Origin of the sequence: Halolactibacillus miurensis (genome assembly GCF_900116255.1) — a bacterium.
Taxonomy (GTDB): Bacteria; Bacillota; Bacilli; order Bacillales; family Amphibacillaceae; genus Halolactibacillus; species Halolactibacillus miurensis.
The window spans coordinates 1-57671 of record NZ_FPAI01000014.1 but is presented as its reverse complement, the minus strand read 5'-3'; the positions used below and the strand labels follow the sequence as shown (position 1 = coordinate 57671).

The 57671-nt window shown below is 39.8% G+C and carries 49 protein-coding genes and 1 pseudogene (1 of these 50 running past the window's edge); 8 read left to right on the top strand and 42 right to left on the bottom strand.

What is annotated here, in order from left to right; all coding sequences use genetic code 11:
• The 10 genes from BM390_RS09665 to BM390_RS09620 form a co-directional block, all read right to left on the bottom strand.
• Nucleotides 1-220, bottom strand: partial view of an ROK family protein gene (locus BM390_RS09665; protein WP_062320786.1) — the 5' portion only. 662 nt of this gene lie to the left of the window's left edge; the window shows 220 of its 882 coding nt (coding positions 1-220); the start codon lies at nt 218-220; the stop codon falls past the left edge of the window.
• A 126-nt stretch (nt 221-346) separates the two neighbouring features.
• Complete coding sequence (locus BM390_RS09660; protein WP_089854551.1) at nt 347-1954, bottom strand: ABC transporter permease; 1608 nt, start codon at nt 1952-1954, stop codon at nt 347-349.
• A 2-nt stretch (nt 1955-1956) separates the two neighbouring features.
• A complete protein-coding gene (locus tag BM390_RS09655; RefSeq protein WP_089854548.1) occupies nt 1957-2853 on the bottom strand; it encodes an ABC transporter ATP-binding protein in 897 nt (298 codons plus the stop codon).
• A gap of 12 nt (nt 2854-2865) precedes the next feature.
• Complete coding sequence (locus tag BM390_RS09650; protein ID WP_062320781.1) at nt 2866-3498, bottom strand: TetR/AcrR family transcriptional regulator; 633 nt, start codon at nt 3496-3498, stop codon at nt 2866-2868.
• 234 nt (nt 3499-3732) lie between these two features.
• The gene (locus tag BM390_RS09645; RefSeq protein ID WP_089854545.1) at nt 3733-4797 is read right to left on the bottom strand and encodes an ABC transporter permease; all 1065 of its coding nucleotides are present in this window, start codon (nt 4795-4797) and stop codon (nt 3733-3735) included.
• Complete coding sequence (locus BM390_RS09640) at nt 4797-6041, bottom strand: ABC transporter permease (protein WP_062320775.1); 1245 nt, start codon at nt 6039-6041, stop codon at nt 4797-4799. The genes BM390_RS09645 and BM390_RS09640 overlap by 1 nt, the downstream gene beginning before the upstream one ends.
• A gap of 10 nt (nt 6042-6051) precedes the next feature.
• The gene (locus tag BM390_RS09635) at nt 6052-6984 is read right to left on the bottom strand and encodes an ABC transporter ATP-binding protein (RefSeq protein ID WP_062320773.1); all 933 of its coding nucleotides are present in this window, start codon (nt 6982-6984) and stop codon (nt 6052-6054) included.
• 191 nt (nt 6985-7175) lie between these two features.
• Nucleotides 7176-7607, bottom strand: a complete 432-nt coding sequence (locus BM390_RS09630; RefSeq protein WP_089854542.1) for a hypothetical protein — start codon at nt 7605-7607, stop codon at nt 7176-7178.
• Nucleotides 7608-7618: 11 nt separating this feature from the next.
• Nucleotides 7619-8185: a LytTR family DNA-binding domain-containing protein gene (locus BM390_RS09625; RefSeq protein ID WP_062320769.1), complete on the bottom strand. Its 567-nt coding sequence runs from the start codon at nt 8183-8185 to the stop codon at nt 7619-7621.
• Between the two features lie 310 nt (nt 8186-8495).
• A complete protein-coding gene (locus BM390_RS09620) occupies nt 8496-9482 on the bottom strand; it encodes a ring-cleaving dioxygenase (RefSeq protein WP_062320767.1) in 987 nt (328 codons plus the stop codon).
• A gap of 234 nt (nt 9483-9716) precedes the next feature.
• On the opposite strand from BM390_RS09620, the gene BM390_RS09615 reads away from it, so the two are divergent.
• From BM390_RS09615 to BM390_RS09605, 3 genes are all read left to right on the top strand, one after another.
• Complete coding sequence (locus tag BM390_RS09615; RefSeq protein WP_089854539.1) at nt 9717-11075, top strand: aldehyde dehydrogenase; 1359 nt, start codon at nt 9717-9719, stop codon at nt 11073-11075.
• Between the two features lie 39 nt (nt 11076-11114).
• Complete coding sequence (locus BM390_RS09610) at nt 11115-11522, top strand: ion channel (protein ID WP_062320765.1); 408 nt, start codon at nt 11115-11117, stop codon at nt 11520-11522.
• Nucleotides 11523-11885: 363 nt separating this feature from the next.
• Nucleotides 11886-13061: an MFS transporter gene (locus BM390_RS09605; RefSeq protein WP_089854536.1), complete on the top strand. Its 1176-nt coding sequence runs from the start codon at nt 11886-11888 to the stop codon at nt 13059-13061.
• A 74-nt stretch (nt 13062-13135) separates the two neighbouring features.
• Here BM390_RS09605 and BM390_RS09600 read toward each other — a convergent pair whose 3' ends face one another.
• The 17 genes from BM390_RS09600 to BM390_RS09525 all read right to left on the bottom strand — a co-directional run bounded on the left by BM390_RS09600 (nt 13136) and on the right by BM390_RS09525 (nt 32795).
• A complete protein-coding gene (locus BM390_RS09600; protein WP_089854534.1) occupies nt 13136-17533 on the bottom strand; it encodes a coiled-coil domain-containing protein in 4398 nt (1465 codons plus the stop codon).
• Nucleotides 17511-18260 carry a DUF6063 family protein gene (locus BM390_RS09595; RefSeq protein ID WP_062320753.1) on the bottom strand — a complete coding sequence of 250 codons (750 nt, stop codon included), beginning with the start codon at nt 18258-18260 and terminating at the stop codon, nt 17511-17513. The genes BM390_RS09600 and BM390_RS09595 overlap by 23 nt, the downstream gene beginning before the upstream one ends.
• Nucleotides 18250-19755 carry a hypothetical protein gene (locus BM390_RS09590; RefSeq protein ID WP_062320751.1) on the bottom strand — a complete coding sequence of 502 codons (1506 nt, stop codon included), beginning with the start codon at nt 19753-19755 and terminating at the stop codon, nt 18250-18252. Before BM390_RS09590 ends, BM390_RS09595 begins: the two co-directional genes overlap by 11 nt.
• Complete coding sequence (locus BM390_RS09585; RefSeq protein WP_062320750.1) at nt 19737-20759, bottom strand: Wadjet anti-phage system protein JetD domain-containing protein; 1023 nt, start codon at nt 20757-20759, stop codon at nt 19737-19739. The genes BM390_RS09590 and BM390_RS09585 overlap by 19 nt, the downstream gene beginning before the upstream one ends.
• A gap of 257 nt (nt 20760-21016) precedes the next feature.
• Nucleotides 21017-21382, bottom strand: coding sequence for a hypothetical protein (locus BM390_RS09580; RefSeq protein WP_146949228.1), 366 nt, complete (start codon nt 21380-21382; stop codon nt 21017-21019).
• A 48-nt stretch (nt 21383-21430) separates the two neighbouring features.
• Nucleotides 21431-22510, bottom strand: a complete 1080-nt coding sequence (locus tag BM390_RS09575; RefSeq protein WP_062320746.1) for a phosphomevalonate kinase — start codon at nt 22508-22510, stop codon at nt 21431-21433.
• Between the two features lie 16 nt (nt 22511-22526).
• A complete protein-coding gene (mvaD, locus tag BM390_RS09570; protein ID WP_062320744.1) occupies nt 22527-23504 on the bottom strand; it encodes a diphosphomevalonate decarboxylase in 978 nt (325 codons plus the stop codon).
• Nucleotides 23461-24459 (bottom strand): mevalonate kinase, encoded by a 999-nt coding sequence (mvk, locus tag BM390_RS09565; protein ID WP_062320742.1) that lies wholly within the window; start codon nt 24457-24459, stop codon nt 23461-23463. Before mvk ends, mvaD begins: the two co-directional genes overlap by 44 nt.
• Before the next feature lie 30 nt (nt 24460-24489).
• Nucleotides 24490-25836, bottom strand: a complete 1347-nt coding sequence (locus BM390_RS09560; RefSeq protein WP_089854531.1) for a tripartite tricarboxylate transporter permease — start codon at nt 25834-25836, stop codon at nt 24490-24492.
• Nucleotides 25837-26112: a hypothetical protein gene (locus BM390_RS09555; protein WP_062320740.1), complete on the bottom strand. Its 276-nt coding sequence runs from the start codon at nt 26110-26112 to the stop codon at nt 25837-25839.
• A 340-nt stretch (nt 26113-26452) separates the two neighbouring features.
• A complete protein-coding gene (locus BM390_RS09550) occupies nt 26453-28045 on the bottom strand; it encodes a putative ABC exporter domain-containing protein (RefSeq protein WP_062320738.1) in 1593 nt (530 codons plus the stop codon).
• Nucleotides 28038-28736: an ABC transporter ATP-binding protein gene (locus BM390_RS09545; protein ID WP_089854528.1), complete on the bottom strand. Its 699-nt coding sequence runs from the start codon at nt 28734-28736 to the stop codon at nt 28038-28040. The genes BM390_RS09550 and BM390_RS09545 overlap by 8 nt, the downstream gene beginning before the upstream one ends.
• A 544-nt stretch (nt 28737-29280) precedes the next feature.
• Complete coding sequence (locus BM390_RS09540) at nt 29281-29964, bottom strand: GGDEF domain-containing protein (RefSeq protein ID WP_089854526.1); 684 nt, start codon at nt 29962-29964, stop codon at nt 29281-29283.
• Between the two features lie 12 nt (nt 29965-29976).
• Nucleotides 29977-31023, bottom strand: a complete 1047-nt coding sequence (locus BM390_RS09535; RefSeq protein WP_089854523.1) for an EAL domain-containing protein — start codon at nt 31021-31023, stop codon at nt 29977-29979.
• Between the two features lie 113 nt (nt 31024-31136).
• Complete coding sequence (locus BM390_RS09530) at nt 31137-31637, bottom strand: VanZ family protein (protein ID WP_231631421.1); 501 nt, start codon at nt 31635-31637, stop codon at nt 31137-31139.
• A gap of 363 nt (nt 31638-32000) precedes the next feature.
• Nucleotides 32001-32165, bottom strand: coding sequence for a hypothetical protein (locus BM390_RS15500; protein ID WP_156321345.1), 165 nt, complete (start codon nt 32163-32165; stop codon nt 32001-32003).
• 234 nt (nt 32166-32399) lie between these two features.
• On the bottom strand, nt 32400-32795 hold the full coding sequence (locus tag BM390_RS09525) for a hypothetical protein (RefSeq protein ID WP_062320725.1): 396 nt from the start codon (nt 32793-32795) through the stop codon (nt 32400-32402).
• Between the two features lie 471 nt (nt 32796-33266).
• Here BM390_RS09525 and BM390_RS09520 point away from each other — a divergent pair, with 471 nt between their 5' ends.
• From BM390_RS09520 to BM390_RS09510, 3 genes are all read left to right on the top strand, one after another.
• Entirely contained in the window at nt 33267-34541 is a 1275-nt protein-coding gene (locus BM390_RS09520) for a helix-turn-helix domain-containing protein (RefSeq protein ID WP_062320722.1), read from the top strand.
• Between the two features lie 822 nt (nt 34542-35363).
• Nucleotides 35364-36158, top strand: a complete 795-nt coding sequence (gene thiD / locus BM390_RS09515) for a bifunctional hydroxymethylpyrimidine kinase/phosphomethylpyrimidine kinase (RefSeq protein ID WP_062320720.1) — start codon at nt 35364-35366, stop codon at nt 36156-36158.
• A gap of 202 nt (nt 36159-36360) precedes the next feature.
• Nucleotides 36361-36813 (top strand): DUF2188 domain-containing protein, encoded by a 453-nt coding sequence (locus tag BM390_RS09510; protein WP_062320718.1) that lies wholly within the window; start codon nt 36361-36363, stop codon nt 36811-36813.
• Between the two features lie 97 nt (nt 36814-36910).
• On the opposite strand, the gene BM390_RS09505 is transcribed toward BM390_RS09510, so the two are convergent.
• The 13 genes from BM390_RS09505 to BM390_RS09445 all read right to left on the bottom strand — a co-directional run bounded on the left by BM390_RS09505 (nt 36911) and on the right by BM390_RS09445 (nt 52537).
• Nucleotides 36911-37891, bottom strand: a complete 981-nt coding sequence (locus BM390_RS09505) for an endo-1,4-beta-xylanase (protein ID WP_062320717.1) — start codon at nt 37889-37891, stop codon at nt 36911-36913.
• A gap of 16 nt (nt 37892-37907) precedes the next feature.
• On the bottom strand, nt 37908-39401 hold the full coding sequence (gene xylB / locus BM390_RS09500; RefSeq protein WP_089854520.1) for a xylulokinase: 1494 nt from the start codon (nt 39399-39401) through the stop codon (nt 37908-37910).
• A gap of 119 nt (nt 39402-39520) precedes the next feature.
• Entirely contained in the window at nt 39521-40834 is a 1314-nt protein-coding gene (xylA, locus tag BM390_RS09495) for a xylose isomerase (protein WP_062320715.1), read from the bottom strand.
• Nucleotides 40835-40991: 157 nt separating this feature from the next.
• Nucleotides 40992-41837 carry an SDR family oxidoreductase gene (locus BM390_RS09490; RefSeq protein WP_062320713.1) on the bottom strand — a complete coding sequence of 282 codons (846 nt, stop codon included), beginning with the start codon at nt 41835-41837 and terminating at the stop codon, nt 40992-40994.
• Complete coding sequence (gene uxuA / locus BM390_RS09485; RefSeq protein WP_089854516.1) at nt 41831-42904, bottom strand: mannonate dehydratase; 1074 nt, start codon at nt 42902-42904, stop codon at nt 41831-41833. The genes BM390_RS09490 and uxuA overlap by 7 nt, the downstream gene beginning before the upstream one ends.
• 12 nt (nt 42905-42916) lie before the next feature.
• A complete protein-coding gene (locus tag BM390_RS09480) occupies nt 42917-44962 on the bottom strand; it encodes an alpha-glucuronidase family glycosyl hydrolase (protein WP_177220699.1) in 2046 nt (681 codons plus the stop codon).
• 68 nt (nt 44963-45030) lie between these two features.
• Complete coding sequence (locus BM390_RS09475; RefSeq protein ID WP_089854514.1) at nt 45031-45960, bottom strand: carbohydrate ABC transporter permease; 930 nt, start codon at nt 45958-45960, stop codon at nt 45031-45033.
• A gap of 12 nt (nt 45961-45972) precedes the next feature.
• Entirely contained in the window at nt 45973-46956 is a 984-nt protein-coding gene (locus tag BM390_RS09470; protein WP_371859887.1) for an ABC transporter permease, read from the bottom strand.
• A gap of 218 nt (nt 46957-47174) precedes the next feature.
• Nucleotides 47175-48875: an extracellular solute-binding protein gene (locus tag BM390_RS09465; RefSeq protein ID WP_089854507.1), complete on the bottom strand. Its 1701-nt coding sequence runs from the start codon at nt 48873-48875 to the stop codon at nt 47175-47177.
• 302 nt (nt 48876-49177) lie between these two features.
• A complete protein-coding gene (locus BM390_RS09460) occupies nt 49178-50938 on the bottom strand; it encodes a sensor histidine kinase (RefSeq protein ID WP_089854504.1) in 1761 nt (586 codons plus the stop codon).
• 21 nt (nt 50939-50959) lie between these two features.
• Nucleotides 50960-51667, bottom strand: coding sequence for a YesL family protein (locus BM390_RS09455; RefSeq protein WP_062320707.1), 708 nt, complete (start codon nt 51665-51667; stop codon nt 50960-50962).
• Between the two features lie 42 nt (nt 51668-51709).
• Complete coding sequence (locus BM390_RS09450; protein WP_177220698.1) at nt 51710-52207, bottom strand: hypothetical protein; 498 nt, start codon at nt 52205-52207, stop codon at nt 51710-51712.
• 69 nt (nt 52208-52276) lie between these two features.
• Nucleotides 52277-52537: a hypothetical protein gene (locus tag BM390_RS09445; protein WP_062320703.1), complete on the bottom strand. Its 261-nt coding sequence runs from the start codon at nt 52535-52537 to the stop codon at nt 52277-52279.
• Nucleotides 52538-52760: 223 nt separating this feature from the next.
• Here BM390_RS09445 and BM390_RS09440 point away from each other — a divergent pair, with 223 nt between their 5' ends.
• Nucleotides 52761-53894: a family 8 glycosyl hydrolase gene (locus BM390_RS09440; protein WP_089854501.1), complete on the top strand. Its 1134-nt coding sequence runs from the start codon at nt 52761-52763 to the stop codon at nt 53892-53894.
• A gap of 19 nt (nt 53895-53913) precedes the next feature.
• Nucleotides 53914-55512 carry a glycoside hydrolase family 43 protein gene (locus BM390_RS09435; RefSeq protein ID WP_062320701.1) on the top strand — a complete coding sequence of 533 codons (1599 nt, stop codon included), beginning with the start codon at nt 53914-53916 and terminating at the stop codon, nt 55510-55512.
• Nucleotides 55513-55667: 155 nt separating this feature from the next.
• Here BM390_RS09435 and BM390_RS09430 read toward each other — a convergent pair whose 3' ends face one another.
• Both BM390_RS09430 and BM390_RS15495 read right to left on the bottom strand, forming a co-directional pair.
• Nucleotides 55668-57194, bottom strand: coding sequence for a DUF1593 domain-containing protein (locus BM390_RS09430; RefSeq protein ID WP_089854498.1), 1527 nt, complete (start codon nt 57192-57194; stop codon nt 55668-55670).
• A 105-nt stretch (nt 57195-57299) separates the two neighbouring features.
• Nucleotides 57300-57671, bottom strand: a pseudogene (locus BM390_RS15495) (hypothetical protein); the annotation flags it as partial.

Sequence of the window (57671 nt, the reverse complement as noted above, 5' to 3'; positions counted from 1 at the left end):
CGTGATAAATAATCCCTGAATCAACATCGATTGTACCTGGACAACTAATCGCCACGCCTTTTAGATCACTAAAATCTTTCGCTACGGTCACCATCTTATCAATCAATGTCAAAGCATCGACGTAAGGTGTTTCAAATTTACCTGATGTTTTAACATCACCCGTCTGACTAACAAATGCATACTTGACAAAAGTTCCTCCAATATCATAGACCATATACATCTTTCTTCACTCCAATCCGAGTTAACGTTAACTTCATATAATTGCACATATAGCTTAATATATCCATTAACCTAAGTATAACGTTAACGAGCGAAAAAACAACCAACAAACCACATCTAAAATCACTTAATTTTGACGAATATCTCGTCTCATAAAACCGATTCCACCTATCACTAACAAACCTAAACCAATACCCGTTAAACTCATCAACGGCCACACAGTAAAGTTGTCCATTGGCAATTCTGGAATCCAGTAGAAAGGTGAAACACGCATGAGCCAATCTGGAAATTCTAATAAATCCCCTAAATAAATCAACACAAAACAAAACAGCAAATAAAGCCACGTAAGACCGTCAAACTTACCTAGAAGGCCATAAATCGCCCCCATCACACCTAAGACAACCCAGATCGCTGGTAAGTAGACGATATTCGCCTCAACAATGGTCATAAAATCAACACCCGTATCAAGGACATATACGCCAGCACCAGCTAAACTTACCACAGCGATGGTCAGTAAAACGATACTTGTTAGAACACTGATCACGCTATACCACGTATAAATTCTTAGACGCGATAGCGGCCGAGCAAAGAGATGGTCTAGTCTTCCTTTAACCTCTTCTGACTTTAACTTGTGAAACACCATTAAGGTCGGGATGGTTGAAATAATCGCCATGACCTTTAAAATGATCGCAATAAATTGTTCAGTAAGTGAATAGTCTTCTGTTGAACCAATAATTTGCTGGATGACCTCATTTTCAGATAAGAAAGCATCTAAATCACCGAGAACCGAACCATAACTAAGGCCGATCAACAGCATCGCCACAAACCATGAAATGAGCGGGACTTTTTGTAAGGTTAATATAAAACCTGGTGTTGTTTTTAAGAAAGAGGAAGCCGATTTTTTCCCGCGTTTATCAGGCAGTAAACCACTTCCTAAATCACGTTTTTCTCGTAGTCGCATACTGAGTCCAATAATAAAGAAACTGATGACCACAATTACTATTTGCGGCCAGAAGTAGTTAGCTACATACGCTTGAGTTTCTTGCAGGAGTCCGAGCGGTGACAAGTATGATAACCATAAGTCACCAGCATCCCCAACCGCACGCACCATATAGCTCACACCAAGCACAAGGTAACTGAGCATCATTGACCCACGTTGATTGTTACTAAGTTGTGCGGTTAAAAGCGTGATCGCCCCGAAGAAGATCCCACTTGCAAAAAGTGCGGAACTATAGCTTAAGCTTCCGATAAAATCGATACTATCAATACCTAAAATCGTTAAGCCAATCGTTGTCACTAAGGCTAATAGACCGTTAGCTAAAAATAGCACAACGATGGCACTAAAACTTGGCGCTAAACGACCGAGTGGTAAAGCAAGAAGTAACTCTAGTTGTTGATTCTCCTCATCTTGCCGGGTCAGACGGTTCACTAACAGAATTGACATAATCGCGACAACAATCATGGTCATCACGAGCATCTCATGACTCAGCATGGCGCCATTCGTATAGTTATCTAAACCAAACCCACGGCCAATAAGTGCTTTCATCGCCGGATTTTCCATTGTTTCTGCCATGAGTTGACGTTCTGTGTCTGATTGATAGAGCCCACTAAAGGCAAGTGCGACAGCAACAGTTGTTGCGACAAGACTAACGATCCAGATCGAGAGTTTGATGTATTCGCGTTTAAGGTAAAACAAAAGGAGTTTCGTCGCTTGATAAAACGGTTGTCGACTCATCCTTATGCACCTCCTTTGTCATCACTCTCATAATGACGCATAAACAAATCTTCCAAGGTTGGTTCTTTCGTTTCTAATTTCGCGATGGGGAATTGACCTAAGAAGCTAAGTACCGACGAAATCTGTTCATGATCCACTTGGAAATGCCACTTCTCTTCATTTTTTGTCACATCATACACACCAGGCAAATTTTTAAATCCTGGCATATCTGTCTCTGTTTCAACGATAAACTGGGTACGCGTTAAGTGACGTAAATCTTTCAGTGAGCCGGATTCAATGATCTCACCTTGACGAATAATCACAACGTCATCACATAATTGTTCCACTTCTGATAAGATATGGCTTGATAACAGCACACTTTTACCTTTTGTTTGTTGTTCTTTGACAAGTGCTTGGAACTCACGTTCCATTAATGGATCAAGCCCTGAGGTTGGTTCATCTAAAATGTACAAGTCACTTTCGACACTAAAAGCAGCAATAAGCGCAACCTTTTGACGATTCCCTTTTGAATAGGTCCGGCATTTTTTCGTTGGATCAAAATCAAACCGCTTCATTAACTCTTCCTTACGTGAAGACGCGACTTTTTTTCCTTGCATATCAATAAAGAGATCAATCACCTCTCCGCCCGTAAGGTTTGGCCACAAGTTAACGTCACCAGGTACATAACTGATCCGTTTATGAATTTCAACTGCATCGCGGTAACAATCTAATCCGAAAATTTCTGCTTTTCCTGCATCTTTTCTCAACAGCCCTAACAAAATCCGAATCGTCGTTGATTTCCCTGCCCCGTTCGGACCAATAAACCCAACGATGCGTCCTTTCTCCACCGTTACATGCACATCTTTTAAAGCCTCTACTTTACCAAAATTCTTTTTTAACCCACTCACATCAATCATCATCTTTAACACCACCTATTCTTTATAATAAGCCTGTTTCAGTACAGCTAAATAACCATAAAAATCATCCCAGTACTGATCGATTAACTCATCCGTTAAGACCTGTTGTTTTAATTGTTCCGTTAACGTTTGTTGATATCCACTAATGGACCACTCAATTAACCGCATCGCCTTTTCTGCATCCATCTGCTCTTTAAAATAGGAGACATCAATGTTTTGATACATCTTTTGCATGCCTTCTTTCACTAACGTGTCATATCGCTTAACGAGCTCTGTTGGTAATGGTTTATCTTCATGCCGATACAATAATACCGTTTGAAGGAATGTCATCAAGTAAGGATGACGCTTAAACACGTACATCTTTTGTTTAGCGATTTTGTACATGCGTTCGATAAAGTCTCCTTCACTTAAATCCACTTGATGAAAAAACTCTTGTTCCATCACATCCAAACCGTACTGCACGAGATAAATATATAAGTCATACTTCGTCTTAAAGTAATAAAACAACATCCCTTTACCAATACCCGCTTCTTTCACCATCTTATTCGTTGAGGCGTCTTTATAGCCGTCTTCTGCAAAATGTTTCATCGCCACTTGAATAATCCGTTGTTGTTTACTTCGTTCAACATTATGAAAGGTTTTCGTCATACGCTCCCTCCTCTCCTTAAAGCTTGAAATGACTTATACCGTTTAACGTCTAGTAACACCCTAGCAAAACATAAATTAGACCATCCTGGTCGACTTCATTATAACGCAGTCGACCAGGGTGGTCAATTATTATTTTACCCGTTGTTTTTTACTAACCTATCCCCATTATCTCGTCTTATATCGGGGCGTTTCATTACGATTTCTTATCATATTTTCGTCTAATATTTTTACCTTTTAATTATGTTTTCGTTCAAGGAAAAAGAGACCGATAGCACCAAATAATACCGTTAAGGCGATTAAAAAACCATACGACAACACAAGCTCACTCATTGACGCACCACGGACAATCACATCGGATAGTGTCTCAATGCCGTAGCGAATAGGAATAACACGACTAAAAATGAGTAACACCGGCTGCGTGACAAATTCCAATGGCCAAAACGCACCACCAAGCATCGCTGAAGCTGTCGCCACAATTGGAATGACGGCTTGAAGTTGTTGCGGTGTTTTCACTAAGCTGACAAGCATTAAACCTAAGGCAACAATACTAATGAGAAAGAGACTAATGGATAGAAGAAGTAACCCGTATTGATCACCAAATGAAAAACCAATCCATTGAGTAAAGATTAGAAAACTGAGTCCGACTTGAATTAAACCAATCAGGAAGTAATAGAGAAACAAGCCACTAAAAATCTTCATCTTCGACACGGGGGACAACATCATCCGGTCCCACGTCCCGTCTGTTTTTTGTTCAGCGATACTCATCATTTGAAACAGGACGGTATACATCACAAAATACAGCGTCATACCAACCACAACTTGGGTTTGATATTGTATCGAGTCTCCCGCTGTATCTACCGACGTCGTCTCAAGTGGGATATAGTCGTTTAGGTCACTTGCTGTTAAATCATTCGCTTCTAACCAGCGCTTTTCTTGATACACTTCCGTTAAGTATTCCCTAACGAGCGGTTGTGAAAAAGATGCTTGCCCGACTAAAAAACTAAAAGACGCATCATTTAGCTCGACCGCAAAACTGAGTCGATTATTTTTAATTCGGTCTTCAACAGTGGTTCGATCACTTTGTCTAAAATCAAATTGATCACTGTCATTCAGCTCATCAATGAGTGCTGTATAAGCTTGATCAGATAAGTCGTTTGTATACGTTTGGACACCGACTTTCCCGGTCGTCTGACTTTGACCTAAGAAGGTGACAAATAAGAGCGTAAGCCCAAAGAATGTTAACACAACAAACGGTTGTTTCAACAGGCGCTTCCACTGCATCATAAAGATTGTCCACATTAGCTAAACCTCCTTTTCGGGAATAAACCCCAGGCAACGATAAAAAGAATCGCACTTAGCAACAGGATCCGCATTAATAGCGGCATACTATCAGTCATGCTGTAGCCTTGAATTTGTTGTAAGTACACGGTCATCATTGCCCCATTCGGGGTCCAGTTACCGAGTGTACGAATAAACGGTGAGATTTGTTCGACCGGTGTAAAGCTACCACCTAAGAAGGCAAAGACGGTCACAACCAGCCCGCTAAAGATCCCTGAGACAGAATCGGTTGGCATCATTAAGGTCAATGACGTTAACAGCGCCGTTAGTGCGCCTATCACCGTCGCATAAACAAAAGTTACCGCTATAATCGTGAGCCAAAACTCACTCGAACGGTCACTAAATGTATCGAATAATAGTTGTGATAACCCAAATAATATCCCGAGTTGCATGACCGCTAGTACATAGCCACTCACCACTTTACTGAGTAAATAACGGACCGGTTTTTCACCCGCTAACATCATTCTTAAAAGGACGTCTTGTTTCTTCTCTATAAACGCATTCGAACTAATTGATGAGGCGACATAGAGACTAAACATCATCGCCATTCCAATCGTAAAATATTGAAAAGCAGATACTTCTGTCGTTGTTTCAATTGTTTTTGTCTCACCTAATGGCAAGTCTCCTGGTACAACGAGTGTATCGCCTTTAATTGTTTGAATACTCATCATTAAATTATATTCCGAGGTGAACCGGCGAAAGATCTGACGCAAGACTTGCGACTGAATCGTCGTCTCATCAATCACTTCTAACATAAGTGATTCTGTTGCCTCACCACCGTTCATCACCGTAAGGACTTGCGTTGTTAACGCATCCGGTATCGTTAGCACCCCTTCAACATCTGCATGATTTAATGCTTCGTTTGCGGCTTCTGTTGTCATCTTTTCGGCCACCAATAACTGTTCTTTCTCAAGTGTGTCTATAACCGTCATAATTTGACGATTGACTTTTAGATTTTCTATGATGGCTGTGGCTTGTTCATCTGGTAAACCTTGGTCAGTCAGTATCGTCATACCACCGTCACGTTCTGTTGTGTTATCAACGATGGCTAAATGAATCGGTTCAATCTCCGCACTTCCGGTCATTAAGCCACCTAAACTCAGGCCCAAAATCGCAATTAAGACAAACGGCATGACGAGTAAAATCAATACTTCTGAACGGGCTTTAGAGATGGTTAAAATATCTTTTTTTAATAAGTTCAACATACTCTCACCTCTAATCTCTGAGCTTTCTACCAGTTAAGTGAAGAAAAACATCTTCTAAAGTCGGTGTTTGAATCGCTAACGCGGTTGGTTTCATCTGATGTGCTTTGGCATAGTCAAATAAGTCACCAAGCAAGTCTTCTCGTTTTTCAGCAATCACTTTATATCCTTGGTCTGACTCAATGACTTGAGTAATCGTTTGATCATCCTCAAGGGCGTGTTTAAACGCCTCATTTTTCTCTAACGTTTCAATCCAAACGGTTTCCTCTTCTTGCATCAAGTTCTGTAAGTCTTGTTTTGTTCCGCTCGCAATCACCTCACCGTGGTCCATAATATAGATGCGGTCACAGAGCTTTTCAACTTCTTCCATATAATGCGACGTGTACAGAACTGTCATATGATTCTCCTTGTTGAGTTGTTTAATTAAATCAAGAATATAACTTCTTGATTGCGGATCAATCCCGACGGTCGGTTCATCCATAATTAATACTTTTGGGTTATGGAGTAAACTAGCCGCAATATTAATTCGGCGCTTCATCCCACCTGAATAGTTCTTCACCCGATCTTTCTTACGGTCACTTAAACCGACAAGTACTAATACCTCATCGATTTTTGTTTTTAACGCTTTTCCTTTCAGTCCATATAACCGACCAAAAAACAGTAAATTCTCATATGCAGATAATTCTTCGTATAAGGCAATGTCTTGTGGCACAACCCCTAAGTCACGTCTCAGTTGTTTTGGGTTCTTCAGCGCATCTTCATTGTTGTAAATGACTTCACCTGAGGATGGTATTAAGCCTGTCGACATCATCTGAATCGTCGTCGACTTACCAGCACCGTTCGGTCCAAGTAACCCTACTGATTCACCTTCTTTTAATTCAAGACTCACTTCTTTCACTGCTTTCAAATCTTTAAATGACTTTGATAATCCTTTTACTTCTAACATCTCTTCACCTCATCAATCTTTGTCTTTTTTATATTTATGTTCAATGAATCACATACACAGTACACTCAGTATATTAAAAAATATCTGCTTTAAAAAGGACGATTCTCTACTTTATACCCTGACAAGAGAAAATCATGTCGCCATCACGCAACAATGATACTTTTTTTAAAAAATCAACTGAAAGAGAAGACCTATTCATGCTGACGTCCACTTAATGCGTCCTTCTTTTTGTTTAATTGTCGATTAATGTTGTTGTAATAACGGTTTTCAAAGTAAGCGACCAGAAATCCTGATACTTGGGTAATAAAAAGAATCCAGCCAACGGCACCCCAGCCATACGCTACTTGCGTTTTTAAGATAATGACTAAGAGTATAAACACGGAGATACCATTACCAAGCATCGAGGCTAGGTAGGCAATAACAGTGGGATAACCTTTATACTTCGCCCAGCTATAACAATAACTAGAAATCGTCGCAATCACGGCACTAAAGACAAAGTAAATCGCGCTTGAACGTAGTAAATCTTTCGTAGGATCTAAGAAGAAAAATTCGAATAAAGCTACGATAAAGCCAATCAGTCCTACCGAAACAGCGTTAATCAACCACCCTTTTAATTTATCCATTTTAACCCTCCTCACAGACCTAAATAAGTTTTAAAATCGTTGGCGTAGCTTCTTGAGACTTCCACTTCTTCTTTGTTCGTTAACTTCAACAACAACCTGCCGTTAAACCAGGGGATAATCTCATGAATATGTAACATATTTACAATAGTTGACTTGTTGATACGTATAAAGCCTTCCGACTGTAAGGACTTTTCTAGATCGTACAATTTTTCTTTTAAGCGATAGTCTTTACTTTTGTGCGTTCTCAAATAGACATCCCCCATATCTGTCGTTAAGAAAATAATGTCTTGGTAACCAATGAGTTCATAGCGATCATTCTTTTGCCCTAACAAGTGACCTGTCAGCGCCTCTTTTGGCTTCTTTTTTTCAGTGTATTCTAAAGAAATGTTGTCTAGTAACGTCAGCAACTGACTCATGTCCTTCTGGTTAAAGACAATACTGACCCCGTGTTCTGGTATAGGGTGTGAGTGTTCTACGAGAAATAATGTCGCCGCGCGAGACAGCGTAAACCCTCTTGTCTCTAATATATCTTCTAACAGCGGGCGATAGTGATCCGCACAAATTAAACAAATCTTCACCGCTTCATCCCTCCTAGCGTTCTATTTGTTCGAATGTCCTAACCTGTCACAACTTCTACACTGTCTACCTTATCAGTTCGAGCTAAAATAACAATAGACTTTTGATAAGACGTCGAAATTTAATGATAAGTGGTCAATTCAAGGCCGTCACATATAGGCAGTCTTATAATTCTCAACCTTCATTAGCGATAAAGACACAAAAAGACCGCGAAACAAAGCATCATTCTGCTTTATCTCGCGGTAAGTGAACGCGGTCGCTAACAAGTTATTTGTATCCTTACTATCTATTCTTGACCTGTTTTTTTGTTAATTAGAAATATTCCTTTTCAATCGTTTTATCACTTCTCGTTGTGTCAATCGGACGTACGATTTGTTCAATCTCCTCACGTTTTGGCTCTAAGAATGGCGGTAAGGATAATTTCTCACCTAATGTTTCATACGGTTCATCGCCTAAGAATCCAGGGCCATCTGTCGCCCATTCAAACAGAATTTGCGGCGCGACTCTCGCATAGAGTGATTCAAAGAAGAACCGGTCGACATAACCTGAGGTTCTAAAGCCGAATTGTGGTAAGTAATCAATCCAACCATCTAGTGCTTTTCTGTCTTCGACTCTAAAGGCCACGTGGTGAACTGTTCCGTATCCTTGGCGTCCGTCTGGTTTATTCGTTACGTGTCGGACGAGGACTTGCGCGCCGTTACCACCTTCACCTACTTCAAATAAATACTTTTCATCTGCTTGGTCGATTAAGGTAAACCCAAGCACTTCTGTCAGTACTTTTTTAAAGAAATCAAATTTTTCAATCGTAATATGAATCGGTCCGAGACCAATAATTTGATACTCATCCGGTACCGGGCTATTCTTCCACGGTTCTCCGCCTTTCACCCCACTGTTTTGTTCATCTGAGATCAACTGATAGTATTGATCATCAAAATCAACGAAATTAATGACCTTTTTCCCGAATTGCTCGGTAATACCACCATGTTTAATGTCATAGTGATCAAAGCGTTTTTCCCAGTACTCGAGTGCCTCGTCTGATGGTACTCTAAATCCGGTACGTTCAATTTCATTCGTCCCGTGACGACCTTTTGGTATGCCTTGAAAATCAAAGAAGGTCATGTCTGTCCCCGGACTGCCTTTATCGTCAGTAAAGAATAAGTGATACGTATTAATATCATCTTGATTGACCGTTTTTTTCACTAATCGCATGCCTAATACATAGGTAAAGAAACGATAATTTTCTTCCGCACTACTCGTAATTGCTGTTACATGGTGAATCCCTTTTAATGGTTGAACCATTTTCTCACGTCCTTTTCTTCATTTAATTAAAAAACTGGCATCCATGCTTGATTTTTATCTATTTCACAAATTATCTTTAATTCGAGATAAATATAACACGAGTACCTCTCACACGTCAAAGACAATGCTTATTCGTTTAATTCCCGTCATTTTCGGGTATAAACATAAATTAGAACATAAGCTAAAACAGCGAGAGTTAAATTAACAAAACTACGACGAAAGTTGGCGAAACACATGCATATCTATAATCAACAAAAAAGCTATTATAAAAGTGGTCAAACACGACCGTTACAACACCGCTTAGCGGCGTTAAACTATTTGAAAGACTCGATCAAACGGCATGAGCCTGAGGTTATTATGGCGTTACACCAAGACTTAAATAAATCAGAGTTTGAGTCTTATATGACTGAGATTGGTATTCTTTACAGCGAAATTGATTATACAATCAAACATTTAAAGAAATGGATGATACCTAAAAAAGTGAAAACAGCGCTCACCCACGTCGGTACTAAGGGGAAGATTTATCCTGACCCCTACGGGGTCACATTGATTATCGCTCCGTGGAATTATCCATTCCAACTCGCGATGGCGCCACTCATTGGGGCGATTGCTGGGGGGAATACAGCAATTGTTAAACCGTCTGAGTTAACCCCACATACAGCGGAAGTGATTGAAAAAATCATTACCGACGCGTTCATTCCTGAATTTATTGCGGTAAAACAAGGCGGGGTTGACGTGTCCCAACAGCTTCTGGATACACCATTTGACTATATTTTCTTTACCGGTAGTGTCAATGTAGGAAAAATTGTGATGGAGAAAGCCAGCAAACATTTAACACCGCACACACTTGAACTTGGTGGTAAAAGCCCGGGGATTGTCCATGAGGATGCGTCATTAAAATTAGCGGCTAAACGGATTGCCTGGGGTAAATTTATTAATGCGGGACAAACCTGTGTCGCACCTGATTACGTTTATGTCCATCAAGATGTGAAAGACGACTTTTTAACGTACTTAACAGACGCGATCGAAGAACTCTATTCACATCAACCACTTGAAAACCCTGACTATACACACATTGTCAGTGACAAGCACTTTGACCGCCTGACGCACTTTTTAGATGATGGCACGCTTTTTTATGGTGGTGACACCAATAAAGAGACGCGCACCATCGCCCCAACAGTTTTAACTGATATCACTTGGGATATGCCGGTGATGGCTGAAGAAATCTTTGGACCGATTCTACCGGTACTCACATATGAAAGTCTAGATTTTATTATTGATGACATTACGAAACAACCGAAACCATTAGCCCTCTATCTCTTTACTGAAACAGCTTACACAAGAGAAAAGGTCATTGCTGAAATTCCGTTTGGTGGTGGATGTATTAATGATACGATTTATCACCTAGCTACCCCGCACTTACCCTTTGGTGGTGTCGGTCAAAGCGGGACCGGGAATTATCACGGCAAGTTCTCATTCGATACGTTCACCCATCACAAAAGCATCTTAAAACAGACGACGATGTTCGATGTCCCGTTACGCTACCCCAATCAAAAAGCGGGATTAAAATGGGTGAAAATATTAATGAAGTAAGACGGTTTTATTTCTTACATTTAAGAAAGGAGGGTTTGTGTGGCTAGCTTACTCATTGGCGCCGTTATCGTTTTGTTTGTCGTTAAATTCTATTGGTTTATTAAACATAAACGCTATACGTTAACCGAGTTCAGTCAAGCGATGTTTTTGCGCCTCTTTTTCACGTTATTTATCATCTTCATTGGGTTTAGTCTGATCTATTATGGCCTTTTCTTAAACGGTCATGTCGTCGTTTACGACACTGTCAATAATCACACGATTAGTCACTTCAGTGATTACGTATATTTTAGTGGTGTGACGTTACTATCTGTCGGTTACGGTGATTTAGTCCCTGTCGGTGTGGCCAGAATTTTCAGCTTACTTGAGGCAAGTCTTGGTTTACTCATACCTTCTGCATTTTTCTTAACGGCCTGGAATAATTCGAACCAATCGGATAGCGATTCATGAATAGTTTAAAGGAAACGACTAACATACGAGATGAATATGTCCAAATAACCCTTGTTTATTATCATACGTTAAGATATGATAACAGTAATTAAGAAGAAGGTAGGTGAGGAAATATGGTTTTCACGCATCGTGTTGATCAACATAAACGCTTTATCGCTTTTATGATGACTATTTTTGGTATTTTTCATGTGAACGGGACCCGTCTGCCCTTTTTTAATCACTACCAAAAAATATACACGTTGTCGTAAACCATTTACCTTACAAACACTAGGCATCACTTCTCGCGAGCGTTGTTTAGATTTCCACCGGTAATGTTTACCGGTGGTTTTTTGGTTTCTCCAGACAACAATAAGGAGAAAAAACATGAAAAAACCATTGTATCATCAGAATATACCATCGATGTATCGCTATATTTTTTTAGCCCAACTTTTCTTTGACCGGTCATTATGGGTGATATTTTTAACGCAAAAACAGTTTTCCATGACAGACATCGGGATTGTGGAGGCATTATTACATCTTAGTATTGTTATCTTTGAAATCCCTACCGGGATATTATGTGATCGCTTCGGTAGAAAGCGGAGTTTATTAATCGGAAACAGTTTAAGCATCGTATACGCCATACTTATGTTGGCAACCAATCAGATATTTTTCATTAGTTTAGCACTAATGTCACTCGGATTAGGTATTACCTTTCAATCCGGAGCTGAGGAAGCGCTCCTATATGATTCCTTAAAAGAAACGGGCAAAGAAAGTCACTACACGAAAGTGTTTGGCATGTTTTCAATGCTCGGTCTCATCTCGCTTAGCGCCGCTCAACTTATCGGTGGTTTTTTGGCTGAGTTTAGCTTCACTTATGTCTATATCGGCATCATGATCGCTCATTTACTCGCCTTTTTACCGCTCCTCGCGATCGAAGAGCCAAAAAAAATAATTCAAACAACAGAAAAAAGAGAGGCTTGGCACTATCAGCTGACAGAAAGTTTGAAAATCTGGCGTCGTTATCACACGATGCATGTGCCAGTGATTGTTTACATGCTGCTGTCAACAGCGACGGTGATCATTATTTTTTATGCGCAAAGTTATTTTAAAGCACTTGGCTATTCAACACCTATGATTGGCTTTATTTTTGCGGTTGAAGGCTTGCTTGGGGCCTTTGTCGTTAAGTATGTCTATTTGATAGAGGCAAAATATTCGTTCATTAAGATAAACCGACTGATCTACTTCATTTATTTAGTCTTATTTATTGTGTTTATTTACTCAACGCATGGGCTTTTGATCATCAGTTTTCTCTTATTATCCCAAGCTTTCACCGTGCTTCAACCGATGTTTTCAAACTTTATTCAACATAAGCTTAAATCAAGTTTCAGAGCGACCTTCTTTTCAATGGTTGGCGCTGTTGAAAGTCTTATGATTATGATTGCTTTTCCACTATTCGGATGGTTCATTGACCGCTTAGGCTTTCAAATTAGTTTCCTTGGACTATTCATCATCTTAACTGGAACGTTTATTCCGTTACTTTTAGTGAAACAACAGAAATAAGCTCTTTTTTATGCACATCCGTTTATTTTCATACCTATATAGAAAGAGCCCCATCACGATTGATGGGGCTCTTGTCATTCATCAAATAAATCCAATTGTTTCATTTCAAGGACCCGATCCATTGTATCTGGTTCATGGTCTTTAAAGTAAGCAGGATGGAGCCATTTTTCTTTTTGAACCATCTGTTTACCCGGGTGATTGGTCGCGCGGAGTCGACAACTATAAATGATGGGGAAGTAGTCTTCTAAGAACTTTCCTTCCGCATGCGCGGTTAAGGCAATGAGTTGGAAACCAAGTTGTTCAGCGATGAAAAAGACCGGACTTAAAACGTGGTCACTCGATGCTTTACCAAACGGATTGTCTAGAATAACCGAACGGTGCCGTTTGGCGCTTGGTTCAATATGCTTTTTCTTCTCAGCGACGTAATTCAACAGCCCTAAAAAGAGCGTCATGTTTTTACTCCACTTTTCTCCGCCAGACCACACATTCGATTCTTCCCACGTATATGTCCGCGTTGTGACCCGGTTATCGTTGGTCACTTTGGCTAAGCGGACTTTCATCGTTTGATCACCAAACACAACCCGCAACAGTTGTTTTGTCTCCAGCCAATGACGGATTTTTTTCTTTAACTCACTTGAAGCTTCACCTGCTTCATCTGTCATCGTCGCCGCCACTTTATCTAGAATCCACTCAATATGTTCACGCAGATGTGCTTTACCTCTTTGTTCATCCCACTCCGGTAATTTGAACGTAAAGATTTGTTTCCAATGATCATCTACTTTCATTCGTGTCTTTTTCGGAATCTGACTTAATTCTTCCACGACCGTGATAATATGGGTCGCCATCTGGTTAATGAACATTTTTAAGTCTTCATCATATTGGCGCATATGTTCATGTGCATACTTTGAGACGAGTTGGATCTTCGTCAACATATTTTGTTTAAACGTCATCACATCATCATACGTCACTTTCGTATCAATACCGTTGATCGCCATATGTTGAAGTTGCACATTCGATACATGTTTTAAACAAAACGAACGGAACGTATTCTTTTCTTGTGCTTGCACATCACGCGTTTGTTCAAGTCGCTCGCGTTTTTTATTTAGTTCATCTGTCAGGCGCTTCGCCCACTCTACCGGCTGATAACCAAAGTCTGTTTGTTCTTTTGGCGTAAGCTTATATTCCTCAATATCAGGACCATTAAAGTGATGAGCTTCAATAAACCGCTCGAGTAAACTGATCGCCTCATCAAGGACCGCTTTTTCTTTGTCAAGACGCTGACGCGTTTCTATCAGATACGTCTCTCGTTTTAATAAGGCGTGTTTCTCTTCTTCAAGGATCGCTTCATTTAGCTCTTCATCCGATAGATTAAGCGGTGGTTGTTGATACAATTGCTTAAATGCGTCGATGTCACTTTCAAGGTGACCCATCGCTTTATTTAAGGCCGCTTCTTGTTGTTTTAACTTTTTACCAACATCGACAAGTGCGTCATTGATTGTGTTTATCTCTTCTTTCAGTTGTTGTAAATACCGTTCCCCGTCAACTGGGAATGTGACCGTTTCATCAAGCGCGTCATAGTCTTTTTTCATGTTCTCTATCGCATGTTCATAGCTTGTGCGTTTTTCTTTCGCATGCTTGGCCTTTAGTTCCCACTCATTTCGCGTTGAGTTAAACTGATTGAGCTGCAGTTCAAGATCATAAATGGCGCGTTTAATCACCGCTTCTGAGTCATCGGTATAAATGGCCTCTTCATTTTTTACATTGATAAAGTCCGCACTATTTTCGACCATTTGTTTTGTCGTTTTTAATGCTAATATCCGGTCCCCGAGCTGACGCTTGTCCTCGTCTAATCGCGCGTGACTGTCTGTTAGCCTCTGGAGACGTTTGTCTACCTCGTTTAACTCCTGAACGTACGTCTTTAACTCGGCCTTTTTTTCTTTAATAACCTCTTCATAACTTAACCCTTGGCGGCCTTTAATTAACTTCTGATGGATAAAATCTAATTTTTTCTCCGCTTGATACACATCAGCTTCTCGTTGCGTTACTTTTCTCAACAATTGGTCACGCTTTGCTTCAATTGTTTTGAGTTGCTGTTTCTGTTGGGTCACTTGTTTCGTTGCTTCCTGTAACTGCTCAGTTACGTCTTTAAAAGCGTCAAACGGATAATCTTCAATAAATTGTGTGAACTGACGATAAACGGCCTCGGTACGCTCAATGTCACGTTCCTTTTCTTTTCTTCGTTCCGTGAACGTTTTCGCATGACTGATAAGTTCTGTCTTCCAATCCGTAAAATGCGCCTCATCTAAGTTCTCTTCCCAGTGTGCTGGTTGAATGGCTTCTACTTGTTGATTTTGTTGTAACGCTTCTTCGGTTGAAAGTACCGTGACCGGGAAAATTAAACGGTCCTTCATTTCTACAATTTTGCGCTTCACTTGTTCTTTAAGTGATTGCTGGGTCACAATCACTTCTGGCCAAAGATAGTGAGAAGTGACAGACGCTCTTTCGGCATCTTCTAACCTTGAGATAAATTCTACCCCCGTCTCAATATAGCTGAAACTCACTTTCCATTTCTCCACCGCATCATGTAAGACGGGATCGGCAAAGAAGCGGGTTTGGTGTTGATAAAAGTCAACGTACCGGTAACTGAGTCGTTCTTTTTCAATTAAGCGTTCTTTCTCTTCTCTTTGTTGATAAAGGAGATGCGTAAACGTATCATAAATAGACGCTTCTTTTTCATATAGACTACTCAGCCTTTTCCATTCATGACGCATCGCAGCTAATTGATCGATCACCACCTGCTCTTTTGTTTCAATCGTCTCTTTTTTCTCCTGCCAGATCGTTGCTTGTTTAAGTGCCTCTGCGAGTGTGTCTCTTGTTAGTTTTTCTTCTTCTTTTAAGGCTAAGTCGTCTTTCTTTAATTGACTGAGCGCTGTTTTATTGTCAACGATTGACTCATCAAGCACGACTTCTTCTTGTTGCCAGTTGGCGACTTCTTCTTTTAAGACCGCATCATTGGGCTGACTTAAGATGTCTTGTTTAATATGGTCAAGGTCTTCTTCGCGCTGACGAATCAGGGTCTCGGCTTCTGTTATTTGTTGGTTGAGTGTCTTCTCGTCATCAACCGCACGTAATTGTTTTTGTTTGAGGCGTTCAAGTTCACGTTCAAGCGGTTGTTGTTCGTGAGTTAATCCGGTTAACTCCTTCTCATAGTCCTCGAGTAACGTCAGATAATACCCTCTTAGGGCACCCTTTCGTTCCGTTAGCTTCTCTTCTAAATCGACTTGTTCATCCGACCGGTCTTGCTGACGGAGTTGGTCATCAATATACGCGAGCTCTTCATCGATTGTCTTCTTTAACTGTTTTGTTTTCGCATAGTCAAGATTGACAGACGTCTTCTTTGTCTCTATACGTTTTGTTTCAAGCGAGGCTTGTTGTTCAAGCAAGGTATCCACCGCTTCTTTTAGTTGTTTCTGGTCATATTCTTTACGCTGAATCTCCAGACTCTTTTCTTTCATACTAAGGGTCCGCTGGTCTTGTTTTAAGGCATCCATGTGCTGATCATTGTCACTTAAAGCGTTCTCTAACTCTGTGGCATTACTTTTAGCATGTAAGTAGACGCCTTTTGTTTGTTGTTTGGATTCAGTATAGGCTGTTTCTGATTGATGGAGTTGTTCATACACTTTTGTATACACAGTGAGTGCTTGTTCAATATCTTTTGTTTCTTCGATTGTTTCTTTTAACCGTTTATATTCTTTTAAACCGTCTTGTTGTTTAAAGAACAGATCACTAAACGCTGCTTTATTGTGCCCTTCAATCGCATCTTCGACGGTTGGAATCAGTAACCGGTCGAACAGTTGATTGGTCGTTTTACACTCATCAAAAAATGCCTCAACCCCACCTTCGGTACTATTAATCTTGACAATACTTTCCCATTCACTTTGAATGATGTGGTACTGATCTTCAATGTATTCCCGGAAAGCTTTGATCGTTTGAAACGTTTTTGCGGTCAGTGATTTTTCTTTCATTTGACTATAATAATCGACGATTTCCCCGCGTTCGGTCACACGTGTGCCGTCTTTTGTTTCTTTTGTAAAAGGGATGTCTTCTATCCGGTTCGGATCATGTTCATCATACTCATACACGTAGCGTACCGACTCCAGTCCGTGCTTGGTCATAAATAACGTCACGGCGGTCACGACGTAGCGTCTCGGTTGGTCATGATCAATCCACTCAATCGCAATATGTGCAGGGGCTTGGTCTAAAACAAGCGTTTGTTTAATTTTACGATCAGCTAAATCGACGTGCGGGAAAATTGCTTGTAGAGCGGTATGAATAAGCACCGTTTTCCCACCACCATTTTCGAGCACAATCGCCCCGTTATGTCCATCAAACATAAACGTTTCATCATGATAACGCTTGTTTCCTTCTTCGTAGACAACGTTCGTTAATCTAATCTTCGAGATCGCTGGCATCGTGATCCTCCTCACTAAATTGATACAGGAAGGCAAAAATCCCTTTGTTGTATTCCACTTCCATAAAGTAACTTTCTACAATTGTTTTGGTTTTCTCGGTAATAGTAAACTCATCTGGACCAACTTCTTTTAATAGACCTTGATCGATTAAGAAACGGGTCGTTGTATCGATAAAACTTAACCGACTAATCGTATTGCCGGTTTGTTTTTTCGCACTTTCTTTAATGTCGTCCATGTCTTGCCACTTTTCAATAATTAAGCGCCAATTATAAGAAAACTCTTTTTCTAATTCAATCAAACGTTCCTCACTATGGCTCGTCAAAAGGTCGATTCGTTCTTGAATCAGTTTAATCCACTCATCTGACGGCAAGAAATCACGGGTGACGGTCGTTGATTGATAACTGTCATAAAAAGCACCCATAAAGATCAGTGAGGCGAAGTAAAGTAAATAAAGGTCAGCATTCGTTGCATTCGTTTTTAAATAATTGCGCTTTAACCAGTCATTACTCACATGAAACGGTGAGAGCCTGGATTCTGGTATGAGATAAAGCGCATCCCCTGCCGTTATAATGACACAATCAACTTCACGACTATAAAGATCTAATAAGGACCGAATCGTCTCATCGGCCCGGTAAACTTTCGTTGCCTCATCATAGACGACACCGTCTCGTTGCAAGGTCATATACATATGAAAAGCCTGGATCACTTGTTGTTCACTATAATGCATCAGTTGTTCCCTCCGTTAACTTAAACGTAAAATCTTGAATCGAATAGCGTGTCGTTTTTCTAATAATCGCTGGTCGCTCTATCAATGATAACGTCTGATGCCCAAGCAGATGCAAGGCATCCGTGAGCACCGTTTGCCTTTCATCTTCTAGGTCACTATTAGAAACAGGTGAGCGCTGGTGTAAGATTAAAAAGAAATGATAAAACGCTTTTGATTGATACAGATTAACATTGCGGGTATTTTGATCATCAATATAATCTGACAACGTCGTCACCTGCCGGGTCGTCATTGCTTCAAGTAAATCTTGCATGAGCGCTTCATAGTAAGCAGTTGTTTTTTGTAAGTAAGGATCATCCTTAAAGTCGACTATTTTATACGTGTCACTATCTGACGGTGTGTCTTTTTGTTCAATGATCGCTTGTTCAGCCATAAAGGTTAGCGGTGAAAAGCGCGGATTCGTTTCGACCTGTAAAAACGGTGCCAATACCCCGGTCATCGCTTCAAGTGGTAACGGTTCTGAGAAGATTTTAGCGTTAATATCGGTATCGAAGTTAAAGACATCGACTCCGGTATAATAAATCGATTCTTGCGCCTTCACTAACGTTGTGTTTTTAAGTTCCCACGTTTGATTTAACAGACCTGTATGCGTGTAGTGCACCGATTCTAGTTCACTCGCAATCTTAATAATCAACCCGTAAGACTCGCGTTCTTTAATATGTAAATCTTTTGCGTAGAGGCGGTCTTTTGTTTCTAGGACAAATTGGCGTAACGTTTGAAACTCCTCTTCTTCGCGCTCAAGCCGAAGATAAATATCATCCAGCAGTTGTTTATAACGTTCAAACGTTTCTTCTGAAATAATGCTTCGACTAATTTCATGTTTTAATTGATCGAGCCGGGTATCAAGTGACTCGACATCAATCCGCATTTCATTGATTTGTCGAAGCGCACCTTTATATTCGCCTTTTTCAAGTTGTTTTCTTAACATCAACTGATTAATCGATAATTGAAATTCACTATAAAACTCTTTTGTCGCAAAGATCAGTTCTAGACCATCTTCATCTAATGTGTAATATTGGCGTTGTTGTTCCCGGTCAAAATGATCACTCTTTAAAATCGAATAAGTGAGTGCCGTATCGGTCTTTGTCTCCCAGTCAAAGGCAGTATATTGACGTTTCACCCCGGTTTGAGGCCGGAAGGTCTCAATGATGACTTGAACAAGGCGACTAAGTTGACGGTCATCGATGCGGTACGTTGTGTTTGTCATCTCTTTTAAGAAGTCAGCGACATCTTCACGTGACGTTTTATAATGGCGTAGTAATTTTTGTTCAAAGAAAAACAGTAACGTCAATAACCCGAGTCCCTTCATATCAATCGGCTGATTATCTTGATCGCGTTCGCGTTTACGGTCTAAGTCATATAACGGATCAAATAACGCTAACCGGCGCAGGCGTTCTTTGTATCCGGATGTGACATCGGTTAAGTTAACGAATCCCATCGTGATTCCCTCCAAATCGTTTGTAGTTCCTCTGTCGTTAAAATCTCTTGCGGGTAGTAGTACCTGCTGTTTAGGGCAGCGGCAATCTGGTGCTGACTTGTTTCATCAAAGACTTGTAGAAAGTCAGTCAGTGCTTGTTCACGCACTTGGTGATGTGTTTTTCCTTTGGCTTGTGCTTTTTCTAAGCACGCCTGATAGAAAGGCACGGCAAGTGTCATGTCTCTTTTTTGATTCAGTAAGTGCCAAATGTAAATACCTTCTCGGTCAATATCACCAAAGTAATAAAACTGATGCTTACCACTGACAGGAAACTGATCATCAAAGAGGCTAACGCTTGATAGAATCGCTTTTCCTTGGCCATAGATAAGTGTTGAAAAGTTTGTCTCGACTAAGGCCGGTAGTAAGCTATGAAACGTCGCTTTATTTTCAACGATTAAATGTCGGTGAACAGACGTAGTTAATTGATGCGGATTGATGGCCATACTAAGCGGATCCGCCACTGAACGAATATTAAACTGATCATATAACCGAACCCTTTTTAGTAATTCTCGTCCACCTTGTTCATCGAGCCACTTTTCATCACGCATGAGTAAAAAGCTCACTTCAGGAGACGATTGGTCACTATCAGGGAAACCATGTGTTTGAAGATACTGATCAATTTTTATTAACGCTTCTAAATCCTGTTCAAATACCTGTTTTGATTTAGTGTAGTAATCATCTAAGTTGATTGCTGGATGAAACATGCGGCGATAGTGCTGCAATGTATCAATCACCGTGTCATTCAACCGTTGTCGGTTAAGGCGGTAACCGAGGGCGAGTGATAATTGCCGGCTCGTACGTCCTTTTGATTTAATCGGAAGCAGTACTTCACGTGACTCTAATTCAAGGACCATTTTACTGAACGATTCATAAGAATCGACAAAAGGTGTCAGCAACGTTTCTAATGTCCCTAACGACAGTGTCTGTTTTTTATATGATTTGAGCACGTCATAAACTTGTTTCATTTTGTTCACCTATCTTTGTCTTGTTTCTTCTATTGTACAAGATATATTTAAAGAGAACATCATTTACTGCGTCATTCATTCACATTTTAACAAAAAGTTACTTCTATCCTTCACGCTTAGTTAGTTTTAAGTTTAAAACAAAAAAACAAACATTCAGGGCAGAATTAACATCTACTTGAATGTTTGTTTAAGATATAATATGAACATGTTTGTAAGAAAACGTGCCTATAACACCCTCATAAAACCGTGATTACCCGTTACTCTTCTTCCAAGATGCGCTCAAATTCATTTGCGTCAACACTTTTTATATCTTGAATATATAGTTGATTATTGATCAAACCAGGATTCGTTTGAATAAGCAAAAAGTTATCTTCATACTCAAGCAGCGTATATTGACTGATTTTAAGCGGACCTCCCCCTGAAAAATAGTTTTGAAAAGACTCAAAGTCACTTTCTGATATAGAAGCATTTGGAGCGATTAAGCCAGATAAGTCTTGACTAATCAACATCTGTTCCGTTAGATCTACACTTGTTTTCGGCTTGTTGTCAACATACAAAAACCAGCCCCACGAACCTAGTAATAACAAAGTATAGATCATCGTCATAGTCGTTATCTTTTTCATAAACATCTCCCTTCCTCTAGAAAGGATAGTCATATACTCCAGTTATAATTAATTGACAGTAACTCCAAACGGGGACACATTAAGGTCCAGATACTCAATCCCATGCTCTAGCCAGGCTGCTTTTATTTGTTTAACGGTCGCTTTATCACTGACAAAACCGATGCCACAATCGCCACCACCAGCACCAGATGTTTTAAAGGCACCTGTTTTTGCGCTATCGATTAATGTTGTAAGTGTCTCTGTTTCAATCGGCACATCGGTTTTTTCTTGGAGCGCTCTAAGCAGTTGACGATTGGCGCGAATGCCTTCTAGTACGCCTGTTTGATTGTTGTCCTTAAAGCTTTCGCGTAAAGCTTCCACAATCGTGTCCGTCTCGGCTAAAAAGGCTTGATAAAACGTGAGATTTGTTTCTTTTAATTGTTGGAAGCGTTCGATGAACGGTTTCGTTTGTGCTTCTTCCTTTGTCCAACCGACCATAAAATAAAGACTCGTTGGGACCGTCAGTCGCTCAATTTGAAGGTGTGGCCAGTCCATTTGGACAAGTTCTTTTACCGGAACGTTGTTTGATAAGGCATCTGATAAAAAGTCAAAATCAAAACTGCGGTAATAGACGAGACCACCATAGACACTTGCCGCAATATCGGCACATGAACCATTGCCTTGCGCTTTAAAGTGAGCAATACTTGCGAGCTTAAAAATCGTTAACTTATCGACGGCTTGTTTATCGCCGCACTGGAGTAGTGCTTCTGTTAGTGCGACCACAAAAGCGGCACTTGAGCCGAGTCCATATTTCTTGCCATCGTCATGGTCAAGATCACTTGTCACAAAAATATGGGCCGGCGTATCTGCCCCCTTATATTGATAGATTGTTTTCATCACCGATGCAAAAAAATGCAGACGGTCATCATGGACCGATAACTTAAACTTATCATCATCAAATCGCCAATGAATATCGGTGAGTCCAAGTTGCGGTAAATCAATCCGCTTTAAATGACTCGACTGAATATCAACTGATAAATAGCGGTCAATCGCGGCCACAATACTCGGTTGATTTGGTGCGGTAATCGCATATTCACCTGCGATAAACAATTTCCCTGGTGCTTGAATAGTATAACGATGTGCGTTCATAAACGCTGCCCCCTTATTAATCGATATAACGGATACCTGGTCCAACACGACATGGATAAATCTCTTTCACCACATCGAGTGATTTGAGTTGTTTCTCTATCTCTTTTTCTTTTTTAGGTGTGGTGATGACTTTAACATTTGGTCCAGCGTCAATCGTGAAGTAACACTCAAGACCTGATTCACGCATCGCTTGGACTTCTTCCATCACTTTTAACGTGGCACTTTGCCAGTAAAGAAACGGTGGGTTGGCCCCGAGTGTTGTCGCATGCATTTTGAGTGCATTGTATTCTAAAATCTCCCCCATGCGGGTAAAGTCTTGATTGATAATGGCATCTTTTATATTGGCAAGATCTTCCCCAACGGTATCAAGCCAGCCCTGGTAAAATGGTGAGGTTTCAACGGTGCGCTTCATGCCTTCACGACTAAGGATTTTCTTTTGTTCGGTCGAGACTTCCACTGATAAGACCGAGACGTCAAACGTGCCTTCTGGTAAGATTTGTTTGGCATAAGAATCAAGTCCATCCTCTCGCTCACCCATCTGCCACTCAACAAAACCGCCGTAAACGGACCGACTAGCGGAACCTGACCCTTGTCGGGCAAGAATCGATAACTCTTCTAATGTTGCCTCAGTTCCGGCCGCTTTTACGGCCGCTGCCGCTAGTGCGCTAAACCCACTCGCTGATGAGGCAAAGCCGGCGGCTGTTGGAACATGATTGATCGACTCTACCCGGCAAAACCGCTTTTCACCCGTAAAGGTTCTGACTTTATCTAAAAATTTACTAATCTTGATGCGTTCTGTTTCACTGACTGGTTGATCGTTCAAGGTAAACGTATCTTGGTCTAACACTTCATCAAATTCTACTGACGTATCAGTATAGAACTGATCAAGGGTGATTGATAGACTGCTATTCGTTGGTAAAAACAGTGTCTCATCACGCTTTCCCCAATATTTAATAAGAGCGATATTCGTGTGTGCACGTGCTGTTTTTTTCATCTGTTTTCACCCCGTTCGTTAGTTGAATATACCATGTTTCTTTTGCGCCTGCCTCTAGTAAAGCTTGTTCCACAGCTAAGGCTTGTTCTGTGGATGCGGTTAAAGCAAACATGCACCCTCCCCGGCCACCACCGGTTAATTTCGCACCTACAGCCCCGTTACTGAGACTAATATCAACGTAACGGTCTAATCCTTCATCACTCACCCCGAGTGCTTTTAGCTTGTCATGCGAGGCAGTAAGGACGTGACCGAGAGCTTTTAAGTCCCCCGTTTTAAGCATTGTGCGGGCATCTTCTGTTAGTTTTTCGAGGTCTTCTAACAGTTGATTCGTTGTGTCCGGTTCACTTTGCCTGCGCGCGTTAACGGCGCTCACTGCCGCATGAGTATCCCCGATCCTTCCGGTATCGGCGACGATGATATTTAAAGGTTCTTTTACCTCAATCGGCTCAACCGCCTGATCTTTAATAAACCAAATCGGCTCATCACTGATAACCGCTTCCCGGTCAATCCCACTTGGCGTACCGTGCGCATACGTTTCTGATAAATCGACAAGTTCACGGAGAACTGGTAATGAAAGATCCGCTTTAAAATAATCGAAAATCCCGCGGGCTAAACTTGCCGCAATTGACGCGCTAGACCCGAGACCACGGCCAATTGGAATCGTTGACGTTAACGTCAATGTAAAATCTTTCACTGGTTGGTTATTGATCTGACACGCTCTCTCAATCACGTGTCTCAGTCCTTGTAATTTATCGGGTAACTGTGCTAATTTCCCGTTATAAAAATGGCTTGCTAACGTTACGGCGCCAGTTGATGGTGCCACCTTGACCTCACTAAAGACCGCTTCAAACGGTAGCGCAATCGCGGGCTTCTGGTAGACGACGCTATGTTCACCGATAAGAATCAATTTACTATGTGCTAAGCCTACACCGAGGCGTTGTTTGTTTGTGACCATATTTGTCTCCTTTTTTCTTTGATGTCTCTATTAAAATAAACTAATCAGCCATGGGGCCGCATACAGTACCATAAATTGGACGCCGTAATTCATACCAAGTCGATGAAAATACCCCGCCACAATGGCGACAAGACCGACACCAAAGACATTGAGTAAGCCACCATCCATAAAGCTAAGTAAGACGACGAGTCCGATAAAAAGTGCAAGTAGGGCTTCATGTGGGACATATTTAAACACGACATAACAAATCGCTTCAGCATATTTGACGATAATAAAGTAGGTAATGACAATCGCCACCGTTGCCCCAATGAGCGTGGCGATAATAAACTCAGGCATCGACAGGGCATGGTGCATATTATACGCTTCGTTAAAGACAGGTGGGGCATTAAATAGGGCTCCACCTGGTCCAATCGCTACCGGTGAGAGCGGGACGCCTAAGGCAATCAAGGGAATTAAGGTCCCGGCGATATAGGCGGCATTTGTTAGAGCGTCCATACTACTGATCGCAAGGCTCGCTTTTCTGACCGGGTCTTTCACCCGACTCGAAATAACTTCACCTAAGAGAATTGTAATCCCGACTGGACTTAATATAAATAATAATGAACCAAACACACTAGATAACGTACTCCATGTTAATTCTTCTTTCGACAGAATTTTAAATGGGTCGAGTGTTTCTACATGTTGTTGGTAACGTAGTTTCACTTCTTTTGTTTGGTGTTTTTTTATGGTTGTGCGTTTATCTGTATTAAACAATTCAAATAAGGTCAGTAAGACTGGCCCAATCGTAATCCCTAAGAAAAACGACGTAAAAACCGTTTGGCCTTCTGGTACAACCCCTGTTGCCCAGTACAGTTCCCTTAATCCTTGGATGAGGAGGGCAAACGGTAAAATCGCCAGTAAGCTGACGAACCGTTCTTTTGACATGAGTGCTAAAAAAATCGCGCCAAAGAAAAAAAGTGGGTTCGCATATGTCTTGACGATATCGGCAAATGGCAACAGTTGTTGCGCTAACAATAGACTCAGCGGCACACTAATGAGCGTCCCGATAACTGAGCCTGAGGCCATTTTGCGAATCGCCAAATCGGCGCGGTTATGTTTTTTTAACACGAGCGCGTGTTCGACCATCGGCGCCGCCATAACACCACCCGGAATGCCGGCGACCGCGACCGGTATTGAGTCGGTAAGTTTTTTAGCGACAATCGCGCTAATAAAAAATGTTAAAATAATGATCGGTGATAAGCCGGTTAAGACTAAAACAAGTGTTACCGGCGCCAGTACCGCTGTTTCATCAGTCCCAGGGGCAATACCAATCACTGTATAGATCAGTGTCCCAGCAACGGCCGCAATAAGTAGTTGCATAATCAGTAACGGGTCCATTTACTTTTCCCCCTTACTTTTGATTAGCATGACGGTTCGTTTTGGTTTGATTAAAAAGATACTTAAACTAAAACCTAACAGTGCACCAACTAAGCCGAAGATCAGCGGAAAAGGTGCTTGGTTAGGCGCTAAAACACATAAAGTCATGGTGAGGGTGACAGTTATGATGATGGCTAACACTAAATCGTGAACATCAATCACATCTTCCCACACTTCAATGAGCTCTTTTGATGATTCCGTTAATAGTGATGGATCATTCTGTTTATTTGTGGTCATATTAAATTCCTTCCTAAAAAAGACTCACACTGTTGTAAATTATAAGTGAATGTGACAACCGATTCAATATATCCTGCGATATTTCCTTTATTTAATACTCTCATCATACGTAATTTATCATTAAAATGATAGACTTTTGTTTCCATTTACTATCAACATCACCTGAATTCACACGACAAAAAAGAAGCATCAACTGTTTTACCTCAAAGAGGTAGAAACTGGTGACACTTCTTGATTATTTAACTCCACAATTCAAGGAACAGTCTATAATAGTAATCCTGTTATTTTCATTAAGACATATAGCGGAAAGCTTGAGTAAGCGTCTGTTTTTATAAAAATGCTACTCCTCTAAACTTTCAATATTCGTTAAATTAATGGCGGCTAAAGCTAAAAACAAAATAATCACACCGATTGTATACAAAACGATTATGCTAAAACTGATAAACAACATACCGTTCATTATAATAAGTATAGCAACGATAGGGATAATCACTAACACTATTGAAACAATAAAATTAATGAATGACGCAATAACCTTGCCAATCTTAGCACCAATAATCTCCTCAATATAAATACTTACATACGTCATCATTACTTTTATTAACGTTTGAGCGATAATCGCACCTACAATTTGCCAAAGAGGCGCGCGCATAAGTATTCCCGCTGGTACTGCTAATAAAATAGCACGAATAAAGGATAAGATATTTTCTAGTAGAGTCGCACGAAATAACTTATTAATAGAGGAATCAGGCATAATAAATATATAGTAATTTTCAAATTCATTTTTCCAACTTGATCTCGTTTTAATAAAGACCGTTAAATACATACCAATAGCCACAATAATTTCAAAGAAATATTCAGACGTGATAAAATCATTAAAAAAGACCGAAGCTACTCCCAATCCGATTCCAACAACAAGGTATACAAAATCCTTAAGAGATAAGATAATCTTTTTGGATCTTCTAAGCTCAGTCATTTGTTTATGAAAGATAACCTTTGCGTATAACCCTTCCAACCTTCCTTTGTAGTCATATCTCTTTTTCTTTCTTCCGAATATTTCTGATATTGTAATATTACCCTTTTTACTTGCGATGTGACTAACATGTTTAGAAAAAGATAACGCATCTTCATAATACTCTCCTTTACATACCATTTTATAAGCAACGTACGCGAGATAAATGGACGAGATAAAGTAAAGCCCTGTTGATATTAACGTATAAGTTGTTGGTCCTAATATCATTAAATTAATCCACCCTAATTGCCATCCGAAAACCGGAAACATTAAAACAACTGGTGAAGTGATGACTGAAGTAAGATAAGAAAAATCAAATCCAGCTTTTATCGTTTGACTGATGACAATCGTAAGTAAAAAAACAGTAAACAGAGCTAAGAGCGAATAGACGATCTTTTTAATCAGTTGTTTTTGTTTGATTGTTATGTCCTCACTCGCGTACATGATCATTGCTAAACTGTTTCTTAGCAAATTTGAAAACACCATATTGACAGCTATTAAAACAACCGTCGTTAGTAAAGAGATGTTAAACACGAAAAAGGCAGCAATAAAAATCATAATTTGCATGACCATATTAATAAATATTTCTTTAGATAAACCATAGATAATTGCTTGTTTCGGTGAAGTTGGACTGGCTAAGATGAAGTTAATATCTTGGTTCTTAAAGTTGATTCCTTTTCTTTTAAAATAAGATAAGGTCATTGGTAAAACAATGTATAACGTTCCGATACTCGCAATTAAGACAAAGCCTTCCTTATTTTTTAAACCGATATCCGTCATCAATTGCTCCACTATGAAAGGTATCATAAGATAGTAAATAACGAGAAGTAAAATGCCAAAAGCTTTTAATGGTCTTTTAAGTGTTTTTTTAAAACTATTTATAACCGACCTTTTCATCAAATACCGTAAAGACTCATTCATCGGTATCACCTGTTATTTCAAAGAAAAACTCTTCTAAAGCGCGATGATTTGTTTCTAATCGCGTAACATTATCAATAACTTTCCCCTCTTTCATAATAATCACCCTATCCCAAAGATCTTCAATCATTTCAATCATGTGCGTGCTTAATAATACAACTTTATTGGCTTCTTTTAATTCAATGATTAATTTTTTTATCTCTTTAATCGCTTTTGGATCAAGGCCCATCATTGGTTCATCAAACACAATCACTTCCGGGTTGACAATAACTGCCGAACAGATACTGACCTTCTGCATCATACCTTTAGAAAGTTCATCTCCTAATTTATCTTGTTTATCAACTAGATCAAATCTTTTTAATAACGTTTCAATTTTTTCTTTATTAACGCTTTTACCATATGCTAAAGACATATATTCAACATGCTCACGTACAGTAAGTAGCGGAAATAATGCTGGAATCTCTGGTACGTAAGATAAAAGCTTCTTGGCTTCTATACTTTTATTATCATACGAACCAATCGTTACTTCCCCATTAAACCTCAGCAGACCGACAATACTTTTAATTGTTGTGGACTTACCTGCACCATTTGGTCCGACCAAAACAGCAATTTCTCCTTTGGAAACGTCAAAATTCACGTCATCCACTGCTGTTGTTCTTTTGTATACTTTGCTTAGACTAGACACTTTTAACATTAAAAAATCTCCTTTTTTACGAAAAGAATGAACTTTCTTACGTTTTAAATAATAGCGTAAATTTCCAAAAGATACAAATAGCTTCCTAATACGTATTCTTCCTAAAAACAACTTTTTCAATCAGTCATAGATCAGCAAGTTAATTAATTTTACACAACCTGTTTAAATTGTTGTTGCACAAACACAGACCCGATTATCCTAATGAAATATTTTGTCATTTATTCACATTAACTTTTTGTAGTATGTCTTTACGCGACACTCTAACTATATAATGACTTCCTTTCGTCGCTACAAAAAAATTACCCTCTTAATATTGAGATGGTGACATCACGCCATCAAAAACTATATTGATTGACTTTAAGAAGATTCTACTCCACATACTAATCAATTTATTCTAGTAAGGTCTGTCACTGTAAAAAACACTTGAATGATGACTATCTTTTAATGTCATCACTGTTATCAGACAACGTTGATAACAGAAAAACAAAAAAAAGCGGCAAACTAATCCCTTTTAAAAAGGTATAAATAGCTTGGCGCTTCTTAACTATGTCACCGATCTAAACTTCTCTGTTTTCGCTTGATGTTTTAACTCAGCGAGATATTCGGTCAAATCATAGATGTTAGTGAAAGTGTGATTACGATTATTCACAACGACACAGGTGATTGTCATTAGCGGGAATGTTTGTCTGTCTCCGCATCGGTCCTGACCAATGAGACAACCATTTGCTTGATCTACGTCAGAATAAAACAACGCGGCGTGGTCTTTAAACTGTTGCGTGAGTGTGTGAAAATATGATTCTGTCACCGCTTCGTCTAGGGCAACGACAAAATCGTCCCCACCTACACGACCAATAAATTGATGTGGAAAAGTCGTTTTAAGTAGGGTTGCTAGAAACCGAATAACCCGGTCACCGTTTTCAAAACCGTAGCAATCATTAAAGGCCTTAAAGTGATCAATATCGATATAAGCCACACTTGCCGGTTGAGGGTTTAATATAAACTGTTCTAACTGTTGTTCCACAATTAAATTCCCTGGTAGCCCAGAGAGCGGGTTTTGGTGTTTAGCTGAGGTGATTTCAATTTCCATCGACTTTTGTAGTAAGTCTTTAATTGTGACTGTACCGATAAAGTCATCAGCTTTTGTGACGACGATACAATCATACAGCTGATGATTCGGTCTTGCCATCGCGACCGCTGACACTTCGCTGATGGATAAGTTACTATCCACTCTAAGAAAACTTCAGTCCATGACCTCACTGATTGGCTTGTTTTGGTAGAGCGTATAGCCATACATACTGCTTAATTTCACCCCAAGCTTCTCAGGTGTCACAATCCCGACAGGTACATTCCCTTCAATGACAGATAACCCAACATGATTAGGATGCGCCGCAAAGAACGCTTGAATCACGGCTACTTTTTCATATGGAGAGACAGTATCTGTCAGTGAAGAGATATGTTCAATCTGCATGTGCGGAAGGGCTGATGGGTTAAGGACATGTTTTTTCTGATTCAATGTGATAATTCTATTAATCAATGTATCTGCGACATCAAGAATCGCTTCGGCTGGCCTTTGAATAAGATAACCTTGCCCGTAATGGACACCTAAATCGATTAAAGCTTCTAGTTCAACATTTGTTTCAATGCCTTCAGCGATTAAGGCGATATTCGTGATCTTTGTGACTTCAACCATGCCTTTCACGATGGCATACTTAATATTGTCTTGATCAATCCCTCTGATGAGTTGTTTATCTAACTTAATATAATGGGGATTAATTTCACTGATTAGATTTAGACCCGAATAACCCGCCCCGGCATCATCAATCGCTATTTTAAAGTTTTGGTTTTTGTAGTGGGTCATCGTTGACTGAAAGCTATCAAAATCCGTAATCATATCGCGTTCGGTAATTTCAAAGATGACATTGTTTGACGTTAAGTTAAATTGTTTCAAGAAGCTTTTCGTAAACCCTTTACTAAAAGCATCGTCATGCATAATGTTTGGGTTCACGTTTAAAAACAGCTTTTTACTATACGGCGGAATCATAAAGCGATAAGCCGCATCGAAAGCCGTTTTCCGGCACAACATTTCAACTTCCCATAATCGATTGTAGTGAGTAGCGACCTCAAACAACAGACTGGGGTTATCAATCTCACCTTCACACGTGATCCGACTAAGGGCTTCATGACCTAATACACGTCCATCTCTTAACGATATAATCGGTTGAAACACTGTTTTTACTTGTTCATTATCAATGATGTTAGTTAAATTATCGATTATTTTCTGTGACATAATTTTAATAATTCCCTTTAGTTTTTATACCATCATAACAAGTCTTTGTATCAATCCTATTGGTTTTGTGTTAAAGGTCTGTAAAGTTTCACTATGCCATATAAAATCTACTATTACCTCTGCTTTATAAAGTGAAAAAAGCTACTTTTCGTCCACTCTTTTTCAATAGAAAAGTTGTTAAGCAAAGACACGATTCCTTTGAATATTGAAAAACCAAAAATAACCCCGATAAAATTAAAAATGACATCATTAATATCAATAATTCTTTCTGTGTATCCTGTAAGCATGCCAATCGTCAATTGTAATCCTTCTAATAATAATGGTAAAACTATCGCCCAGATCACAATAGTCTTTTTACTATTGATTCTTTTAACGAAAGGAAGTAAGAAACCAAAAGGCATGGTCATTACCACATTTAAAAAGGCATTCATTGGTGCGTGCGTCATTTTATTAAATGGAATGAAGTTAATTCGAGAAATGACTGAATGACTTTCTACAAATTCAGGTATGTATACAATCGGAAATTGCGTATATTTTATCAATAGGCATATATAGATATAAAACAATGCGAAAAAAACAGTAAAGTAACTATTCGTTTTTAATTTGTATATCATGAACACTAGCGTCAAAATTAGAATAACACCTGCCAATATAATGTATGGACCATCAAAATATATCCTCATAACCCTTCCACCTTCTTTAGAAATTCTGCCTGTAACCAATATTAACAATAGCTAAACATTAACGGTAATATATACCCTTCGTCAGTTAGGTACCAAGCCTATGTATCAATCCCACTGCCTTTGTGTTAAAGGTACGTAAAGTTTCGCTCGGTGTTTGTCTTTAATATTAAACCTTAGTCATAATCAATTCCGTGTGACTCCTAAGTTTTATTTTTCCGGTAAATCCAGTGAGTCGTGCTACAAATAGATGACTTAAATCGCTATTGAATCCTTGGTAAATTCTATTTCAATAGCTTAATTTGGATAACGCCCATCATTGTATTGTGGTTCGACAAGGTCTTCACTAAAACCCTCAATGTTTTGTTTTTCAGGTTGAGTCTCTACTTGTGCATGAACATTTAAAATTAACAATGAAAAACTAACGGTTACCAAAAAAGTTCTTATTTTTCTCATTGCCATCCAACTCCCTTTTTAAATAGTTTACCTTTATAACTTTGTCGGTTTGCTTGGCGTTTGTATGTCCGACCATAGGATACTAACCTCTAAGTAGTTAGTAACCTAACCGAAGGTTACAACATAGTTGCTCTGGAATAACTATTGCGAGGATACATGAATTTTTAGCCATATACAAAATGACATTTCTTAATCTAATTCTAATAGTTTTCGTTGTATTCTCGTAATAACATCTTTGTTTCATTCGATAAGCTTTAATTCATATTCCTCTACATTCTCATAATTATATTCCGTTGAAAAAGTTAATACCTCTATTAATATATTTTCATCGGTAAAGCTACCCATATATATTTCAGGTAAATAATTTTCTTGATTTTCTGAATCGATGAATGTCTCACTAAATGTATCGATTCTATTTACAGACAAAAATTCTTTTTTGTTTAATTGATTACTATAAGTGAGTGAAACTTTTGTCACAGCAGAGAGTTCATGCGTAAGTATATATAAGTCAACTTTTTTGGGTGAGTCAACATTGTCTCCGATAGCATCCGTATTATCGGAGATCCATTCGTCTCTAGACGGATAGGCTGTTATAACCGGTTCACCAAGGTTCACATCATTATAGGTGTCACTCAAATGATTATATAGCCTTCGATGTCACATTAAATTGTTTATAAGTGGTATTATTTAAAATAGCTTGATCGCTCTCATTATAAGAGCATCCGATAATTGGTATAATCAATAACAGCCATATGAAATATAAATATTTTCGCATTTACTTCAACGCCCCGTTTATCATTAATATATTTTTTCCTCGCCTAAGGTCAATTACAGATTAACATTAAGGGAAACAAATGTGTATTGGGAAATAACCGTGTTTAAAAGTTTGAAAATGTAAGATTTTCTTAACATTGTTTCCTGTTGTAACTGTTAAATTTATCTCAATCATGTTCATGTATGGTGACGTATCTATTTAAGATAATGTTTCACATTATCAAGCACCGAACATTTTCTTCCTTTATACTATGACTCGTTCTTTGTTAAAATAGTCATACAGGCACAAATCAATTCATCATTAAAATATCTTAACCCAAGGAGGTGCTTCTATTGTCCAGTGGTCGTCAAATTAAATTCCATCGCCAAGCTAAACATATGACCCAACAACAGTTAGCTACCGGCATCTGTTCCATTCCGTATTTGAGTAAAATTGAGAATGATATTGTCACACCAAGTAAAGAAATCTACCGATTACTGGCTGAACGTCTAGACATTCAGTCATCATCACTTAGCGATCACGCCCATAAGGATCGTTACCGGTTGTTAAACAAGATGAACCAATGGCACGCCAGCATGGTTATGCAACACGTTGAAAAATCAAAAGAACTTTATCAAGAAATCTCAACCGACGTGGCGGCTGTTACAGACCATGATCTATTAATCCCTTATAAGATTTTTTCACTTCGCTATTATTTGTTGATTAGGCAATTAGATGAAGCGGACTTGTTGCTTGTCGATTTAAACAAACATCAAGTGTTCTTTACTGAGGTACAAAACCTGCATTATTATAAATTCTTAGGTATTTACTATAATAGTAAGGGCCAATTAACCGATGCCCTGAATTCCTTAAGGCATGCTGAGGATATTAACAGTCAGTTACATATCGCGGACCCAGAACTCGAGTTTTACTTAGCCATGGTGTATAGCCGAGTAGATAAAATACCTGATTCTATTACGCATGCGCATAACGCCCTTGACTTATTCCAGAAGCATTTTAATTACACGCGCGCATCTGACTGCTGCCTCATATTAGGTATTAGTTTTAACTTGGTCGGTAGTTACGATAAAGCTGAGTATTATATTAAAAAAGTCCTGTCCTTTAATGAATCAACCGATCATCAACAATGGGCTTATATTTATCATAATTTAGCTTTTATTCACTACAACACAGCTGACTACCAAAAAGCACTAAAAGAAATTGATCAAGCGATTGCTTATGAAAATAACGATAAGGAAAACATCCCTGCCTTTCATTTGAAGGCGATGATTCTTATTGAAAAAGGAGATCTTCAAGCGGCTGATATGCTTGTAGAAAAAGGGCTAGCGCTTGCTGCACGGTATAATAATCAAAAATTCGAATACAAGTTCTTTATGTTGATGTTGCGACTACATCCTAACCGAGACGAAAAAATCACCCTCGCAAAAGTCGAACACGACATTATTCCTTACTTTAAAGAGCACGGTGATTTTCATGAGTACCGAAAAGCACTGAACTTAGTCGGTGATTACTATTATAAATATCGGGCTTATAAATCCGCCGCTGAATTCTACAAAGAAGCGTCACTCACACTGATCAATAATCATAATATGTTTAAAGAAGTCTAGACCATGCCATTGGTTTAGACTTTTGTTGTTTTAAGTAGCTAATCATCAAAACCTTTTTCAACCATGCTTATATCAAACATAAGTGATTTCAACAAGCCTTTTTAACGGATAAGTTAATTAGGCAAGTTGTTAAACTATTTTCACACTCAACGCGAGAAAATCATCGTAAGTTTCCCAATACCATGAATGTAACGGTCGTGCTATCCTTAAATCAATAGCGCTAAAGCTGTATTCGCCAGATAGTTACGGTGCAAAAAAGACAGAAAAGGTGAGAGAAACATGTCCGTTATGAAGACTTATCAATCAAACACGCCTATACCTATGATTCATATAAACGTTCGTTCATGTAGATCAAAATCTCTTATCTCTAAAGTTAAAGTTGTTGATTATTATGAATAAAGAGCCACTGGTAAAAAACAGGTCAATGATTGTTATGACTGCCATTTTAATTATTTACGCTTGTTCATTTATCGTTATTTTCATTAAGGCCTTTATCACCGGCCACTTTCTTATGATCGTACCCATTCTGTTGTTAAGTGTTGCGGTTTGTGCCACACGGTTAACAATAAAGACGTCTAGACATCTTTCTACAAAACGCCATATATCTTACGGATATACATTACGTAAGCGTCGACATAAATGGCATCAGTCATTAGATTCATGACCGGCGTTATTTAAGGCTTGTTTAAATAGGACTTATCATGTGAAAGCATCTTTTTAATTTTTCAAAAAAACATGTTATGATAGGAAGGCAGGTATATGTATACCTAGCGATACACTCCGTGTATTAATACGAGGTATCATCCTAAGGAGGAAGCTCACATGAAAAAAACTTTAACACTTGCAGGATCAGATTCTAGCGGTGGCGCTGGCATCCAAGCGGACTTAAAAACGTTTCAAGAACATAATGTTTATGGTATGACTGCCATTACGTCTATTGTGGCAATGAAGCCCGGGACTTGGGCGCATGACGTTACCGCCATTGATGTCAATATCGTTGAAAAACAATTAGATACAATTTTATCTGTCGGCATTGATGCGATGAAGACAGGGATGTTAGGTTCTGTTGATATAATTGAACTTGGGGCGAAAAAAATCAAGGAACACGGTATTGATCGTGTCGTTATTGACCCGGTAATGGTATGTAAGGGTGAAAATGAAGTATTACAGCCTGAAAACACTGACGCGATGCGCGAGTTATTATTACCTCTTGCAACAGTGACAACACCAAACTTATTTGAAGCAAGCCAACTGGCACAAATGGATTCCATCCAAACATTAGATGAGATGAAAGAAGCCGCACAAAAAATTGTCGACCTAGGGGCGAAAAGTGTCGTTATTAAAGGTGGAAAAGCCTTTATGAATAAAGAAGCGATTGACCTATTCTATGATGGTCAAGAATTTGTTGTATTAGAAAAAGAAAAACTCCAAACAAGCTATAACCACGGGGCAGGTTGTACGTTTGCGGCAGCCATCACCTCAAACTTAGCCAATGGTGACTCAGTAAAAGAAGCCGTCACAAAAGCAAAAGATTTCGTTCATGCGGCGATCAAGCATGGTTTTAAATTAAATGACTTTGTCGGTCCTGTCATGCACGGGGCTTACAACCAAAAATAAGCACAAATCAAATTGATTTAGCTAAAAGTCACTGCCTGGCAGTGGCTTTTTTTCTTGTCTCACCTGATAAATGCTTGTATATACTATATTAAAGTCCCGTCTTGGTAAGTGACATATCTGTGTTTCATTCACGCATCAAGGGGTATGAGTATAAGAAAGACAAAGGTTTTTCATCATAAACACAAAGAAAGGAATGGTTTGATTGCCTTATACAAAAAATGATTATCCCTCTGCTTTTAAGAACTTTGACGAACCAAAAAAGCTAAAAGCCATCGAGATCACGAACCAATTACTTGCGGACGGTTATGACAAAGACGAAGCGATACCGATTGCCATCAGTCAAGCAAAAGATTGGGCCAATCAGGCATCAGCTGAAGAAAAGAAAGACATGACAGATGTCAGTAAAAAAGCACTCAACAAATCGCCATCAAGTAATTCACGTCCTGAACTAACAGATCATGCCGTTGATATTCTACCAGACGGCAATCAGTGGCAAGTGAAAACACGTGGTGCGAAACAAGCAAGTGATGTGTTTGATCTAAAAAAAGACGCCATTGCTCGTGGAAAAACCATCGCAAAAAACAAACAGACAAAGCTCATCATCCACCGGAACGATGGTACGATTGAAAAGACTTACGCTTATAAGGAAGCTTAACCCTAACCCATTTAACATAATAAAATACCCTACAGAAAAAAACCAAGTCACATTCGACTTGGTTTTTCATCTATCATGACAGAGATACTCAGTATCCTTATTTCAATAAATCTTTCACAAATGCTTTTGGCTGGTTGTTCTCATCAAAGAGAAATGGCCAGTTTTTTCGCCCTCTGACAGGGAAATCATTTAACCACGTATAACGGTCAGATACACCCCAAAACGTCACCGCATGAATGACAGAGGCATGTTTTTTAAAAAGCTCAAAGAAGGCCTGGTAGCGTTTACCTTGTTTTTCTAACATCGCTTCTGTTGGTGCCGTTAAATCCGTGCGCTTGTCATCAAACTTAAACATGGATACATCCATTTCAGTGACATGAATTAAGACATCACATTCGCTGTAACGAAGGATCGCTTGTTCAATATCATCTAGATTAGGATCATAGAGATTCCAGTGAGCCTGCATGCCCATGCCGTGGATCGGTACCCCGCGCGCTTTCATGCCTGAAATAAGCGCATAAATTTTCTCGCGTTTTTCTGGGTTTGATTCATTGTAGTCATTGTAAAATAGTAACGCATCAGGGTCTGCCGCATGAGCATATTGAAACGCATAATCAATAAAATCTTCTCCAATGATTGATAACCATTTAGACGGTCTTAAGAAGACACCCGCTTCATCAGAAATTGCTTCATTAACAACATCCCAAGCATAAATCTCTCCCTTATATCTACCGACAACGGTATCAATATGGTCTTTCATGCGCTCAAGTAACACCTCACGTGTCACATCGTTCCCTTCATCATCTTGAAAGAACCAATCTGGTGTTTGATTATGCCAAACTAACGTATGTCCTCTTAAACCCATATCATGCGCTTTCGCAAAGCTTAAAAAGGCATCACTCACATCAAAGTTATACTGACCAGGTTCTGGGTGAATTTCTTCAAACTTCATTTCATTTTCAGCCGTAATCGAATTGAATTCCTGTTTTAATAAAGCTTGATCAGCTTTAATTGTCTCTTCGTTAATCGCCGCACCAATCAAAAAGTCCGAGCGAAAATAATCTTTTAATGTCGTCATCTCTATCGCTCCTTTATTAGCGGAAAGCCGCTAAATCATGACTGATTGATTTTGTTTGATTATAGATGTGTTGATACAAGCTAAACAATTGTTGATACGCTTGTTTATTCGCCTCAATCGGTTGATAGCTCTTACCGTACTGAACAAAGGCTTTTGCACAACTCTTAAGGTCCGTAAACCAACCTGTACCAACAGCCGCTAGAATGGCTGCGCCCATACCAGGTCCTTGTTCGTTTTGAAGTGTTACGACTTCTGCATCAAAGACATCGGCTTGGATCTGAAGCCATAAGTCACTCTTAGCTCCGCCACCACTGGCGACCACTTTATTAATTGTTTTACCTTTCGCACGGAAAATATGCACCGACTCATTTAAACTAAAGGTAATCCCTTCAATCACCGCCCGGGCAAAGTCACCGCGTGTATGACTGGCATGCGCTCCTATAAAGCTTGCGCGAATTTGACTATCTGGATAAGGCGTTCTTTCCCCGACAATGTACGGTGTATACAGTAAGCCTTTCGCGCCAACTGTTGAGGCATTTGCCTCTGCGACAAGTTCTTCAAAGCTAATCTCTTTGGCGAACGTGTCTTTAAACCAGCTTAAGCTATAGCCAGCCGCCAGGGTGACACCCATCGTGTAATAAGCTTCTGGGTCCCCGTGGTTGAAGTAGTGGACTTGACCAGCAAAGTCTTTATCACCTGTTTCTTCATAAGATAAGACAACACCAGACGTTCCGGTACTGGCAAGCGTTAGACCATCTTGCAGAATCCCTGCGCCAATCGCACCACACGCATTATCAGCACCACCGGCAAAAACTTGGCAATCGGTTGATAAGCCTGTTTCTGACGCTATCGCTTCTAGTACCGTACCGGTTAAATCATGCGAGCCAACAAGTGCCGGGCAAAGGCTAATATCGACGCCTGTTTTTTCACACATGACTGTACTCCACACTTTTTTCTCAACATTTAACAGTAACGTGCCTGCTGCATCTGAATAATCCATTGATACGTCACCACTGATGCGGTAACGGACATAGTCTTTTGGTAATAAGAAAACATCGGCTTGAGCAAAAGTGTCTGGTTCATGTTTTTTCACCCATAAAATCTTCGGTAACGTGAACCCTTCAAGGGCAGGGTTTTTTGTTTCACTATGAAGGGTATCAATCCCGGCCATCGTTTCAATCTCACGACACTCTTCGGTTGTTCTTGTATCATTCCATAAAATCGCGCGTCTCAGTGGCTTTCGGTCTTTATCTAATAAGACAAGCCCATGCATTTGACCAGAAAAACTCATCCCTTTAATCGCTGATTTATCATCTAACTTATCCGTAAGGGTTTTAATTGCTTCTTTTGTTGCCTTGACCCAATCTTCTGGGTCTTGTTCACTGTAGCCGGGTTGGTCATGATACAGTGGATAACTCTTTGATGCTTCGTCCACCACGTCACCGGTTTTTGACACTAACAACACTTTAACGGCACTTGTGCCTAAGTCAACACCTAATACATATTCCATTGTTTTTCGCCTCCATATAAATCATGCGAATGGCGCAGGGGGATGCACGATTCGCATGATTGGTTTGTGTTCACTATTCAACTATTTAGAGTAGGGTGTTAAAAAATAATTATCAACGATTAGATATTTAATAGATATTGGTTCATTTTCGCTTTGATCTTTTCAACTTGACCAGACTTAAGGTCAATATCTTTAATATCTAACGCATGTGCTTCTAAAGCAGCTAAGCTTGTTTTACCATCAACGATGTCTTTACCAATACCTGTTTCAAATGTTTGGTAACGATCTTTTACGATATTTTCAAAGAAGTTATCGTCAATCATTTTCTGTGCCACACGTAAGCCGACCGCAAAAGCATCCATACCCGCAATATGTGCGTGGAAGAGGTCTTCTGTATCAAATGAACCACGACGTACTTTCGCATCAAAGTTCAAGCCACCGCGACCAAGGCCACCGTTTTTAAGGATTTCATACATCGCAAGCGTAGTCGCATAAAGATCTGTTGGGAATTCATCTGTATCCCAGCCAAGTAATAAATCACCTTGGTTCGCATCGACAGATCCTAACATACCCGCTTCACGCGCCACGCGTAATTCATGTTCAAATGTATGACCAGCGAGTGTCGCGTGGTTGGCTTCAATATTGAACTTAAAGTGATCTTGTAAATCGTACTCGCGTAAGAACGCCATCGCTGTTGCCACGTCAAAGTCATATTGGTGTGTCGTTGGTTCTTTTGGTTTTGGTTCAATTAAGAATTGTGCATCAAAACCAATCTCATTCGCATAGTCTTTCGCCATATGGTAAAGGTTGGCTAAGTTTTGTTGTTCCAGCTTCATGTTTGTATTCAGTAATGATTCGTAACCTTCACGACCACCCCAGAAGACGTAGTTTTCAGAGCCGAGTTCTTTACCAACTTCTAAGCCTTTTTTAATTTTACCCGCGGCATACGCATACACATCAGCATTTGTTGCTGTACCAGCACCGTGCGTCCAGCGTGGGTTGGTAAAGTTGTTGGCTGTATTCCATAACAATTTTGTCTTGCTGTCTTTCATGTAGTCTTTTACCATCGCAACAATGTTATCTAAGTTTTTATTTGTTTCACGTAATGTGTCACCTTCTGGTGAAATATCAACATCGTGGAAACAGAAGAATGGGACATCCATTTTTTCGAAGAATTCAAATGCTGCTTCCACTCGTGCTTTCGCTAAATCCATCCCTTTTAAATGATCCCAAGGGCGTTTCGCTGTACCAGCACCGAATGGATCCCCACCGTCACCTGTGAATGTGTGCCAGTAAGCGACACCATAACGTAAGGTTTCTTCCATCGTCTTGCCACCGATTTTTTCTTCAGGGTTGTAGAATTTAAATGCATACGGATTGTCTGATTGACGTCCTTCATACTTTACTTTACTAATTTGATCAAAATAAGCCATGTGTAATAGCCTCCTTGTGTTTTTCGTTTTCGATACTTGTATTCTATCACGTTTAACTTAGTTAGTCTATCGAATATACAAAGTTTTTTTAAACTTTTTTTAGCGCTTACATTTCAGCAGTATCAACTATCGTGATTTACCACTCTAAAAAGTGTTGTCACACACCAGCATACGCCATAAAGCCACCATCAACAGGTACACTAATGCCCGTCACAAAACCGCTATAGTTTTTATCAATCAACCAAAGTAATGTCCCGAGTAAATCATCCGCCTCACCGAGTCGCTTCATCGGTGTTTGTGAGAGTATCTTTTCGGTTCTTTCTGTATAAGAGCCGTCTTCATTTGTTAACAGCGACCGGTTTTGTTCGGTTAAGAAAAAGCCTGGGGCAATGGCGTTGACGCGAATACCGGTCTCACCAAAGTGAACCGCCATCCACTGGGTAAAGTTATCAATGCCTGCTTTTGCGGCTGAATAGGCAGGTACTTTTGTCATCGGTGACGGGGCACTCATCGATGACATATTAATAATTGACCCTGCTGTTTTAATCAATTCATCGGTAAAGACCTGTGACGGAATCAAGGTGCCCATTAAATTTAACCGAAAGACAAAATCAAACCCTTCCGTCGTTAAGTCAAAGAAACTTCTAATTGCCTCATCAGTCACATCTTCCTTATGATAGGTTTCATTTGTCGTTGAACCTTCTGGATGATTACCACCGGCACCATTAATTAATAAATCGACTTGTCCAAATGCTTCCAACACTTCTTTTTTCGCCGCTTCAACAACCTCGCGGTTGGTCACATCACAAAAAACAGAAATGGCCTCACCACCGGCATCGTTAATCTCACTCGCGACGATATCACCCGGTTCTTTCGGATAATTTAGTACCGCGATCTTCATTCCTTGACGTCCCAGCGCGCGCGCCATATTTCCACATAGCACCCCGCCACCGCCTGTCACAACCGCGACTTTTCCTTTTAATGCGTGATGTTTTTCTAACATGTTGTTCCCTCCTCTAAACTGTCCCAAATCCCGGTCATATACATTGCCCCAAGTGCCCGGTCATACAACCCGTAACCCGGTCGTGCTTCTTCGCCCCAAATCATCCGGCCGTGATCAGGTCGTACGTAACCATCATATTGATACTTGTGCAGTAACTTGATTAACCCCACCACGTCTACTGACCCGGACTTATCATAATGACTCACTTCATGGAAGTCACCCTCCCCTGTATGCGTAATATTACGAATATGCACAAACGGTATCCGGTCTTGTTTTAGACAATACTCCGCTATGTCTAATAAATCTTTATCTCGCCTCGCGCCAAGTGAACCGGTACAAAATGTCACACCATTTTCCTTTTCTGGTAGCGCTTCAAGTAAACGATTGATGTCTTGTTTGTTTTTTAAAATCCGCGGTAACCCGAACACCGGCCAAGGCGGATCATCCGGATGAATCGCCATTTTTATCCCGGTCTCTTTTAACGTTGGCATGATCGCTTCTAAAAAGTAAACTAAGTGATGAAATAAATCTGTTTCAGTGACTGTCTTATATGCTTTAAATAACTGTTCAATATCAGCTAAGCGCTCCGCTTCCCAGCCCGGCATCTGATAGCTACCTGAAGCGTCTTTCATCCTCTTGATCATGTCATCTGGTGTGACCCCATCAATGACGGTACGTTCATAGCTTAAGACCGTTGAACCATCTTCAAGTGGATATGCGAGTGACGAGCGTGTCCAATCAAAAATCGGCATAAAGTTGTAACAAATCACTTTTACGCCGAAATCGGCCAAATTTTTAATTGTTTGTTTGTAGTTGTCAATGTACCCATCACGCGTCGGTAAGCCGAGCTTAATATCTTCGTGAATATTAACACTTTCAATCACTTCAATTGGTAAGCCGGCACGTTTCGCTTTCTCCATCATCGGTTCAATCTTTTCTTTTTCCCATACGTCACCGACAGGGACGTCATATAACGCACCGACAACACCCGAAATGCCTGGGACTTGTTTCATATACTCAAGCGGAATCGTATCGGCGGTATAAAACCACCGTAACGTCATTTTCATTTAAGTCACCTCTTATGCATAAATTTTTCTTCCGTGTGCATCATCAATCCCTGATTTACGGTAAAAGTACGTATTGACAATGTCCCGCCATTCTTTCGCCATATACAGTTGATGATCGAGGCGTTCCATGACTGAGTCAAAGCGTGCCTCATCTATCGCACCATGAAGCGAGGTAAAATGCTCAATCATCTGTTCCACTTCTTCTACCCCTTTAAAGTGGGTATCGTAAATGTGTTGAATCACCGTTTTTCCACTATGAAGTTGATGCGTATATGGGACGTGGTGGAAGAATAGTAACAATTCATCGGGACACGTGGTGACATCGTTATACTTTTCAAAGTTTTTCTTGTGATACTGCGTGCTATAGCCGCTACCGGTTTCTTTTGTGCGGTCGACACCAACACCGTCCCGGTCTGCGAAGTGATACGTTCCCCACTTATCGTACTCATAGCCATCAATATTCGGTCCGTAGTGGTGTGAGATATTCACCATCCAACCAATCCCAAGTGGAGAGGTATAATTTTCATACGTCTCCCATGATGGCATGACAATGTTCAGTAATGTTTGAACCAATGCTTCATCATGACCGAAGGTTTGTTTGATCCACTCTAAGGCAATCACTTCAGACGAAAGGTCAGGATTCCAAATCATGCGGCCATAACCGTAAAGATTCAGCTGAGCCATTAAATGCCCCGTCCAGTTAACATCAATCCCCACATTTGATACAGCGACAATCCCACTATGTTTTTGGTTTAGTACGTTACCAGAAACAAGGTCCTTCACCCGTGTGTCTTCACCTTTTTGATACGTGTCAAAGTCAAGCACTTCCTTCCACTGCGGCACAAGATAAACGAGATGTTTTTGTTGGCCAAGGTATTCCTGGGCAATCTGAAACTCGAGTAAATAGTTGGTTTTTTCTAAACCACCAATCAGTGGTGAGATCGGTTCGCGGACTTGAAAGTCCATCGGACCGTTTTTAATTTGTAAAATAACATTATCTAAAAACTCGCCATCAAGCGGTAAGAAGTGATCATACGCGGCCCGAGCTCGGTCTGTTTGACGATCACGCCAGTCTTGTTTACAGTTATAGACAAAACAACGCCAAATGACTTTTCCACCATACGGTGCGAGGGCTTCAGCCAACATATTCGCACCCTCAGCGTGATTCCTTCCATACGTAAATGGCCCCGGACGGTTTTCTGAATCGGCTTTCACTAAAAAACCACCAAAGTGTGGAATGTTATCATAAATGACTTTAGCGCGGTCTTTCCAAAACGCTTTCACACCATCATCAAGCGGATCTGCCGTTGATAAACCTTTTTCCATTGGTGCTGCATAGTTAATGCTTAAATATAAATCAATCCCATACATACTAAATATATCAGCCGTTTGTTTGACATCAGCTAAATAACGGTCAAAAATTAAGTCAGTCTCATTCTCGTGCACATTCACATTGTTGATACTGATCGCATTAATGCCGGTAGAACTGAGTAGTCTCGCATAATCTTTTACACGTGTACGGTCTTTAATAAATTGATACTGATCATAAAAGAACGACTTCCCCGCATACCCACGTTCAACTTCACCGTTCATGTCATCCCATTGATTGATCATTCTGATTGGGTTTTTAGGCGCTTCTTTCACCCCAAACTGCTCAAGTGGTGTTTTAAGTTGGATCTGCCTTAATAGATGGTACACTCCGTAGAGCACACCTCGGTCATCTCCCGCTGATAAATAGAGTTGTGACTGATCATATGTAATATGAAACGTCTCTTTTCCTTGAGTATCCTCTATCGTAATATGTAAACCATTTTGGTTCGATTGTGTTGTAATTGCTGGTTGAAAGGCACACATTTCTTTTAAACCTAACGATAATTCTGATAGTGCGGCATCTATGATGATCGATGTTTCTTTCACTGTCACAACTGACAGCACAGCTTCTATTTGTTGCTTGTATTCCTCATCTTTCACCGGATTATATTGTAACCAGGCCCGGTAACTTAAGACGTCAGCTTCTGTTAATTGATCAATTAATCTTTCGTTATTCCTTAACAACATTTCTGTCATCCTTTCTATAAAAGAAGCGTACCAACTATTCATCGGTACGCTTTTCGTTTTTTTATAAATTAACCTTTCACGCCACCTATCGTTAACCCTTTAACAAAGTATTTCTGTAAGAATGGGTAGACCATAATAATCGGAACGGATACAACGACCGTCATCGCTGCCCGAACAGATTGTGGTGTGACGACATCGACAGTTCCTCCTTGGGAGTTAGCAAACTGACTGGCAGCACCGCCTCCAGAGTTAAAGGCAGCATTTGAGTTACTAAGTACTTTCATGAGTTCATACTGTAAGGTACTGAGCTCTGGTATCGATGAGTTGTAGATAAACACATCAAACCACTGGTTCCACTGACCGACTGCTACAAAGAGTGACACCGTCGCAATAACCGGTAACGATAATGGTAAAGCAATGCGGAAAAATTGAGTGAACTCACCCGCACCATCCATCCGAGCAGACTCGAATAACGTTTCTGGTAAGCCTTCAATAAAGGAACGAATGACAATGATGTTAAAGACACCAATGAGTGTTGGTAAAATATACACCCAGAAAGAGCCGATTAAGTTTAAATCACGGTGTAGTAAATACGTCGGGATTAGTCCGGCGTTCATATACATCGTTAACACAAAGGCAATCGTAATAAATTTCTTTAAGAAAAAGTGTGGACGTGAAATCGTGTAAGCAACCATCGCCGAAGCTAGTACCCCAAGCCCTGTCCCTATCACGGTCCGAAGGACCGACGTTAAAGCCGATCTCATAATGGTGGCTTCAGTAAAAACATGTTCATAGTTATACCAAGTAAAGACACGTGGCAAGAGACGTATGCCTCCTCTGATCGTATCAGTTGATGCATTAAGTGAAATAGCAACGGTGTTAAGTAGTGGATATAGCATCACAATCACAAGAAGGATCATGACTATCACGTTGATCGTATCAAAGATTAAATCATCGATACTACGGCGTTTTCCTTTTAAACGGTTAATCAGTTGCATAAGATCCCTCCTTTAGAATAAGCGTGCCTCGCCAAGTTTATGGGCCACTTTATTGGCAGCAAATAAGAAAATAAATGAAATAACTGTTTTAAACATCCCCGCAGCTGTCGCAAGCGAGAAGTTTGCTTGTCTAAGACCATATCGTAAAACAAAGATATCTAAGTTCTCCGCATAGTCCATGTTCATCGGGTTCATCAGTAAGTACTGTGCTTCAAAACCAGACTCTAAAATGTAACCAATGTTCATAATCATTAAAATAACGACAACCGGCTTAATACCAGGTAACGTAATATATAAAATCCGTTGGAGACGTGTTGCCCCATCAATCTCAGCCGCTTCATATTGTTCTTGGTCAATCATAGTGATGGCCGCAAGATAGATAATGGAGTTCCAACCGACACTCTTCCATACTTCAGATGCTCCAAGTAATCCCCAGAAATATTGTCCGACACCTAAAAACATAATCGGCTCATCAATAATCCCTAAGTTCATCAGTAAAATATTAATAATCCCGTCATCAACAGAAAGGGCTGACGATACAAGACCTGCCACGACGACCCAACTTAAAAAGTGTGGCATATAACTAATTGTTTGTACAATACGTTTAAAACCAACGTTGCGTAATTCATTTAAAAGAATCGCTAACGTAATCGCTGTCACAAAGCCTAGCACGAGGTTAATTAAACTCATAGCTAAGGTATTACGCATAACTTCTAAGAAACGATCATCTTGGAATAAAAACTTAAATTGATCAAATCCGACAAATTCTGATTCTTGAAAACCTCGAGCTGGCTTATAATCTTGAAACGCCATTAACCACCCGGAAAGCGGTAAATATTTAAAAATAAATAGCCAAATGAGGAAAGGCACACTCATCAGTAATAATTCTTTTTGTTCCATACTTTTTTTAATAAAATAACGGAAGCCTCTCGCTGACTTTGTTTTTGTTTTTTTCTTAGCAAGGGTACCCGCTACATTGGCTGCATCTGCCATCATGTTTTCCTCCTTTTTTTACCTTAATTTAGAACAGTAAACCAATGGATCATTAGGAAGGGTTTTCTTTACTTCTTTATCTTAACCCTTCAAGGTGTCAATCCCGTTTACTCTTCTAAACTAAGTATGCGTTCGGGATAAACAAGGTGTTATCTATTATTCAATCATGCTTATGAAGAGAGTCAAAGAGTAAGTCAGACTTACTCTTTGACTATTATTTATTAACGATATTGCCAGTTACCTTCAATACGAGCTTTGACTGTTTCAGTAAAGAAGTTTTCATATGTTTCTAAACCATCAAGCGCGCGGTATTCATTAACAAAACTTTCCCATTCAGACTCAAAGTTTGCTGGGTCTGATAAAACAATTTGTGGGTAGTATCGTTTTTGTAATTCTTCTGCACGTGAAGCAAATAATGCCATATCAGAACCTTGCTCAATGTTCGCGCTCCATGCTGGGTACCATGGACGATCTTCCGGTTGACTAAAGAGTTCTGAGAACGTCTTAATGCCATAAGCATCTAAATATTCACGGTCATGTTCATCATAAGTTTCAAGTGCCACTTCTGGTTGACGACGCGGTTCAATAGCGTTCCCGTCAGAGAATGAACCACTTAAACGCGGCCAGTTCCATGAGTATAACGTCATCCCGTATTCATCGCGCATATCTTGATCTTTGTTAAGCTCGACTTGTTCAGCTGTATGGTAGAATCGACCTTCTTCGTTTACAGAGTAATGTGTGCCTTCTTCGCCCCACATGATAAGTCTTTGCGTTTCTTCTTGGATTAACTTGTCCCAGTACTGGATAATCCGCTCTGGATGTTCAGCATTCACTGTAATACCTACCCCGCGGTTTTGAGTGAAAGCCGCTGGTTCTAGGTATTGATCTTTAATGCCTTCTTCTAAGACAATAGGTAAAGCCATAAATTCATGATCTGGATTGCCTGCTTCATCTAACGTTGTAGCCGCAGTATTCCATTGCCAGCCATAACCGAAGAAACCGAGCACACGACCAGAAGAAATTTTTGCTAAGAAATCATCGTTGTTCATAACGAACATTTCTTGGTCTAAATAACCTTCTGCATTTAATTCATTTAATGCTTTAAGATACGCTTTTGCTTCATCTTTATCCGCGTATACTGATGCTTCATGTGTATCCATATCAATTTGGACAGAACCATCATTAGGGAAACCTGCTAAGTGGTTCGGTGTATTTGAGAATGTGAAGAAACTTGTATCATACGTTAAACCTGTAAATGGCACCGTTTTCATGCCATCAACCTCAGGATTTTTATCAGTATAATCTTTGATTAAGGCTAAGTACTCATCAAGCGTCGTGATTTCTGGGAATCCCGCATCTTTAAGCACACCACGTTGAATCCAGAAGGCTCCTTGGTCAATGTTTGGATTCGGTACGTGCTCATTAATTGATGGTGAAATCGGAAGATAATAAATATTTCCGTCTGGCATAGTGAAACGATCAATATACTCACTATACATCTCAAGAATATTTGGACCATGTTCTTCTAACAAATCATTTAACGGAATGAAAGCTTCCGCTTCTAACATCATTTCAATCGCATGGTCTGGAATAACTACATCAGGATACTCGCCACCAGCAATCATAACCCCTATTTTTTCCATTAAGTCCCCAACTAAGTATTCAGTTTGGAAGTTAACACCTGTTTCATCTTCTAACATTTTACCAATCGTTGTTTCATTTGAATTAATATCATCGCCAGCTGTACCAATAAAGTAATGATACGTGATAGGTTCATTTGACGTTTCACTTGAACCTCCATCATCTGAAGACGATCCGTTATCGTCACCTGCCGACGAATCTGAATCATCGCCACCACAAGCAACTAAAAACATAAATAAGGCTGATAAGAGTAATACGAGTAGTGCTTTCTTTTTAAACACTTGACTAACCCCTTTCAATTGTTACTTTTTATTTGCTTTTTTGTAAGCACCTTCATTATAGCTTCCCATTTAGCGAAACTCACCTAGGTAAACTATAGCCGAAAGCCAGAAAAACTTTAGGTGAAGGCGCTTACATTTTAAATAACTTTAGATAGAAAACGAAAAGACTATAGGTGGTGTTGCTCATTATAAGATAGAACAAAAAAACTTAACGAGTGACCATAAGAACTATAGAGACATTAAATGATGACACTATGACAGACTTTATTAATATAATGAGTAAGTCACACCAATGGTGTGACTTAGTCTGATACTTTTAAATAAGCTTGTAATTTAGAGTCTTGCATCGGTAAATCAATCGTCACAGTCGTTCCGATGCCTTCTTCACTTTCAATCTTCATTCGGAACTGATCTTTATAGTATAATTTAAGGCGATAATAAATGTTCTCAATACCGACATTCTCACCCATCGTTGCACCATCTTGCAATTCCTTCTGCAGTCGAATGAGTCGCGACTCCGGTATACCTACCCCATCATCTTCAATAACAAAACGTAAACCAAGGGCTGTTTTAGTAATGGAAATATCTATATTACCCGTTCCTTTTTTCGGTTCAATACCATGAAGGGACGCATTTTCAACAAACGGTAAAAAGGATAAATTCGGAATTTCAAAGTCCGCTAACTGTTCATCAACATAGACATGATAGGTTAGACGTTCACCAAAACGATAGCCTTGAATTTCTAAAAAGGCCTGGATAAGACGGACTTCATCTAGTACCGTTACCCAGTTACTCCCCCACTTTAAAGAATTCCTAAAAATACCTGCCATATTTTCAATCATCAGCGCTGTTTCTGTTTCATCTTTCATAATACTACGCATTCGAATAGTCTCTAAAGCATTAAATAAAAAGTGCGGATTGATTTGACTTTGAAGGGCACTTAGTTGGGCTTCTTTTTCTCTTAACGCAAGTTCCTTCTTTTCAAGGTTTGCTTTGAATACTTCATTAAATAGTTCATTCATTTTTCGTGTCATTCGATTAATCTGATTGGCAAGTTGACCGATTTCATCTTTTGATCTAACGTGTGGATACTCCGCAAAATTTTTCTTTTCAATATGACGAGTGTGATCCAAAATATTATTCAACCGACTATGAAACGAACGCGATAAATATATGATTAAAAAGGCTGGTAAAATAAAGTTCATGAGACCAAGCAATAATATATACTTTGTTGAATCAGATAACTCTGCTCTATAAATCGATTCATCGACGACTGTTACGACAGACCAATCTGCTATGTATTGATCGGTAAACATTTGGCGAGTAATATACGGTTCTTTCACGTCGGTATTCTCAGTAAATATTGTTCCTTCTCTGTGGTTTTGATCCGTCGTAAAGAGGACACGGTCTTCTGCATCAAGCAAATACAATTCGCCTTGAATCGAGACATTATGAATCGCATCATTTAACATCCGTTCATCTAACTGAAAATGAATAACGTGTAAATAGTTTTTATATAAGGAGAAATAATTGAGTTTCCTATATACATCTAACGATACACCCGCTTCATCCATGGCCGCTAGAATTTGTGGTGTACCGTCATGAGCTAAGCTATTATACCAAACGTCATCGCTATCTTCATTATTTAACATATTCACCCCCCCAGCATACAACATGGTTGGATTAGTCGTATAAAATTGGATGTCTTGAATGGCATTATAGAGCGGAACTGTTTTGCGGTATTGATGAACCACTTGCGTATACCCTTGAATATAATCAACAGGATTTGTGTATGTTGTATCAAAAAACTCATATAACCGCATATCCATATAAAGTGTCGTTGATAGACCAAGTGCTTGATCTATCAACTGTTTGACGTTTTCTTTTGTTTCTTCTGTCATTAAATCAGCGTCTCGCCTTTTTTGTTGAATGAAATTATCACTTGTCGTTTGATAAAAAACAATATTTGAGATAATGATAGGCAAAAGAACAGTAATCATATATACGATTAATAGCTTATTACGAATTTTCAAGTCATTAAATGATTGCCCTATCTTTTTCATCTATCATCCCTCTTTACTTTACTAAGAAGTCTTTTCTTTTAAATATGAAGGTAACACGTTTGAGTTGTTTGCTTTTTCTTCGCCTGACTTTTCTTCTGCCCAAGCGGCCTGTTTTCTTATCATACGATCGACTACCACATGTAACTGTCCCATCAATAAAAAACTAAACGGAGTAATGGATAAAAACGGAATAAAACCCGGAATCATATACAACACAAAGCCTAACACACCCATTGAGGCAACAAGGAGAATGAATGAAACCGGAGCCCCTAAAGCTAAAATAATACTATTCTTAATTAATGCTTTACCTTTCGCCTCGGTTAAAATACGAGTAGGGAATAGATAGAGACTTACCACAATAAATAAAGCTACCCCTATGACCCAACCAACCGATAAAAAGGTATGTTCCAATCCCGTGGCGACTTTTAGATAATTAAAATTAAAGGTTAGGAGATAGACGCCTAACATAAACAGAAATCCGTACCCATTAGCAACAAAAAAATGCTGCTTATAACTTTGCACAAATACCTTAAAGATTGAAAACTGTTTATCACCTTTCACAAACCGCTCCATGACACTATGCGTACTATATAGCGCAGGAAAAAAACCAAACAATCCTAAACCTATTAGGGTTGAAAATAAAAATAACAGTTGGATATAGACAAAGTGCCATAGCCACTCTAATCCTCGATAAAATGATGTAGATACAAATCCATAATTACTTCCCATAATCCGCTAGACGAATCGTCTAGCCTCACCTCCTCAACCTATTTATAACCAATCCTCAATTAATCGCTTGCTGAGTACTTGATGTGGACTGGACTCCACTATTCCAAGCACTAAATCACCTGGTAACTCATAACCAATTGCTTGCCTAAATGCGGTATTTGGCCTAAGTGGTAATAAGTAAAGGTGTTCTTCATTTGTGCGTTCATCTAATGTTGTATAGGGCGATAATGTTTCATCCAATCGGTCACTAAACTCATCAACTGGGGTTAAATAGTAAGCATCTAACATGAGTTGTTCTAATCCTTCATCCACAATAATGACATCCGCTTGTCGGTCAATCATCTCAATCGTTAGACGATCATGGGAGGGTAAAAACATGTTAACATTTACTGAGACACCCTCTGGTAATTCCTCAGCTAATACATCGGTGATATAGCTTTCCATCTCATCGGTAATGGTTGTGGGTACGCTAGAAATAAAACTGACATGAAAGACTTCTGGGTCATGATGGCTGTTGCTATTACCACAAGCCGTTAACAAAACCAGTATCATTATAATTATTAAATATATCATATTTTTCCTTGAAAAAGCGCTGGTCATTTTTTTCACCTACACAATCAAACGAACGACAAATGGTTGGATATACCAAACAAATAAGGTATAGACAACAAAACAAAACACGATAAATGGAAACTGTGCTTTTTGTTTCTTTTTCTGACGTTTTAAATTTTGATAAGCTTTGAAAGTAAACACACTTAGCGCAACCCCAAGCAGCATATGGAGCACGTGTCGATCTGATTGATAGAAATAAAACTGTAAAACGAGAACATACATGATTACAACCATAATCTGTGCCGTTTTTGGTTTCATCTTGTCACTTCCTTTATTAATGTCAGTTTTATCCTACCATATTTAAAAGCGCTTTCATCCAATTGTACTAAAGCGTTTACTGTAAAAACTATAGATTATGTGAATTTCTATAGTTTTTTCACCAAAACCTATAGAACCTCCCCTTAAATTAAAGCGCTTTCTTTTGTAAGATGAACGTAATCCAATGTTATGTTACACACAAGACTAAAGAAGGAGGGTTTATATGACCCGAGGTGCTTTTCATACAAAAGATTATACGAATCGTTTTTTAGCGTTAGGCATTGATCAACAAGCGATTGATGACAAGATTACTGATACGTGGGAACGACTATTCACCGACAAAGACCCTGCGTTAAAAATTTATTTTGAGACAGAGAATGATATGGGGTATGTTGTTGATACTGGCAACAATGATGTGAGAACAGAAGGCCAATCTTACGGGATGATGATGGCTGTTCAAATGAATAATCAAAAAGTGTTTGACCGCATTTGGAAATGGACAAAAACGCATATGTATATGGAAGAAGGTATACACCAAGGCTACTTTGCTTGGTCATGCCAGCTTGACGGCACAAAAAATGCCTATGGACCTGCCCCAGACGGGGAAGAATACTTTGCGATGAGTCTCTTTTTTGCTTCCCACCGCTTTGGTGACAAAGAAGCACCGTTTAACTACGGGGAACAAGCACGCGAGATTTTACGTCGTTGTTTACGAAAAGGACCGAATAATAATGGTCACACGATGTGGGACTTAGAGAACCATTTAATTAAATTTGTGCCTGAGGTTGATTTCAGCGACCCGTCGTATCACTTGCCACACTTTTATGAGTTATTTGGTGAGTGGGCAAACGAAGAAGACCGCGCCTTTTGGAAAGAAGCCGCACGAAAGAGTCGTGATTATATTGCTTTAGCTGCTCATCCAGAGACAGGTTTGTCTCCTGAATATGCCTTTTATGACGGCACGCCGAATCATATTCGTGGCTTTGGTGATTTCTTTAGTGATTCTTACCGCGTCTGTACAAATATCGCCCTTGATTATGAGTGGTTCGGTGATGAAGATACACCTTTAGCTGTCATTGACCGATTGCATCAGTTCTTTAAAGATAAACCGATGGCCGACTATCGTCGTTATAAAATTGATGGCACACCATTTGAAGAACCCGCCCTTCACCCGGTTGGTCTCTTTGCGACACTTGCAGCTGGTGGACTAGTGCGTGATACAGCAATCGCTAACGACTATGTCCAAACATTTTTTGAGATGCCGCTTCGACAAGGTGATCGTCGCTACTATGATAACTGCTTATATTTCTTTAGTCTCCTTGCCTTAGCAGGACAATTTAATATGTATTCTAACTAAACTAACTGGAGGTAACAACATGAAAATTTCAAATCCTATTTTAACTGGTTTTAATCCCGACCCGAGTATTTGTCGTGCCGGTGAAGATTACTATATTGCCACGTCAACATTCGAATGGTTCCCAGGTGTCAGCATACACCACTCAAAAGACTTAAAAAATTGGGAACTCGTCTCACGTCCATTAAACCGTCAATCTTTACTTGATATGAAGGGCAATCCAAACTCTGGTGGTGTATGGGCGCCACAACTCTCTTATCATGATGGTCTGTTCTGGTTAATCTACTCAGATATTAAAGTGACGGATGGACAGTGGAAAGATGCGCATAACTACTTAACGACCTGTGATACGATTGATGGGGAGTGGTCTGAGCCCATTTATATGAATTCATCTGGTTTTGACCCATCACTCTTCCATAATCCAAACGACGGTAAAAAATACTTTGTGAACATGGTCTGGGACCCACGTGAGGGGCATCATAATTTTTACGGGATTGTTTTACAAGAATATGATCATGACCAACAACAGCTTGTCGGGGAAAAGAAAATCATCTTTAAGGGCACAGACGTGAAATTAACGGAAGCCCCGCACCTTTATTATATTGATGGATATTATTACTTACTGACCGCCGAAGGTGGGACGAAGTTTGATCACCAAGCGACGATAGCTCGTTCTAAAACCATTGATGGACCTTATGAAGTCCACCCGGAGAATCCACTCATTTCATCCTTTGCGCATCCGCGGATTCGTCTGCAAAAGGCTGGGCACGGCTCACTCGTTAAAACCCATACAGATGAATGGTTCTTTGTGCACTTAACGGGACGTATCTTACCGAAAGAAGAGGAACCATTACTTGACCCACGTGGGTTCTGTCCACTTGGTCGCGAGACAGCGATTCAACGGGTAGAGTGGCGCGATCAGTGGCCTTATATTGTCGGAGGTAACTATCCCAAAGATGAGATTGACGGACCGACTATCCAAGAACAACCGAAACCAAAAGTGGCGGAAGTCGTTCATTTTGATGAGCCGACGTTACCGCTTGACTTCCAGTCATTACGTATTCCTTTAGGTGAAGATATTTTATCACTAACAGAACGTCCTGGATATCTAAGACTTAAAGGGCGTGAATCATTAACATCACTCTTTACCCAAGCCCTCGTTGCGAGACGTTGGCAAGACTTTACTTTTGAAGCAGAAACAAAAGTTGAATTTAATCCAACCACGTTCCAGCAGCAAGCTGGTCTTGTGAATTACTATAACACTGATAACTGGACCTATCTCTATATCACGCACCATGAAGACAAAGGACGTGTGCTCAATATGATGGTACTCGATAATTTAGCGTATGCTCAACCGATTAAGGGTGAGGAGATTGTGTTAGGTGATACCGAAGCTGTGTATCTACGGGTAAATGTTGAGGTCAATGATTATTACTATAGCTATAGTCTGGACGGTGAAACATTCCACCGCATTGGACCAACATTTAAGTCATATAAACTATCGGATGATTACATCCGAGGTGGCGGCTTCTTTACAGGCGCCTTCGTCGGTATGTGCGCCCAAGATTACTCTGGTGAGCGCTTGCCTGCTGATTTTGATTATTTTAGATATTCTAACTAAGGATTATACGTAAAGTAACACCGACTTTGCGTTCAATCATATCCCCCAAATAGAAAGAGCCAGAAGAGAAATCTTCTGGCTCTTTCTTAATAATCGCTTGTTAAAACGGTCCTTTGTTTATTAAAAAAGATCACTTACACTCTGCATGAAATGATTCATTCATCATCAACAGTCAGAACTATTCGCTTATATGATGTTAAAGGTATCTTGCAATGATCTATTGCCTCAACAATACAATGGATCGTTTGTCCTTTTACAGTGTCTGTAGGTATGTTAAATGTACACGCTGTTATTACTTCATCCTGTATTAAATGAGATAGATTCAGTGAATTTGGTGCTGGCACATCAAAAGGATACGTCTGCGTTGCTTCCTTTTCGATGACTTCGTCCAAAGAGATTAGTTCTACCTGGCCTGGGTATGCACCCGCTTCTTCATATTGCCACCAGTTGACCGATAGATGGTGACCATCAGGATCTCTAGCGATTGCTTTTAGAGTAATTGTCTGTCCAGGTGCGACAATGGCGCTTTCCGTATTAATTAATTCAATTATTGGATGGTGATTCGCTTGTTTATATTCAGGCGTTACCGTCCACTGAAGCCTTGCCGCAAAGTCACGTTGACAAGCCCCGAACCAACGAGCAGATGCATAATCTTTAGATGCTACACCATCAGGAGCTATGTCTTTACCGTTTCTCCCTCCCCATCCACCATAGCTAGCGTCTACATGCCCCTCTAGACCGTTGTCTATTAAATTCATGAACATAGAGGTATCTCCTTCTGATATCCATGAACCAGGCTCTTCTATGTCTTTATACCAGAGAGAATACCCCAATGCCTTCAGTTGATTTGCGGTTAAATACTTAAATCCAAAGTAGTCGGTGATATCATTTTTATGCATGTATTTCCCATCTCCCCAGACCCTATAAAACTCACCAAACGGTCCGACACTTGAAATGTTTTCCTTTATCCATGCGGCAGAAAGATAATGGCGATCCTCAGGTTGAACGACGCTTCGCGCAAAATATCCCCAAATCGTTGTCGCCATTTGACGGAATCTAATGTTAGGCCAATTAGGATGAATATACGTTTCATATATACCGTCTTGATCACCAAAAGATTGTATAATCACTTTAGCAGACACCTTATTATAAATGTTCTCCCACTTTTCTGTATGAAGATATCTTTCCTCTATTGATTTAAGCGCTCTCCCTATCGTTGATTGACCTGTTCCAGTTAATACATATAACGGACCAGGCTCATCATCAAGAATAAGACGCATTAAATGCTCTGAGCCTTGAGTACAATGAGATAGATCACCAGGAAAGGCGATATTCCCATTAAATATTCGTTCGCGTAACTCGCTAGGGTGAGGGTAACCTTCAGCGTGAATAGATAGATTTTGATATACCTTAGCGTATATATCAACGGCCTCCTCTATAAAACGGCTATCTTCATCCCATCTCCAACAAGTTATCGGTCCGATTCCAAGATCAGAATGTTCAGACTCCCCTAAAAATCGTGTACCTTGTCCATCTCCCCTCCAATGGTAACGACTACTCGAATAGATGATACCTTCTGTGTGAAAATGATTACTATACAGTAGATATCTGACGATCGTATTTAAATCATCAAGTTCTGGATCAAGCATTATGACTGTCCGATGTTTTATATTCGTCGACATATGATCACCTCTTTAAAATTGAACTACCCCCACCTAACATTCTCACGAATGTTTGAGGAAGGGGATTCCATAAGGACACCCTAAAGGGGACCCATGCTCGTTCAACTAAGCATAGGTTTTTCTACTCTCCAACCGTCGCAAACCTATTTTCTCAACATCTGTTAAAGCATGTTGGGGAAATAGTGTGTTCCAGGAACACAACTTGCTTTGGTCAAATCGTTCTGTCTGGTAGAACGCATGGGTTCTAACAAAAGACAGGGTATGCGTCTCTGGATGATAATGAAAGACAAAATTACCTGATTTGGCGTCTTTCCGTCCTGAAATGGTCATCTTACCGTAACGCGCCGCTGCCCAATCTTTCTGCCAACGCTCAGGATGAGCGTGATACGTCTTTTGTGTTAACCGGCCGCGGGCGAGTTTCTTACTCCCGAAACACACACCCGTCACTTTGTTTGTCAATTTAATCAATTGTTTTTC

Bases quoted from the DNA above. Each gene is read 5' to 3' on its own strand.
- BM390_RS09455 (WP_062320707.1), bottom strand. From the start codon at position 51,667: ATGGGAAGTAATTATGGATTTGTATCTACATCATTTTATCGAGGATTA.
- BM390_RS09430 (WP_089854498.1), bottom strand. From the start codon at position 57,194: ATGTCGACGAATATAAAACATCGGACAGTCATAATGCTTGATCCAGAA.
- BM390_RS09460 (WP_089854504.1), bottom strand. From the start codon at position 50,938: ATGAAAAAGATAGGGCAATCATTTAATGACTTGAAAATTCGTAATAAG.
- BM390_RS09645 (WP_089854545.1), bottom strand. From the start codon at position 4,797: ATGTGGACAATCTTTATGATGCAGTGGAAGCGCCTGTTGAAACAACCG.
- BM390_RS09555 (WP_062320740.1), bottom strand. From the start codon at position 26,112: ATGACCACAAATAAACAGAATGATCCATCACTATTAACGGAATCATCA.
- BM390_RS09635 (WP_062320773.1), bottom strand. From the start codon at position 6,984: ATGTTAGAAGTAAAAGGATTATCAAAGTCATTTAAAGATTTGAAAGCA.
- mvaD (WP_062320744.1), bottom strand. From the start codon at position 23,504: ATGAAAAAAACAGCACGTGCACACACGAATATCGCTCTTATTAAATAT.
- BM390_RS09615 (WP_089854539.1), top strand. From the start codon at position 9,717: ATGCATATCTATAATCAACAAAAAAGCTATTATAAAAGTGGTCAAACA.
- BM390_RS09445 (WP_062320703.1), bottom strand. From the start codon at position 52,537: ATGAAACCAAAAACGGCACAGATTATGGTTGTAATCATGTATGTTCTC.
- BM390_RS09440 (WP_089854501.1), top strand. From the start codon at position 52,761: ATGACCCGAGGTGCTTTTCATACAAAAGATTATACGAATCGTTTTTTA.
- BM390_RS09640 (WP_062320775.1), bottom strand. From the start codon at position 6,041: ATGTTGAACTTATTAAAAAAAGATATTTTAACCATCTCTAAAGCCCGT.
- BM390_RS09535 (WP_089854523.1), bottom strand. From the start codon at position 31,023: ATGTCACAGAAAATAATCGATAATTTAACTAACATCATTGATAATGAA.
- BM390_RS09550 (WP_062320738.1), bottom strand. From the start codon at position 28,045: ATGAATGAGTCTTTACGGTATTTGATGAAAAGGTCGGTTATAAATAGT.
- BM390_RS09505 (WP_062320717.1), bottom strand. From the start codon at position 37,891: ATGACGACATTAAAAGATTATTTTCGCTCGGACTTTTTGATTGGTGCG.
- BM390_RS09575 (WP_062320746.1), bottom strand. From the start codon at position 22,510: ATGAACGCACATCGTTATACTATTCAAGCACCAGGGAAATTGTTTATC.
- BM390_RS09490 (WP_062320713.1), bottom strand. From the start codon at position 41,837: ATGTTAGAAAAACATCACGCATTAAAAGGAAAAGTCGCGGTTGTGACA.
- BM390_RS09580 (WP_146949228.1), bottom strand. From the start codon at position 21,382: ATGAAAAAGATAACGACTATGACGATGATCTATACTTTGTTATTACTA.
- BM390_RS09630 (WP_089854542.1), bottom strand. From the start codon at position 7,607: ATGGATAAATTAAAAGGGTGGTTGATTAACGCTGTTTCGGTAGGACTG.
- BM390_RS09585 (WP_062320750.1), bottom strand. From the start codon at position 20,759: ATGAAACAAGTTTATGACGTGCTCAAATCATATAAAAAACAGACACTG.
- BM390_RS09605 (WP_089854536.1), top strand. From the start codon at position 11,886: ATGAAAAAACCATTGTATCATCAGAATATACCATCGATGTATCGCTAT.
- BM390_RS09620 (WP_062320767.1), bottom strand. From the start codon at position 9,482: ATGGTTCAACCATTAAAAGGGATTCACCATGTAACAGCAATTACGAGT.
- BM390_RS09560 (WP_089854531.1), bottom strand. From the start codon at position 25,836: ATGGACCCGTTACTGATTATGCAACTACTTATTGCGGCCGTTGCTGGG.
- BM390_RS09475 (WP_089854514.1), bottom strand. From the start codon at position 45,960: ATGCAACTGATTAACCGTTTAAAAGGAAAACGCCGTAGTATCGATGAT.
- BM390_RS15500 (WP_156321345.1), bottom strand. From the start codon at position 32,165: ATGGCAATGAGAAAAATAAGAACTTTTTTGGTAACCGTTAGTTTTTCA.
- BM390_RS09655 (WP_089854548.1), bottom strand. From the start codon at position 2,853: ATGATGATTGATGTGAGTGGGTTAAAAAAGAATTTTGGTAAAGTAGAG.
- thiD (WP_062320720.1), top strand. From the start codon at position 35,364: ATGAAAAAAACTTTAACACTTGCAGGATCAGATTCTAGCGGTGGCGCT.
- BM390_RS09470 (WP_371859887.1), bottom strand. From the start codon at position 46,956: ATGATGGCAGATGCAGCCAATGTAGCGGGTACCCTTGCTAAGAAAAAA.
- mvk (WP_062320742.1), bottom strand. From the start codon at position 24,459: ATGGTCACAAACAAACAACGCCTCGGTGTAGGCTTAGCACATAGTAAA.
- BM390_RS09595 (WP_062320753.1), bottom strand. From the start codon at position 18,260: ATGCATTATAGTGAACAACAAGTGATCCAGGCTTTTCATATGTATATG.
- BM390_RS09480 (WP_177220699.1), bottom strand. From the start codon at position 44,962: ATGTTGTTAAGGAATAACGAAAGATTAATTGATCAATTAACAGAAGCT.
- uxuA (WP_089854516.1), bottom strand. From the start codon at position 42,904: ATGAAAATGACGTTACGGTGGTTTTATACCGCCGATACGATTCCGCTT.
- BM390_RS09435 (WP_062320701.1), top strand. From the start codon at position 53,914: ATGAAAATTTCAAATCCTATTTTAACTGGTTTTAATCCCGACCCGAGT.
- BM390_RS09660 (WP_089854551.1), bottom strand. From the start codon at position 1,954: ATGAGTCGACAACCGTTTTATCAAGCGACGAAACTCCTTTTGTTTTAC.
- xylB (WP_089854520.1), bottom strand. From the start codon at position 39,401: ATGGAATATGTATTAGGTGTTGACTTAGGCACAAGTGCCGTTAAAGTG.
- BM390_RS09545 (WP_089854528.1), bottom strand. From the start codon at position 28,736: ATGTTAAAAGTGTCTAGTCTAAGCAAAGTATACAAAAGAACAACAGCA.
- xylA (WP_062320715.1), bottom strand. From the start codon at position 40,834: ATGGCTTATTTTGATCAAATTAGTAAAGTAAAGTATGAAGGACGTCAA.
- BM390_RS09590 (WP_062320751.1), bottom strand. From the start codon at position 19,755: ATGGGATTCGTTAACTTAACCGATGTCACATCCGGATACAAAGAACGC.
- BM390_RS09530 (WP_231631421.1), bottom strand. From the start codon at position 31,637: ATGATATACAAATTAAAAACGAATAGTTACTTTACTGTTTTTTTCGCA.
- BM390_RS09600 (WP_089854534.1), bottom strand. From the start codon at position 17,533: ATGCCAGCGATCTCGAAGATTAGATTAACGAACGTTGTCTACGAAGAA.
- BM390_RS09650 (WP_062320781.1), bottom strand. From the start codon at position 3,498: ATGACGAAAACCTTTCATAATGTTGAACGAAGTAAACAACAACGGATT.